52 protein-coding genes (2 of these 52 running past the window's edge) are annotated in these 57426 nt (G+C 60.2%); 45 read left to right on the top strand and 7 right to left on the bottom strand.

The genetic code is table 11. The annotated features are described in order from the left end of the window. A protein-coding gene (gene narX, locus ACP3TA_RS20350) for a nitrate/nitrite two-component system sensor histidine kinase NarX (RefSeq protein ID WP_426784412.1) crosses the window boundary here: on the bottom strand, positions 1–627 show its 5' portion. It extends 1158 nt beyond the left edge of the window; the window shows 627 of its 1785 coding nt (coding positions 1–627); the start codon lies at positions 625–627; its stop codon lies off the left edge, out of view. A gap of 351 nt (positions 628–978) precedes the next feature. On the opposite strand from narX, the gene ACP3TA_RS20345 reads away from it, so the two are divergent. The 28 genes from ACP3TA_RS20345 to ACP3TA_RS20210 all read left to right on the top strand — a co-directional run bounded on the left by ACP3TA_RS20345 (position 979) and on the right by ACP3TA_RS20210 (position 34448). Continuing rightward, on the top strand, positions 979–2373 hold the full coding sequence (locus tag ACP3TA_RS20345; RefSeq protein ID WP_033650893.1) for a NarK family nitrate/nitrite MFS transporter: 1395 nt from the start codon (positions 979–981) through the stop codon (positions 2371–2373). A 771-nt stretch (positions 2374–3144) separates the two neighbouring features. Continuing rightward, a complete protein-coding gene (locus tag ACP3TA_RS20340) occupies positions 3145–4044 on the top strand; it encodes a transcriptional regulator (RefSeq protein ID WP_069100010.1) in 900 nt (299 codons plus the stop codon). Positions 4045–4222: 178 nt separating this feature from the next. Further along, complete coding sequence (locus ACP3TA_RS20335; RefSeq protein ID WP_033643442.1) at positions 4223–5185, top strand: NAD-dependent epimerase/dehydratase family protein; 963 nt, start codon at positions 4223–4225, stop codon at positions 5183–5185. Positions 5186–5358: 173 nt separating this feature from the next. Continuing rightward, on the top strand, positions 5359–6408 hold the full coding sequence (wecA, locus tag ACP3TA_RS20330) for a UDP-N-acetylglucosamine--undecaprenyl-phosphate N-acetylglucosaminephosphotransferase (RefSeq protein WP_426784411.1): 1050 nt from the start codon (positions 5359–5361) through the stop codon (positions 6406–6408). Between the two features lie 45 nt (positions 6409–6453). Further along, a complete protein-coding gene (locus tag ACP3TA_RS20325) occupies positions 6454–7587 on the top strand; it encodes a polysaccharide export protein (protein WP_033650895.1) in 1134 nt (377 codons plus the stop codon). A gap of 27 nt (positions 7588–7614) precedes the next feature. After that, positions 7615–9786, top strand: coding sequence for a polysaccharide biosynthesis tyrosine autokinase (locus tag ACP3TA_RS20320; RefSeq protein ID WP_033650896.1), 2172 nt, complete (start codon positions 7615–7617; stop codon positions 9784–9786). 4 nt (positions 9787–9790) lie between these two features. Beyond that, positions 9791–11080: a flippase gene (locus tag ACP3TA_RS20315; RefSeq protein ID WP_033643437.1), complete on the top strand. Its 1290-nt coding sequence runs from the start codon at positions 9791–9793 to the stop codon at positions 11078–11080. Beyond that, positions 11070–11918 carry an ATP-grasp fold amidoligase family protein gene (locus ACP3TA_RS20310; RefSeq protein ID WP_033643436.1) on the top strand — a complete coding sequence of 283 codons (849 nt, stop codon included), beginning with the start codon at positions 11070–11072 and terminating at the stop codon, positions 11916–11918. Before ACP3TA_RS20315 ends, ACP3TA_RS20310 begins: the two co-directional genes overlap by 11 nt. 134 nt (positions 11919–12052) lie before the next feature. Further along, positions 12053–12958 carry a glycosyltransferase family 2 protein gene (locus ACP3TA_RS20305; RefSeq protein ID WP_033643435.1) on the top strand — a complete coding sequence of 302 codons (906 nt, stop codon included), beginning with the start codon at positions 12053–12055 and terminating at the stop codon, positions 12956–12958. A gap of 1 nt (position 12959) precedes the next feature. Then, a complete protein-coding gene (locus ACP3TA_RS20300; protein WP_047574805.1) occupies positions 12960–14015 on the top strand; it encodes a glycosyltransferase family 4 protein in 1056 nt (351 codons plus the stop codon). Positions 14016–14025: 10 nt separating this feature from the next. Continuing rightward, the gene (locus ACP3TA_RS20295; RefSeq protein WP_033643433.1) at positions 14026–14769 is read left to right on the top strand and encodes a glycosyltransferase family 2 protein; all 744 of its coding nucleotides are present in this window, start codon (positions 14026–14028) and stop codon (positions 14767–14769) included. Next, complete coding sequence (locus tag ACP3TA_RS20290) at positions 14766–16649, top strand: carbohydrate-binding protein CenC (RefSeq protein ID WP_060660600.1); 1884 nt, start codon at positions 14766–14768, stop codon at positions 16647–16649. Before ACP3TA_RS20295 ends, ACP3TA_RS20290 begins: the two co-directional genes overlap by 4 nt. 12 nt (positions 16650–16661) lie before the next feature. Further along, positions 16662–17648, top strand: coding sequence for a glycosyltransferase family 2 protein (locus ACP3TA_RS20285; RefSeq protein ID WP_033643431.1), 987 nt, complete (start codon positions 16662–16664; stop codon positions 17646–17648). 45 nt (positions 17649–17693) lie between these two features. Further along, entirely contained in the window at positions 17694–18596 is a 903-nt protein-coding gene (locus ACP3TA_RS20280; RefSeq protein ID WP_046687282.1) for a glycosyltransferase family 2 protein, read from the top strand. A 279-nt stretch (positions 18597–18875) separates the two neighbouring features. Further along, positions 18876–22637, top strand: coding sequence for a nitrate reductase subunit alpha (locus ACP3TA_RS20275; RefSeq protein WP_206196362.1), 3762 nt, complete (start codon positions 18876–18878; stop codon positions 22635–22637). Beyond that, positions 22634–24178 (top strand): nitrate reductase subunit beta, encoded by a 1545-nt coding sequence (narH, locus tag ACP3TA_RS20270; protein WP_197665485.1) that lies wholly within the window; start codon positions 22634–22636, stop codon positions 24176–24178. Before ACP3TA_RS20275 ends, narH begins: the two co-directional genes overlap by 4 nt. Beyond that, positions 24175–24897 (top strand): nitrate reductase molybdenum cofactor assembly chaperone, encoded by a 723-nt coding sequence (narJ, locus tag ACP3TA_RS20265; protein WP_033650904.1) that lies wholly within the window; start codon positions 24175–24177, stop codon positions 24895–24897. The genes narH and narJ overlap by 4 nt, the downstream gene beginning before the upstream one ends. A gap of 2 nt (positions 24898–24899) precedes the next feature. Continuing rightward, entirely contained in the window at positions 24900–25577 is a 678-nt protein-coding gene (gene narI / locus ACP3TA_RS20260) for a respiratory nitrate reductase subunit gamma (protein ID WP_033643426.1), read from the top strand. A 273-nt stretch (positions 25578–25850) separates the two neighbouring features. Next, positions 25851–26858: a 3-oxoacyl-[acyl-carrier-protein] synthase III C-terminal domain-containing protein gene (locus ACP3TA_RS20255; protein ID WP_206196361.1), complete on the top strand. Its 1008-nt coding sequence runs from the start codon at positions 25851–25853 to the stop codon at positions 26856–26858. Next, positions 26855–27871: an NAD-dependent epimerase/dehydratase family protein gene (locus ACP3TA_RS20250; RefSeq protein ID WP_089194872.1), complete on the top strand. Its 1017-nt coding sequence runs from the start codon at positions 26855–26857 to the stop codon at positions 27869–27871. Before ACP3TA_RS20255 ends, ACP3TA_RS20250 begins: the two co-directional genes overlap by 4 nt. Then, a complete protein-coding gene (locus ACP3TA_RS20245; protein WP_142002585.1) occupies positions 27864–28670 on the top strand; it encodes an MBL fold metallo-hydrolase in 807 nt (268 codons plus the stop codon). The genes ACP3TA_RS20250 and ACP3TA_RS20245 overlap by 8 nt, the downstream gene beginning before the upstream one ends. Next, positions 28667–29953, top strand: a complete 1287-nt coding sequence (locus ACP3TA_RS20240; RefSeq protein WP_108680945.1) for a F390 synthetase-related protein — start codon at positions 28667–28669, stop codon at positions 29951–29953. Before ACP3TA_RS20245 ends, ACP3TA_RS20240 begins: the two co-directional genes overlap by 4 nt. Beyond that, a complete protein-coding gene (locus tag ACP3TA_RS20235) occupies positions 29950–30567 on the top strand; it encodes a phosphatase PAP2 family protein (protein WP_426784410.1) in 618 nt (205 codons plus the stop codon). Before ACP3TA_RS20240 ends, ACP3TA_RS20235 begins: the two co-directional genes overlap by 4 nt. After that, the gene (locus tag ACP3TA_RS20230) at positions 30564–31697 is read left to right on the top strand and encodes a sterol desaturase family protein (RefSeq protein WP_197816354.1); all 1134 of its coding nucleotides are present in this window, start codon (positions 30564–30566) and stop codon (positions 31695–31697) included. Before ACP3TA_RS20235 ends, ACP3TA_RS20230 begins: the two co-directional genes overlap by 4 nt. Next, entirely contained in the window at positions 31690–32772 is a 1083-nt protein-coding gene (locus tag ACP3TA_RS20225; RefSeq protein WP_206196360.1) for a fatty acid desaturase family protein, read from the top strand. Before ACP3TA_RS20230 ends, ACP3TA_RS20225 begins: the two co-directional genes overlap by 8 nt. Then, positions 32769–33854 (top strand): acyl-CoA desaturase, encoded by a 1086-nt coding sequence (locus tag ACP3TA_RS20220; protein WP_206196359.1) that lies wholly within the window; start codon positions 32769–32771, stop codon positions 33852–33854. Before ACP3TA_RS20225 ends, ACP3TA_RS20220 begins: the two co-directional genes overlap by 4 nt. Positions 33855–33960: 106 nt before the next feature. Further along, complete coding sequence (locus ACP3TA_RS20215; protein ID WP_025303190.1) at positions 33961–34185, top strand: hypothetical protein; 225 nt, start codon at positions 33961–33963, stop codon at positions 34183–34185. Then, positions 34182–34448 carry a hypothetical protein gene (locus tag ACP3TA_RS20210; RefSeq protein WP_033643416.1) on the top strand — a complete coding sequence of 89 codons (267 nt, stop codon included), beginning with the start codon at positions 34182–34184 and terminating at the stop codon, positions 34446–34448. Before ACP3TA_RS20215 ends, ACP3TA_RS20210 begins: the two co-directional genes overlap by 4 nt. A gap of 9 nt (positions 34449–34457) precedes the next feature. Here ACP3TA_RS20210 and ACP3TA_RS20205 read toward each other — a convergent pair whose 3' ends face one another. The 3 genes from ACP3TA_RS20205 to ACP3TA_RS20195 are packed head-to-tail and all read right to left on the bottom strand — an operon-like array spanning position 34458 to position 37035. Next, positions 34458–34610 (bottom strand): DUF2474 domain-containing protein, encoded by a 153-nt coding sequence (locus ACP3TA_RS20205; RefSeq protein WP_004934619.1) that lies wholly within the window; start codon positions 34608–34610, stop codon positions 34458–34460. A gap of 14 nt (positions 34611–34624) precedes the next feature. Continuing rightward, positions 34625–35632, bottom strand: a complete 1008-nt coding sequence (gene cydB / locus ACP3TA_RS20200) for a cytochrome d ubiquinol oxidase subunit II (protein WP_033643414.1) — start codon at positions 35630–35632, stop codon at positions 34625–34627. A gap of 2 nt (positions 35633–35634) precedes the next feature. Further along, a complete protein-coding gene (locus ACP3TA_RS20195; protein ID WP_004934615.1) occupies positions 35635–37035 on the bottom strand; it encodes a cytochrome ubiquinol oxidase subunit I in 1401 nt (466 codons plus the stop codon). Between the two features lie 144 nt (positions 37036–37179). Here ACP3TA_RS20195 and ACP3TA_RS20190 point away from each other — a divergent pair, with 144 nt between their 5' ends. The 6 genes from ACP3TA_RS20190 to ACP3TA_RS20165 all read left to right on the top strand — a co-directional run bounded on the left by ACP3TA_RS20190 (position 37180) and on the right by ACP3TA_RS20165 (position 44342). Further along, positions 37180–38598 carry a PLP-dependent aminotransferase family protein gene (locus ACP3TA_RS20190; protein WP_060660608.1) on the top strand — a complete coding sequence of 473 codons (1419 nt, stop codon included), beginning with the start codon at positions 37180–37182 and terminating at the stop codon, positions 38596–38598. 154 nt (positions 38599–38752) lie between these two features. Beyond that, a complete protein-coding gene (locus ACP3TA_RS20185; RefSeq protein ID WP_033643412.1) occupies positions 38753–40441 on the top strand; it encodes an ABC transporter substrate-binding protein in 1689 nt (562 codons plus the stop codon). 48 nt (positions 40442–40489) lie between these two features. After that, positions 40490–41446: an ABC transporter permease gene (locus ACP3TA_RS20180; RefSeq protein WP_206196358.1), complete on the top strand. Its 957-nt coding sequence runs from the start codon at positions 40490–40492 to the stop codon at positions 41444–41446. Between the two features lie 4 nt (positions 41447–41450). Next, positions 41451–42401, top strand: a complete 951-nt coding sequence (gene opp4C, locus ACP3TA_RS20175) for an oligopeptide ABC transporter permease (protein ID WP_046687269.1) — start codon at positions 41451–41453, stop codon at positions 42399–42401. Continuing rightward, complete coding sequence (locus tag ACP3TA_RS20170) at positions 42398–43384, top strand: ABC transporter ATP-binding protein (RefSeq protein WP_206196357.1); 987 nt, start codon at positions 42398–42400, stop codon at positions 43382–43384. Before opp4C ends, ACP3TA_RS20170 begins: the two co-directional genes overlap by 4 nt. Beyond that, positions 43374–44342: an ABC transporter ATP-binding protein gene (locus ACP3TA_RS20165; protein WP_123061757.1), complete on the top strand. Its 969-nt coding sequence runs from the start codon at positions 43374–43376 to the stop codon at positions 44340–44342. The genes ACP3TA_RS20170 and ACP3TA_RS20165 overlap by 11 nt, the downstream gene beginning before the upstream one ends. Before the next feature lie 2 nt (positions 44343–44344). Here ACP3TA_RS20165 and ACP3TA_RS20160 read toward each other — a convergent pair whose 3' ends face one another. Continuing rightward, positions 44345–45319, bottom strand: a complete 975-nt coding sequence (locus ACP3TA_RS20160) for an alpha/beta hydrolase (protein WP_033643407.1) — start codon at positions 45317–45319, stop codon at positions 44345–44347. A 674-nt stretch (positions 45320–45993) separates the two neighbouring features. On the opposite strand from ACP3TA_RS20160, the gene ACP3TA_RS20155 reads away from it, so the two are divergent. The 6 genes from ACP3TA_RS20155 to ompC all read left to right on the top strand — a co-directional run bounded on the left by ACP3TA_RS20155 (position 45994) and on the right by ompC (position 53805). Then, a complete protein-coding gene (locus tag ACP3TA_RS20155) occupies positions 45994–47208 on the top strand; it encodes an aspartate aminotransferase family protein (RefSeq protein WP_015378175.1) in 1215 nt (404 codons plus the stop codon). Positions 47209–47260: 52 nt separating this feature from the next. After that, positions 47261–48295 carry an arginine N-succinyltransferase gene (gene astA / locus ACP3TA_RS20150; RefSeq protein ID WP_004934585.1) on the top strand — a complete coding sequence of 345 codons (1035 nt, stop codon included), beginning with the start codon at positions 47261–47263 and terminating at the stop codon, positions 48293–48295. Continuing rightward, positions 48295–49767, top strand: coding sequence for a succinylglutamate-semialdehyde dehydrogenase (astD, locus tag ACP3TA_RS20145; protein ID WP_033644293.1), 1473 nt, complete (start codon positions 48295–48297; stop codon positions 49765–49767). Before astA ends, astD begins: the two co-directional genes overlap by 1 nt. Positions 49768–49819: 52 nt before the next feature. Next, positions 49820–51160 (top strand): N-succinylarginine dihydrolase, encoded by a 1341-nt coding sequence (gene astB, locus ACP3TA_RS20140; protein ID WP_033643406.1) that lies wholly within the window; start codon positions 49820–49822, stop codon positions 51158–51160. A gap of 10 nt (positions 51161–51170) precedes the next feature. Next, positions 51171–52154 carry a succinylglutamate desuccinylase gene (astE, locus tag ACP3TA_RS20135; protein ID WP_069100979.1) on the top strand — a complete coding sequence of 328 codons (984 nt, stop codon included), beginning with the start codon at positions 51171–51173 and terminating at the stop codon, positions 52152–52154. A gap of 568 nt (positions 52155–52722) precedes the next feature. Continuing rightward, on the top strand, positions 52723–53805 hold the full coding sequence (gene ompC, locus ACP3TA_RS20130; protein ID WP_069100978.1) for a porin OmpC: 1083 nt from the start codon (positions 52723–52725) through the stop codon (positions 53803–53805). Positions 53806–53887: 82 nt separating this feature from the next. Here the strand turns inward: ompC and ACP3TA_RS20125 are convergent, their stop codons facing one another. Both ACP3TA_RS20125 and ACP3TA_RS20120 read right to left on the bottom strand, forming a co-directional pair. Continuing rightward, a complete protein-coding gene (locus ACP3TA_RS20125; RefSeq protein WP_033643403.1) occupies positions 53888–54112 on the bottom strand; it encodes a biofilm development regulator YmgB/AriR family protein in 225 nt (74 codons plus the stop codon). Positions 54113–54233: 121 nt separating this feature from the next. Then, complete coding sequence (locus tag ACP3TA_RS20120; protein ID WP_004934567.1) at positions 54234–54425, bottom strand: YebW family protein; 192 nt, start codon at positions 54423–54425, stop codon at positions 54234–54236. Between the two features lie 226 nt (positions 54426–54651). Between ACP3TA_RS20120 and lysM the strand changes: the two genes are divergently transcribed. The 5 genes from lysM to ACP3TA_RS20095 all read left to right on the top strand — a co-directional run. After that, positions 54652–55098: a peptidoglycan-binding protein LysM gene (lysM, locus tag ACP3TA_RS20115; RefSeq protein ID WP_033643402.1), complete on the top strand. Its 447-nt coding sequence runs from the start codon at positions 54652–54654 to the stop codon at positions 55096–55098. Positions 55099–55361: 263 nt separating this feature from the next. Then, positions 55362–55517: a hypothetical protein gene (locus ACP3TA_RS20110; protein WP_162882310.1), complete on the top strand. Its 156-nt coding sequence runs from the start codon at positions 55362–55364 to the stop codon at positions 55515–55517. 23 nt (positions 55518–55540) lie between these two features. Next, positions 55541–55705, top strand: a complete 165-nt coding sequence (locus ACP3TA_RS20105) for a hypothetical protein (RefSeq protein ID WP_162837199.1) — start codon at positions 55541–55543, stop codon at positions 55703–55705. 106 nt (positions 55706–55811) lie between these two features. Then, complete coding sequence (locus ACP3TA_RS20100) at positions 55812–56753, top strand: pirin family protein (RefSeq protein WP_206196356.1); 942 nt, start codon at positions 55812–55814, stop codon at positions 56751–56753. 427 nt (positions 56754–57180) lie between these two features. Then, positions 57181–57426 carry the 5' portion of a DUF1304 domain-containing protein gene (locus tag ACP3TA_RS20095; protein WP_047574842.1) on the top strand. 108 nt of this gene lie beyond the right edge of the window, so the window shows 246 of its 354 coding nt (coding positions 1–246); the start codon lies at positions 57181–57183; the stop codon falls past the right edge of the window.

The raw sequence follows: 57426 nt of genomic DNA, 5'->3' as shown, positions 1-57426 counted from the left end.
CATTTCATCCTGATGGCCGCGCTGCGCAAAGCGGCGGCTAAAATCACCGCGGCCTACCGCCAGGGCCATCTCCACCAGTTGCCGCCAGGGATGCAGCAACCGGCGCCGCAGGTAGCAGGTGGTGCCGATCAACAGCAGCAGCGTCAGCGCAATAAAGCCGGCCTGCACCAGCGTCACCATCAGCAGGCGGCGTTCGGTTTGCCTGTCGATATCCGACACCAGCTTATCCAACAACTGCACGAAGTGCGCGACCTGGGGCGCGGCGTCGGCCGGCTGCTGCGCGCTGCGCAGGCGAGGTTGCAGCGTCTGTTGCCAATAGTCGCGCAGGGCGTTGAAAGGCTGCGTCAACCCTTCCTGCTCCACCGAACGCTGCAGGTCGGGGCTGTTTTCGTCGCGCTCCAGTTCCCGGATCAGCGCTTCGTGCCGTTCATCCAGCGGCACCTGCGCCAGCAGCCGGTAGCTTTGCATGCGCAGCGAGCCGGCCTTGTTGATGGCGTGCGCGTTGCCCTGAATGCTTTGCGACATCCAGGCGGAAATCCCCATGCCGGCCACGCCCAGCATGCCCGACAGCAACATCAGCAGGGCGACCTGATTCACGATCGAAAGCGGGGCCAACAGGCGTTTCATAAGTGCGGATTCCTGGCGTTTGGCGCCGCTGAAGCTCAGGGGCGAAGGCGGCGATGGGGCTAAACAAGTCACGATTCAGCCGTATTTTTGATTATCCCTGCGCATAACCCCATACCTCGAATGAAGTACCCATTAGTTTCCAGGGGCGCGTCGAGACGGCAAGAAAACGAAAGTGATAGTGATTAGTTTATTGATTTAAATGAATTTAATTTTTGGTTAGGGCGTACCCCTAAGGGGATGAAGGCGCCATTTCCGCCGCCAACTACTTGCATGCGGGTTGATATACATCAACTTTGCCGCCGGGGCCGCCCCCTAGGGTGTGCGGAATGATCCCCCGTGTCTGAGGTTTTTATGTCGCAACTTGCAACGCCTTCATCAAAGAAAACCGGTGCGCTGATTCAGGACTGGCGCCCTGAAGACAGCGCTTTTTGGCAGCAGCGTGGCCAGCGCATCGCCACCCGCAACCTGTGGATTTCCATTCCCTGTCTGCTGCTGGCCTTCTGCGTCTGGATGCTGTTCAGCGCCGTCGCGGTCAACCTGAACAAGGTCGGCTTCAATTTTACCACCGACCAGCTGTTTCTCCTGACGGCGCTGCCGTCGGTCTCGGGCGCCATTTTGCGCGTACCGTATTCCTTCGTGATCCCGCTGTTTGGCGGCCGTCGCTGGACCGCCATCAGCACCTGTTTCCTGCTGGTGCCCTGCCTGTGGCTCGGGTTTGCGGTGCAGGACAGCAGTACGCCGTACAGCGTGTTCGTCATTATTTCCCTGCTGTGCGGTTTCGCCGGCGCCAACTTTGCCTCCAGCATGGCCAACATCAGCTTCTTCTTCCCGAAAGCGCGTCAGGGCGGGGCGTTGGGGCTCAACGGCGGGTTGGGCAATCTGGGCGTCAGCGTCATGCAGCTGGTCGCGCCGCTGGCGATTTCCTTCAGCCTGTTCGGCCTGTTTGGCGGCACGGCGCAAAACCAGGTGGAGGGGGGCCAGCTGTGGCTGGAAAACGCCGCCTGGATCTGGGTGCCGTTCCTGCTGGTCGGCACGTTGGCGGCCTGGTTCGGCATGAACGATCTGGCGGCGGCCAAGGCATCGCTGCGTCAGCAACTGCCGGTGCTCAAGCGCGGGCATCTGTGGATGCTGAGCCTGCTGTATCTCGCGACCTTTGGCTCTTTCATCGGTTTCTCCGCCGGCTTCGCCATGCTGTCGAAGACGCAGTTCCCCGACGTAGTGATCTTGCATTACGCGTTTTTCGGGCCGTTCCTGGGGGCGCTGGCGCGGCCGGTCGGCGGCGCGTTGTCTGACCGTTTCGGCGGTGTGCGGGTGACGTTGATCAACTTTGTGGTCATGGCCGTTTTTGCCGCGCTGTTGTTCCTGACCTTGCCGAGTGCGGGCGAGGGCGGGTCGTTCATCGCCTTCTACGGCATCTTTATGGTGCTGTTCCTCACTGCGGGGCTGGGCAGCGGATCGACTTTCCAAATGATCGCCGTTATTTTCCGCAAAATCACCGTCGATCGCGTTAAAGCGGCCGGCGGCAGCGATGAAAGCGCGCAGCGTGAGGCGGTAACCGATTCCGCCGCCGCATTGGGCTTTATCTCGGCGATTGGCGCCGCCGGCGGCTTCTTCATTCCGCAGGCCTTTGGCACCTCACTGGCGCTGACCGGTTCACCTGCGGGCGCGATGAAAGTGTTCCTGGTGTTTTACATTTTGTGCGTCGTGATCACCTGGGCGGTGTATGGCCGCAAGAAAAAAGCCTGAGTGTCAAACGACTTTCTCTATCCCTCCCGACAGGGGAGGGATATTTCGTTCATACCGAAACTTCTCTCTTCTCCTCCTCAGTGAAATTTTCTGCCTTTAGGTAAAATTCTCACCCCCGCTTGCCGTTTTTTTCTTTTTTTATAGTTATATCTCTCAATGTATGAATCCTTTCTCACAAAAGGTTTATATTATTCACGCGGTTTTTTCGTTTTGTTGAGCGTGTTCTTACTATTAAACAATTAATGCTTTTTCCTGCGTTTAAATGAAATTGCTTAGGAGAATACCTAATTGATGTGCGTATTATAAAATCAGCAATAGGGTTTTGTCTTAGATGCTGCGCCCGTTGGATGGAATGAACGCCGGAGTTAAATCAGATAACTCTCATTCTGTTTTTTCCGTCTTTTTGTAGTCTATCTGACGTTCAGATTAGGTGGAAAAACAGAATGAATTCAGGGCGAAGAATGAAATTTCACAATTTCATTCGATTAACAATCAAGCAACGCCGTTAGTTTTTTCTTTCTAAATCAAAGAGGTGCCAGTTTGAATTTTACGGTAGCCAGGAAAGAAATCCATGTTGCCAACAGGGAAATAGAGTCGTTTGGATAAACGGAACATCCTGAATCAGGCTTAATGTAAAAAATGAAATCAGAAAATTTTTATAAAAGCCAATATCCGATGAATGCAACCTGTTGAGTTTACATTTAATTTCTTGAACATTTTTTGATATTTCTATACAAAGTGTGCAGGACAGGCACGCTAAGGAAATTAAAAGTGAATCTTGATAAAAGAATAAAGATTAGGAATCTCGATGTTCTGACTCCTGCCGGGGAGAAATTCCGTCTGCGTTGGAAGGAGTATCAAATTCTTTCGCTGCTTGTCGCCAGATCCCCCGAGCTGGTTACCCGAACGGAAATTATAGAAAATATCTGGAAAGGAACCTATTGTTCAGATTCAACGATAAATCAAACAATTAAATCCATCCGTCAGAAAATTAGCGATTCGGAACACACGCTTATCAGAACCATTCCACGCTTGGGTTACAAGGTGGAAAATCAAGCGGCTTTTCACTTTATATCTGAAGATGAAGACTACGCCGATGATGATATATTAAACGGTAACGATGATATTGACGTTGATATTCAAGCGGAACTTTCTGAAAGTGAAAATGAATCGCCTGTAGCCAACGACGAGAAAATAGTTAAGCCGCGTAAATCGACCCTCGTTTCTGCGCCTGTTGCGGCGATGGATTCCTCTCAAGATCCGGCGCATGAAAAGAAGCCGCTATCCGTGCGCCGTTTTTTCAGCGTGCCTGCCAGTCGCGTGGTGAAATACCTGACGGTGTTCGCCTCGTTACTGGTTATTTCACATTTTTCATATGTCCTGGGCAACCAAACCCGTCCGCCGGTGATCAATGATATTCAGAACAACACGCGCGTGGTGTTGACGCTGACGCTGAATAATCCCCATACCAACAGCCCGCAAACGCTGTTCTGTCTGTACCAGGGAGAGAACATGGATCAGGCCACCATCGAATGTGTCGATCCTAAACAAGGCCAGCTGAAATTGCCGGTAAAATATGAGACCTCTTCCTCCACCGGTAAAGGTCGGATTAATCTCATATTGCCGAATAAAACCTTGCAATATCAAGTTGCTTACGATGTTAAAAATTAGCGCTGAATGAGGTTTTATCTATAGCGATAATTTTACATTTGATGAAATCTTTTATTTCATTATTTGTTATTTGAAAGCCAGGTTCGATTTGTCCAGTCTGGAACTCATTACCTAACGCGTATTAGCGCCTGTCCCAATCGGGTGACGGGAATAATGAGAACCTGCTGAGTGACAAATTATGGATAAGCGTAAAGTAGCTATTATCGGGGGTTCCGGTTTTATCGGAACACGCCTGGCGAAACGTCTCAGTAAGCGCGATGATCTGACATTGGTCATCGTCGATAAGCAACCCAGTGCACATTTTCCATCCCTTTATCAGTATGGCGATGTGACTCAACCTCAGACTTTGCAAGAACCGCTGGCGGGCTGTGACGCCATCATTAATCTGGCGGCGGAGCATCAGGACAATGTCGATCCCATTTCGCTCTATTATCAGGTCAATGTCGAAGGCGCACGTCATGTCTGCATGACCGCCTCTGCATTGAATATCCGCCAAATCATTTTCACCTCCTCGGTCGCCGTTTACGGGTTCGTCAAGCAGGAAACCGGCGAAGAAGGGCGTTTCGAACCTTTCAACCATTACGGCAAGTCCAAGCTCGAGGCGGAATATGTTTATGAGGCCTGGCGCAAGGCAGACGCCGCAAATAAATTGACCATCATCCGTCCGACGGTGGTGTTCGGCGAAGGCAACCGCGGCAACGTGTATAACCTGTTCCGCCAGATCGCCAGCGGCCGTTTCGTGATGATTGGCAGCGGCAATAATATGAAGTCGATGGCTTACGTCGAGAATATTGCTGCACGGCTGGAGCATGCGTTGGATCAGCAGTCCAGTTATCAGGTCAGCAACTATGTCGATAAACCGGACTTTACGATGAATCAGCTGGTCGACGTTATTTCCTCTTCATTGGGCAGGGAAAATAAGACGATTCGCATTCCTTACGCCTTGGGAATATGCGGCGCAACCGCATTGGATGTCGTGAGTAAAATAAGTCGAAAGAAATTTCCAATCAGTCGCGTCAGAGTGCAGAAATTCTGCGCCAGAACGCAATTTAAAAGCAATGTGCAGAATAATTTCGTGGCGCCGGTCGAACTTGATTCGGCAATCGAAAGAACCATTAAACATGAGTTTTCTGATAGATAACTTAATCGCACGCTGACGTTATTTCGATATTTTCGCTGACAAGCGGATAAATCTGCATTTTCAGGATTAGCGCATGCTGACTTATATCCTGGCCGGATCAATTTTGTTTTTGTTAATAGCGCATTGGGAGCTGTAACTCAAGGGCGGTAGCGTGCTTATTCGCTGGAGGAACGATGTTATATCAACTGAGCGTGATATTTGTGCTGGCGGTGGCGTGGGTGCTTATTGCCCGCCGCGCCGCCTTGGTGGTGGGGTTAGTGGATAAGCCCAATGCGCGCAAGCAACATCTGGGGCACATTCCGCTGGTCGGCGGCATCGCCGTGTACCTGACGCTGATGCTGATGACGCTGTGGCAACCCGCCTGGCTGCCCGAAAGCACGATCTACCTGCTGTGCATAACGGCGCTGGTGGTGTTGGGCGTGCTGGATGACCGCTTTGATCTGCCCGTGGCGCCGCGCGTCATGGTGCAGGGAGGGATCGCGCTGGCGATGATGCTGGCGGCAGGGATGCAACTCTCCTCGCTGGGTTATGTCTGGGGGCATCAGGAAGTGATGCTCGGCTATGGCGCGTTGCTGCTCACGCCGCTGGCGGTATGGGGAGCGATCAATGCCTACAACATGGTGGATGGCATCGATGGGCAGTTGGGCGCATTGTCCTGCGTCACCTTCGTCGCGCTGGCCATCGTGTTCGGGCTGGGCGGCCGGGAAGACCTGGCGCTGTGGTGTCTGGGCCTGATCGCCGCTCTGGCGGCTTATCTGCTGTTCAACCTGAGTCTGTTCGGTGCGCGCAGCAAGATCTTTATGGGGGACGCCGGCAGCATGGTGGTCGGCTTCAGCGTGCTGTGGCTGGTGTTGCTGGCGACCCAGGGACCGCAGGCGGTGATGCGCCCGGTGACCGCGCTGTGGCTGATCGCCATTCCTCTGATGGACATGGTGACGGTGATGGTGCGCCGCCTGCTGCGCCGCCAAAGCCCATTCAAAGCGGGGCGCGATCATTTGCACCATATTCTGATGCGTCGCGGACTGAATGCGCGCCAGGCGCTGGCGATGAGCACCATGCTGGCGGTGACGCTGGCCTGCATCGGCATCTGCAGCGAAGTGCTGAAACTGCAAGAGAGTTTGATGCTGGTGGCGTTTCTGCTCTGTTTTTGCGGCTATTTCGCCCTGTTGCGCGAGCCGCGTCAGGCGACGGTGTTCAGCGATAATCCGACCGTCGGCCGTTAATCCCCTCTCGGGCTGCGGCGGCAGCCCGTTTATCACGGTACTTCCATGAATTTTCATTTGCCTCTTTTGATGCCGTTGGCCTTTACCTCCGCGCTGTTGAGCGGGTGTACGGTGATTCCCGGCTCACATTTACCTACCAGCGGAAAAGCCGTCGTCGTGCAGCAAGACGACGGTTTTGATTTGAATAACCAGGTGCAGGTCTACCGCATGTCGCCGATGTTGCTGCAGAAAATGCGGCGCGTAGAACCGGTCGCCCGGCCGAACCCGGCGCTGGATCAGCGGCTGCAGAACTATCAATACCGTATCGGCGTCGGCGACGTGTTGAACGTCACCGTCTGGGATCACCCTGAGCTGACTACGCCGGCCGGGCAGTACCGCAGCGCCAGCGACACCGGTAACTGGGTCCATGCCGATGGCACGATTTTTTATCCCTATATCGGGCGAGTGGCGGTGGTGGGCAAAACCGTCACCGAAGTGCGCAGCCTGATCGCCGGCCGTCTGGCGCAGTATGTGGAAAGCCCGCAGGTGGATGTCAGCATCGCCGCTTTCCGTTCGCAGAAGGCTTATGTGACCGGTGAGGTGAAAACCTCCGGCCAGCAGGCGATCACCAACGTGCCGCTGACCATCCTGGATGCGATCAACGCCGCCGGCGGCCTGACGGAGAACGCCGACTGGCGCAACGTGGTGCTGACCCATCAGGGCAAGGATCGGGCCATCTCGCTGCAGGCGCTGATGCAGCGCGGCGACATCAGTCAGAACGCGTTGCTGCAGCCGGGTGACATCCTTTACGTCCCGCGCAATGACGAACTGAAAGTGTTCGTGATGGGCGAAGTGGGCAAGCAAGCGACGCTGAAGATGGATCGCAGCGGCATGACGTTGACCGAGGCCCTCGGCTCTTCCGAAGGGATCAGCCAGACGGTCGCGGATGCGACCGGGGTATTTGTGATCCGGCCGAGCGGCGGCAAAACGCCGCAGCGGCTGGCGACGCTGTATCAGTTCGATCTTTCCGACGCCAGCGCGCTGGCGATGGGCGCTGAATTTCAGCTGCAACCTTACGACGTCGTGTACGTCACTGCGGCGCCGGTCGCGCGCTGGAACCGTTTGATCAGCCAGCTGGTGCCGACCATCAGCAGCTTTAACGATCTCAGCGAGGCTACCTTGCGCGTGCGCAACTGGTAAATCCGCAGGATGAATAAGGAACAGAAGATGAAGAACAATGCGCTGTCCGTGATGGTGGCCGAACAAGATGAAAAGCTGGAGTGGGAGCGTCTGGTAGGGCCGCTTTGGGATAACCGCTGGCGGATCGCCGTCGTAACCGGCGTGGCCGGCGCGCTGGGCGTCGCCTATGCCCTGTTGGCGACCCCGGTGTATCAGGCCACGGCGGTGGTGCAGGTGGAGAAACAGCTGTCCGGCGACTCGCTGCTGCGCGAAACGCTGGACAGCTCGATGGGGCAGAATTCGGCGACGCAGGATGAAGTGACGCTGGCCAAGTCGCGCTACGTGCTCGGCAAAACGGTGGATGCCCTTGGCCTGACGGTGCGCGTCGAGCCGGACTATTTTCCGGTATTCGGTAAAGGTTTTGCCCGACTGAGCGGCGAAAAGGCGCCGGTGCTGGATATCGCCACGTTAACGACGCCGCCGGAAATGGAGGGCGAAGCGCTGACGCTGACGGTGCGCGATGGGCGGCATTACGAGCTGAGCCATGACGGCGCCAAACTGTTCAGCGGCGCGGTCGGGCAGCCGGTGGCGCAGGGCGGATGGAACATGGCCGTCTCGGCACTGGACGCGGCGCCGGGCGCCAGCTTCACGGTGGTCAAAGTCGCGCGCCAGAAAGCGGTGGACGATCTGCGCAAAAATCTTGACGTAGTGCCGGGCGGTAAAGACAGCGGCATCATGACCTTTACGCTGCCGAGCGAAGATCCGCAGCGCGCCGAGGCGGTGCTGAAGAACATCACCGACAACTACCTGCAGCAGAACGTGGATCGCAAAACGGAAGAGGCGCAGCGAATGCTGGCGTTCCTGCAAGAGCAACTGCCGCAAACGCAAACCTCGCTCAACAACGCCGAAACCCAGCTCAATCAGTTCCGTCAGCAAAACGACTCGGTGGATCTGTCGCTGGAAGCCAAATCGGTGTTGGACACGCAGGTGCAGCTCGAAGCGCAGCTCAATGAACTGACCTTCAAGGAAGCGGAGATCTCCAAGCTCTATACCCGCGCGCACCCGGCTTACCGGGCGCTGCTGGAAAAGCGCGCCACGCTGGAAGCGGAAAAGGCGCGGCTGGGCAAACAGGTGCAGACGCTGCCGAAAATGCAGCAGGAGATCCTGCGTCTCACCCGAGACGTGCAGGTGGATCAGCAGGTTTACATGCAGCTGATGAACAAGCAGCAGGAGCTGAGCATCAGCAAGGCCGGCACGGTAGGCAACGTGCGCATCATCGATGAAGCGGAAACCGCCATTCGGCCGATCCAGCCGCAAAAGATGCTGATCGTGCTGTTGGCGCTGCTGCTGGGCGCCGGGGGCGCCGCCGCGGTGGTGCTGTTGCGCGCGGCCTTCCACCGCGGCATCAATGATATCGATACGCTGGAGAAGCGGGGCATCAACGTCTACGCCACCGTGCCGCTGTCGCCGTGGCAGGTGAAGCGCAACCGCGAGCAGCGTCATCTGTTGCCCAAATCCGGCGGCCGGCGCCTGCCGATCCTGGCGGTGGCCGAGCCGACGGATCTGTCGGTGGAGGCAATCCGCAGCCTGCGTACCAGCCTGCATTTCGCCATGCTGGAAGCCAAAAACAATATTCTGATGGTCTCCGGCGCCAGCCCGGAAAGCGGCAAGAGCTTCACCAGCACCAACCTGGCGGTGGTAGTGGCGCAGGCCGGGCAGCGGGTGTTGCTGATCGACGCGGATATGCGCAAAGGCTTTCTGCATCGCTGGCTGGCCGAGGATGGACATCGCGGTTTGTCCGACATGCTGGTGGGCGACGTGATGGCGGAACAGGCGGTGCGAAAAACCGCCATCGCCAACCTGGACTTCGTGCCGCGCGGCCAGGTGCCGCCGAATCCGTCCGAACTGCTGATGCATCGCCGCTTCGCCGACTTCCTGCGCTGGGCCGGGCAAAACTACGATCTGGTGCTGATCGATACGCCGCCGATTCTGGCGGTGACGGATGCGGCGATCGTCGGTCATCACGCCGGCACCTCGCTGCTGGTGGTGCGTTTTGAAGTGAACACCGTCAAGCAGATCGAAACCAGCATGCGCCGTTTCGAACAGAATGGGGTGGCGATCAAAGGCGTGATCCTCAACGGCATGGTGAAAAAATCCGCCGCCGATGCGGGTTACTACGCCTTTGCCTATCCGAGCCATCAGGAAGAAAAGGTGCCGTAAGCGCATGAAAGCGATGCTGATGAACTCTTTGTGGCTAATGCTGGAGCGGGTATCGCTGAGTCTGTCGGGGATTTTCGTTTCGGTGTACGTCGCGCGCTATCTCGGGCCGGCGCAATACGGTTTGATTAACTACTTGCTGTCGGTGATCGCCATCGCCGTGCCGCTGGTGCAGCTGGGGGCGGACGCGGTGCTGTTCAACCGCGTCGCCAAACGGCGCCGGAGCGGCATGCGGCTGATGCTGGCTTCGATGCGCATCCGCCGCCAGCTGTTTGCGCTGATCGCGCTGCCGCTGATGGCCTGGACGCTGTTGACGCAGGATCGCACCAACCAAATCATGATGCTGCTGATGTTGATCAGCGCGTATTTCTCCGTGCAGGACGTCTACAAAATCTATTACGACGCGCTGCTGAAGTCGAAGTTGAACACGTTGATCAACAACGTTGCGCTGTTGCTGTCGATCGTGATGCGGCTCGGCCTGGTGTACGCGCAATTGCCGCTGGTGTGGTTTGCGCTGCCCTATGTGCTGAGCAGCCTGCTGCCTTATGCGGTGCGCTGGGTGCTGTTCCGTCGCGAGCAGGCGCAGATGCCGGCGATCAGCGGCAGACACAAACGGCGCTACGGCCGCTACCTGTTCAGCGTCGGCTTGCCGCTGGCGATCTCCAGCCTGTCGATCGTCATTTATACGCGCATCGATCAGATCATGCTGGGCAACTATTTGGGAGAACACAGCGTCGGGCTTTACAGCGCCGCCATCACGCTGAGCCAGGGGTGGGTATTCGTGCCCATCGCGCTGATCATGTCGATGATGCCAGGCGTGGCGAACGCCGGTTCGGAGCAGGAACAAGAGGCGCGCATTCGCCAGCTGTATCTGATGGTGCTGGTGCTTTCGATGCCGGTGATAGCGGTGCTGTCGCTGTTTCCGCAGCAGATAGTCGCGCTGATGTTCGGCGAAAGTTACCGGCAAACGGCGACCATTTTGGCGCTGTGCTCGGTGACGTCGCTGTTCTCGGTGATGGGAACGGTGTCTTACCGCGCCATCGTGCTGTTCAGCGGCTATCGATTCATCGCCATCAAAATGCCGCTGGCGGCGTTGGCCAACGTGGTGATGAATTTCATCCTGATCCCGCGCTACGGGATCATGGGCGCGGCGATATCGACGTTGATCACGGAGTTTATTTCATTCTTTGTGCTCAACAGCTTTTTCAGAGGAGGAAAAATTACGCGTTTGCAGGTGACTTGCTATCGGTGTTTTCCGCAATTAATAGGGAAGGTACGAGAAATATATGTTAAATAATCTGGTGAAAGGGTTATACCGACGTATGCCCGATGCAATATATCATCAGTTAAAATACGCAATGTTTTTCCGCAAGGTGCCGCATCTGGCCCATCCGGTGGGGTACAGCGAAAAACTGATGCGTAGGAAAGTTTATCCACTGGCGATATATACGCAGCTATCTGATAAATATCGGGTGAGAGAGTATATCGAACAGCTATGGGGTAAAGAGTATTTGATCGATCTTTACGCGCACGGCAACGAATTTACGGAAGAGATGTATCAGCAGCTGCCCGAGTCGTTTGTGATTAAAGCCAACCATGGCAGCGGATATAACAAGCTGGTATTTGATAAAAGCCAAACCGGTTATAACGAACTGCGGGTGTTGACCAACAGTTGGCTGCGGCAAAGTTTTTATCAGGTTTATCGCGAGCGGCATTATAAAGATATTCCACCTTGCATCATGGTGGAAAGAATGCTGATCGACGAAGGGCAAATACCGAACGACATCAAGATCCACTGTTTTAATCTTGACGGTGAGGTGCGCTTCTTTATTCAGATCGATTATCAGCGCTTTATCGATCATCGCCGCGATTTCTTTGATGCGGACTGGAACCGCACCGAGATCCGCATGGGCGTGCCGAACAGCGACGTGCCGATGTCGCGCCCCAGCGGGCTAAAGGAGATGCTGCGGCTGGCGCGCCAGGTGGCGGAACAATTCTCGTACGTACGCGTCGATTTTTATCAGGTGCAGGATCGCATTTATTTTGGCGAGCTGACTTTCACCCCGGGGGCCGGATTACAACGGCTGATGCCAGAAACGATTGAACAAGAATGGGGAGGGTATTTTCATACGTAGCTGAAACAGGCCGTTGGCTGCGCGTACTCGACCCGAGGCGGGGGGATAACCGGGCAGGGATATGCTGCGATAACAAACTTTTTCTCTGGCATCAGGCTGCACTCGCCAGTTGATAATAGCTTTTGAGGTATTAAATGGACTTATCAATTGTTATTCCCGCTTTTAATAATTCAAACCATCTCGCCGCCACGCTGGCGCGCATGACCCATTACTGCGCCGGTTTTGATTATGAAATTATCGTGGTCGATTATTCATCGGAAGCCGGTGAGTCGGAAAAGATACACGGACTGTTGGCGGCGAATCATCGCGCCAGACTGCATGAAAGCCGGGTGCGCGGCAATATCGCCGTCGCCTGCAATATCGGTTTTCGCCTGGCGCGTTCTGAGGTGGTTTTTTTTCTGGAACCGGAAGATATGTTTGGCACCAATTATATCATCCGGCGCTTGAGACGGCATGAGGACACACGGATCGATATCGTGTTCGGCAATTACACCACGGTCAACGACAAGAATGTGCGCAGCTACGTGTTTAATTATCAAGAGGGCGTGGCCGGGGAAGATTTCTTATTTATCGAGATGGGGGATATTCGCACCTCGACCATCAGCGTGCGTAAGAAACAAGACCGGCGGTTTTTATTTCCGGAGTTTTTGGCCCGTTACCAGGACTGGGGATTTTTGGTCAACGCCACCAACCTGGGCGCCCGGGTGGTTCACGATCAGGGCGGTGGGGTGTTCATCCGCTGCGGCGACGAGGATCTGAACCGCTGCCGATTGAACATCGACGCCAGCGAACGCTTTATCGATACCTATCTGCAGGCCAGCGGCCGTTATATCAGCGGCTTTGCCTGTAAACACCTGCTGGCTTCGCTGTACAGCGAAGATCTGCAGGCTTTCAACTACTACTCATCGCGCATGGAGCGCCACACCCTGAGCGGCAAATTCAAGGCGATCAAGCTGTATGGCGACTGTCTGGCCAGGCTGGGACTGTTTCCATTGGGGGGGAGGCTGCTGCGCACGGCCCGCGAGGGATTACGGAGGTGACATGCAACCGCGGAAAATCGCAATTGTAATCGAAGACATCGGCGGCAAAGGCGGCACCGAACGGGTGGCCAGCAGCCTGGCCAATGCGCTGACCACCCGCTTCGGCCACCAGGTCGAACTGATATCCATCTGCGGGGATCGGGCGTTCTATCCGCTGGAGCCGGCGGTGACGCTGCGCTTCATGCGCGGCAAGACGCTGCTCTGGCCGTGGCGCCTGGCGCTGTTCTTACGCCGCGGCCGCTATGACGCCATCATCACCGTCTCGATGGGGAAACTCTCGGTGATCATGGTGCCTTACCTGCGGCTGTTGTGTCCCGGCAGCCGCTTGGTGCTGAGTGAACATGTCAGTTTCCACCAGTATCCGTGGCCGATGAAGTGGCTGAAGGTGCTGATCTACCGGCTGGGCGATCGCACCGTGCTGCTGACGCAAAAAGATCTGGCGAATATCGGCCGCTGGGTGCCCGCCCGCAAATGTCGGGTGATTGAGAACGTGTCGCCGTTTCCGCTGCGGGCGCCGCATCCGGAACAGCAACAGCCGGTGGCGCTGGCGGTCGGCCGACTGTGCCACCAGAAAGGCTTCGACCGGCTGATCGCCGCCTGGCGGCAGGTGGCGCAGCAGGCGCCGGAGTGGCGGCTGCACATCGTCGGCGATGGCCCGGATCGGGCGGCGTTGCAACGGCAGATCGCCGATTACGGGCTCGACGACCGGGTGCAGCTGCTGCCGGCCACCGCCGATATCGCCGGGCATTACCGGCAGGCGAGCCTGTTGCTGATGACCTCTCGCTACGAAGGTCTGCCGATGGTGCTGATCGAAGCCATGAGCTTCGGCCTGCCGCTGGTGGCTTTTGACTGTCTGACCGGCCCGGCGGAGCTGATCGACGATCGCGAAAACGGTTATCTGGTGACGGACGGCGACGTCGACACCTTCAGTCAGCGCGTCCTGGCGCTGATCGGCGACGGCGAACTGCGTCGCCGCTTCTCCCACCGTGCGTTGGAAAAGGCGCAGCGGTTTGTGCCTGAACGTATTTACCCCCAGTGGCAAGAGCTTATCGTCTGAGGTAATTATCATGGAAAAAGTGTCCGTCATTATGCCGGCTTATAACGCCGCCGGTTTTATCCGCGAGTCGATCCTTGGCGTATTGAATCAAACTTATCAGGACTATCACCTGTATGTGATTGACGACGCCTCCACCGACAACACCGCTGAGGTGGTCAAGCCGTTCATTCACGATCGGCTGACCTACATCCGCAACAACGCCAATCAGGGGGTGGCCGAAACGCGCAATATCGCCATCGAGGCGGCGCGCGGCGACTACATCGCGTTTTGCGACAGCGACGATGTTTGGCACCCGAATAAGCTGGCCCGCCAGGTCGGCATCCTTAAAACCCAGCGTTACGACGTGGTCTGCTCGCACTATTACACCTTCGAGAATGACCTGGCGCAGGTGAAAAATTACCGCGGCGCCGGGGAGATCATCGCCTACCGCGACATGTTGAAAAGCAACTGGATCGGCAACCTGACCGGCATGTACAACCAGCGCCGGGTCGGCAAGGTCTACCAGCGCAAGGTCGGGCACGAAGACTACGTGATGTGGCTGTCTATTCTGGAGCGCGCGCGCAATCGCCTGGCGTACTGCATTCCGGAGCCGCTGGCGTTTTACCGGCTGTCCGCCAATTCGCTGTCCGGCAACAAGATCCGCGCGGCGGACTGGCAGTGGCAGATCTACCGTCGTCATCTGGGGCTCTCTTATCAAAAATCTTGCTACCTGTTCTTCTCCTACCTGTACAGCGCGGTGATGAAAAGACAATGACCAGCAAAATCTTGAACGCAGCCTGCGTGCTGATCGGATGCGGGCTGGCGGCTCAGGCCGGGGCGGCGGGCTGCGAGACCAATCTGCTGACCAACCCCGGCTTTGAGCAGGGACAGACGGGCTGGTCGCTGCCGCCGGCCAAGGTGATCTCCGGCGGCCGCAGCGGCCGCGCCAGCCTGTACTACAGCAATCCTGACCCGGCGGAGTATCACCAGATGCTGCAAACGCTGCAGGTGAAAGCAGGGCAGACGATCGCGTTCGGCGTGTGGGTGCGCGGCGATAACCTGCGCGGCAAAGGCGATCAGCCGGGCGCCGGAGTGTACGTCGAAAGCTATGACGCCAAGGGGCGCCACCTGGCCGGCAGCTACCCGCAAGGCCTGCTGGGCAGCAGCGGTTGGCAGCCGGTGGAGGGCAGCTTCACCGTACCGGCAGAGGCCACTACCACCGTACTGGGGCTGTATATGCGCAAGGGCACGACCGGCAACGCCTGGTTCGACGATGCCTACGTTTGCAGCCAGCCGACGGCGCCGGCGTTGTATCAGATGCGCGCCGGTGGGCAATCGGCCTCCAGCCTGATTGAAGTGCAGCAGCCTCAGGAAGTGCAGGTGGAAAGTACGCTGCTCGATAGCCAACGCACCGCCGTGCGGCAGGAGAGCCGCCGCTACCATGTCGCCGAGCGTCAGCGCGTAGAGTTCTCGTTGCCGGCCAACCTGGCCGCCGGCGAGTACCGCCTGCAGCAGCAGGTGACGGACGTGGCGTCGAAGCACAGCCGGAGCAGCGAAATGCCGGTCAGCATCGGCGAGGCGCCGCCGAAAGTGGCGTTGGACGAGCAGGGCTATACGCTGCGGCAGGGCAAGCGCTTCTTTCCGCTGGGCATCTACATGTACGGCAACATGGCGACCGATGAGCATCTGGCGCGCATCCGCGACGCCGGTTTCAACACCGTGCTGAATTACAACTACGGCGCAGGGCGCGACCCGTACGCCTATTTCCGCAAAACGCAGCAGTACGGGCTGCAGGTGATTTTCTCGCTGAAGGATTTCTACCCCGGCCTCGACTCTGCGCCGAAAACGCGCCTGAGCTACCCGCAGTTGACGGCGTCTTATGTGGAGAAGTTTAAAACTCAGCCGAACCTGCTCGCCTGGTACATCAACGATGAGCTGGCGCCGAAGTACGCGCCGCAGATAGAGCAGATGCATCTGCAGGTGAAGCAACAAGACCCTGACCATCTGACCTTTCAGGCGCTGAACCAGACCGGCGCGCTCAACGCCTATTTCAACAGTTCCGACGTGTTGGCCAGCGATCCTTATCCGGTCGGACGCGATGCCGACATGACGCGCACGCTGGAATACTCGCGCCTGACGGTGCAGGTGGCGCGCCAGGCGAAGGGCGCCTGGCTGGTGATGCAGATCATGGATCACGCCGCCTATGAGCCGCACCGCAAGCCGCGCCAGCCGAGCGAAGCGGAGATCCGCAACCAGGCCTGGCTGGGGCTGATCGGCGGCGTCAAAGGGCTGCTGTTCTACTCCTATACCGACCTGTTCTACAAGCGCCGCAGCGGCGATTTCAACCAACAGGAATTCGACGGTATCTGGCAAGGGGTTGCCCGCGTGGCGCAACAGATCGACAGCTTCACGCCGTACCTGCTCTCGGGCGAAAGTGCGACGCTGTCCGGCAACAACACCGCCGTACCGGCGCGGCTGTTTATCGACGGCGAGCGCGGCCTGGTGCTGATCGCCAACCCGTACTATCGGCCGATGGCCGCCCGTTTTGACCTGCCGCCCGGCTGGCGCTGGCAGGGGCAGCCGCAGATCGACGCCAAATTGCCCGCGGTGGGCAGCAGCGCGCTGTGGGTGCAACGAGACACTAGCAATCAATAAGGATACCCGTTCATGACTATCACGCTAAGCCTGATCGTCCCGGTGTATAAGGTGGAAGCCTACATCGAAGCGTGCCTGGACTCGGTGCTGAGTCAATTGCCCGACTGGGCGGAAGTGATCCTCGTCGATGACGGCAGCCCGGACGGCTCCATCGCCGTCGCGCAAGAGGTGCTGTGCCGTTATCCGGCATTGAAAACGCAGGTCAGCATCCTGCGCCAGGATAACCAGGGGTTGAGCGCCGCGCGCAACGCCGGGATCGCCCATGCCGAAGGCGAATATCTCGGTTTTCTGGACTCCGACGACGTGCTGCTGCCGGGCTATTTCAGCATTTTGGGGCGCCTGCTGGCGGATAACCCGCAGGTGGAGATCGTGGCGTTCAACGCCCAGCGTTTCTCGCGGCTGAAAAACGGCAAGATAGAACCGGATGGCCTGATGGCGATCGTGCCCGGCAACGCCGCGCCACAGGAGCGCGAGCCGCATATGGCGCTGCTGGCGGACAGTTTTAACCGCAGCCTGTGGTACGCCTGGGCGCGGATTTATCACCGTTCGCTGTTCAACGACGCCGCGTTTCCGGCGGGGCGCAACTTCGAGGATATCCAGCTGATCCCGCAGCTGTATCTGAAAGCGAACCGCATCGTGGTGTGCGACACGCCGTTGGTAGGATATCGCGCTAACCCCAACGGCATCACGCGCGCGCCGAAGCGGCGGGATTTGGACGATCTCGATTACGCCATCGAGCGCGCTGACAGCGGGCGTCGCCGCGAGGGGGGGAAGGGATTCCACTCGGTGCTGTTCGTCACCACGCTGAAGGCGCGCCTGCTGGTCGGGCTGGACTTCTTCGGCCTGCGTGACGCGCTGCGGGAAACCGCCGAGCTGAAACGGCGCTATGCCCGGCTGCGGGCGGAGGAGCGGCAAATGCTGAGCCGCAAGAACCGCCTGTTCTACCGCAGTCCGCTGGTCTACTACCTGATGGCCAGTCTCTACAACCGTTTCGGGTGAATCTGACCGTGCCCGAACGACGATAAACCCGTGTGGAAGCCCATTATGAGTATCAAAGTCAGCGTCATTATTCCGACCTATGGCCGCAGCGAACTGCTGGCGCGCGCCATCGACAGCGTCCTGGCGCAAACCCATCAGCCGGTGGAGATCGTGGTGGTGGACGATAATCCGCCGGACCATCCGCAGCGCCAGGCCACCCGCGAACGGCTGGCCGGCTATATTGCCGCCGGGCAGATCGTCTATTGCCCGCGCGCGCGCAACGGCGGCGGGGCGCGGGCGCGCAACAGCGGCATCCTGCGCGCCACCGGGGAATACCTCACTTTTCTGGACGACGACGATTACTACCACCCGGAGAAGATCGCCCGTCAGCTGGCCTTTATGCAGCGCGGCGATTACCCCGTCAGCCTGTGCGATATGGATATTCTGCAGGATGGCCAAATCAGCGCCGAGCGCTATTACCGCGCCCGCTGCGACGGGCTGGAGGACTTCATGCTGGCCGGCGTCGCTTACACGCCGATGATCATGCTGCGCCGGGAGGCGGCGATCGCGGTGCGCGGGTTCTTCAATACCCCGCGTTATCAGGATCATATCTTCATTTATCGCCTGCTGGCGGCGGGCATGCGCATCGGCACGTTGCACGAGCGCCTGGCGGTGCATAACGATCACGACGGTGAGCGTATTACCTCCAGCCCGAAAGGCATCATCGGCTATCACAACAAAATGCAGTTCGAGCGCCGGTTGATGCCGCAGATTTCGCCGCGGGCGCGCAAGGTGATGCGGCTGCGCCACACCTGTATCACGTCGCGCATCATCACCGACAGCCGAAGCCGTCTCGGCGGCGTGCTGCACGGCATGAAGGGCATCATCTACGTCAACAGCGGAGTTATGGCCGGCGTTTACATGAAGAACATTCTGCGCAACGTCTTCTTCCGCGGCGTCCCTTTCTGAAACCCGACGCGGGGTTTTCCCCCGCGTCCTACCCCCAAATACCCCGTCTTGCCTCCCGCCCGTTCGCCTTCATCTTGATATTCTGATTTATTCATTTTAATTCAAACAATTAATCCTATTTCTCACCCCTATACTTTGGTGGTATTTCCCGCCCGGCGCACGCGTCGCCCGCCGCTTTCTCTTGATCGCAATCAATTTGCCGCCGGTTGGCCGTCAGTAGGCTGGCGGCAGATTGAGCATGTCTTCTTATAACGACAAGAGCCTTCAGGAGCATTCCGGATGAGCAAATTTTTAGACCGTTTCCGCTATTTCAAGCAGTTGGCGGAGCCTTTTTCTGGCGATCACGGCCAGACCTTGAACACCAACCGCGACTGGGAAGACGGCTACCGCAGCCGTTGGCAGCATGACAAAGTGGTGCGTTCCACCCATGGCGTGAACTGCACCGGTTCCTGCAGTTGGAAGATCTACGTGAAGAATGGTCTGGTGACCTGGGAAACCCAGCAAACCGACTATCCGCGCACCCGCCCCGATCTGCCCAACCATGAACCGCGCGGCTGCCCGCGCGGCGCCAGCTACTCCTGGTACCTGTACAGCGCCAACCGGCTGAAATACCCGCTGATGCGCAAGCGGCTGCTCAAACTGTGGCGCGAGGCGAAAGCGCAGCACAGCGATCCGGTCGAGGCCTGGGGATCGATCGTCGGCGATGCGGAAAAAGCCAAAAGCTACAAGGTGGCGCGCGGCCGCGGCGGTTTCGTCCGCTCCAGCTGGCAAGAGGTCAATGAACTGATCGCCGCCGCCAACGTCTATACCGCCAAAACCTTCGGCCCTGACCGCATTATCGGCTTCTCGCCGATCCCGGCGATGTCGATGGTGTCCTACGCCGCCGGCGCTCGGTACCTGTCGCTGATCGGCGGCGCCTGCCTGAGCTTCTACGACTGGTATTGCGATTTGCCGCCGGCTTCGCCGATGACCTGGGGCGAGCAGACCGACGTGCCGGAGTCCGCCGACTGGTACAACTCCTCCTACATCATCGCCTGGGGCTCCAACGTGCCGCAGACGCGCACCCCGGACGCCCACTTCTTTACCGAAGTGCGCTACAAGGGCACCAAAACCGTGGCGGTGACGCCGGACTACGCCGAAGTCGCCAAGCTGTGCGACCACTGGCTGAATCCGAAGCAGGGCACCGACAGCGCGATGGCGCTGGCGATGGGCCATGTGATGCTGAAAGAGTTCCATCTCGATCGCGAAGTCGGCTACTTCCGCGACTACGTGCGCCGCTATACCGACATGCCGATGCTGGTGCTGCTGGAGCCGCGTGAAGGCGGCCACTACGCCGCCGGCCGTCTGCTGCGCGCCGCCGATCTGGTGGACGGACTGGGCCAGGAAAACAATCCCGAGTGGAAAACCGTCGCTATCGACAGCCGCAGCGGCGAGCTGGTGGCGCCGCAGGGCTCCATCGGTTTCCGCTGGGGCGAGAAGGGCAAGTGGAACCTGGAGCAGCGCGAAGGCAAGTCGCAACAGGAAGTCGAGCTGCAGCTCAGTCTGCTGGGCATGCATGACGACGTTGCCGAGGTGGGCTTCCCGTACTTCGGCGGCGCCGACAGCGAGCATTTCAACAGCGTGGCGCTGGACGAAATCCTGCTGCACAAGCTGCCGGTGAAACGACTGCGGCTGGCGGACGGCAGCGAAGCGCTGGTGACCAGCGTGTATGACCTGCTGCTTGCCAACTACGGCCTGGAGCGCGGGCTGGACGACGCCAACTGTGCCGCCGACTATGACGAGGTCAAGGCTTACAGCCCAGCCTGGGCCGAGCAGATCACCGGCGTGTCGCGCCACAACATCATCCGCATTGCCCGCGAGTTCGCGGAAAACGCCGAGAAGACCCACGGCCGTTCGATGATCATCGTCGGCGCCGGCGTCAACCACTGGTATCACATGGACATGACCTACCGCGGCCTGATCAATATGTTGATCTTCTGCGGTTGCGTCGGCCAGAGCGGCGGCGGCTGGGCGCACTACGTCGGCCAGGAAAAACTGCGGCCGCAAACCGGCTGGCTGCCGCTGGCGTTCGGCCTTGACTGGCAACGCCCGCCGCGCCATATGAACAGCACCTCGTTCTTCTACAACCATTCCAGCCAATGGCGCTATGAAACCGTCAGCACCGATGAGCTGCTGTCGCCGCTGGCGGACAAATCGCGCTTCGGCGGCAGCCTGATCGACTTCAACGTGCGCGCGGAGCGCATGGGCTGGCTGCCGTCGGCGCCGCAACTGGGCGCTAACCCGCTGCGCCTGGCGGAGCAGGCCCGCGCCGCCGGCCAATCGCCGGTCGAGTTCACCGTCGACAGCCTGAAGAGCGGCGCGCTGGGCTTTGCCGCCGAGCAGCCGGACAATCCGCAGAATTTCCCGCGCAACCTGTTCGTCTGGCGCTCCAACCTGCTGGGTTCTTCCGGCAAGGGCCATGAATACATGCTCAAATACCTGTTGGGCACCGAGAATGGTATCCAGGGGAAAGATCTCGGCCAGCAGGGCGGCGTGAAGCCGCAGGAAGTGGAATGGCGCGAGCAGGGCGGCGAAGGCAAACTGGATCTGGTGGTGACGCTCGATTTCCGCATGTCGAGCACCTGCCTGTATTCCGACGTGGTGCTGCCGACCGCCACCTGGTACGAAAAAGACGACATGAACACCTCCGACATGCATCCGTTCATTCATCCGCTGTCGGCGGCGGTCGATCCGGCCTGGGATTCGAAGAGCGACTGGGAAATCTACAAGGGCATCGCCAAAGCCTTCTCCGAGGTGTGCGTCGGCCATCTGGGCCAGGAAACCGACGTGGTGACCTTGCCTATTCAGCACGACTCCGCCGCCGAGCTGGCGCAGCCTTACGGCGTGCAGGATTGGAAGAAAGGCGAGTGCGAACTGATCCCCGGCAAAACCGCGCCGCACATCATCGCGGTGGAGCGCGATTATCCGGCCACCTACGAGCGTTTTACCTCCTTGGGGCCGTTGATGGACAAACTGGGCAACGGCGGCAAGGGCATCAGCTGGAACACCCAGACCGAGGTCGATTTCCTCAAGCAGCTTAACTACGTCAAGGCCGACGGCCCGGCGGCGGGGCGGCCGAAGATCGAGAGCGCGATAGACGCGGCGGAAGTGATCCTGTCGCTGGCGCCGGAAACCAACGGCCAGGTGGCGGTGAAAGCCTGGGAAGCGCTGAGCAACGTCACCGGCCGCGATCACCGGCATCTGGCGCTGAACAAGGAAGACGAGAAAATTCGCTTCCGCGACATTCAGGCGCAGCCGCGCAAAATCATCTCCAGCCCAACCTGGTCCGGCCTGGAAGACGAGCACGTCTCCTATAACGCCTGCTACACCAACGTGCACGAGCTGATCCCGTGGCGCACCCTCAGCGGCCGTCAGCAGCTGTATCAGGATCACGAGTGGATGCGCGCCTTCGGCGAAAGCCTGCTGGCGTATAGGCCGCCGATCGACACCCGCGCCGCGCAGCCGCTGCTCAACAGCAAACCGAACGGCAACAAGGAGAAGGCGCTGAACTTCCTGACGCCGCACCAGAAGTGGGGCATTCACTCCACCTACAGCGACAACCTGCTGATGCTGACGCTGTCGCGCGGCGGCCCGATCGTTTGGCTGAGCGAAGACGATGCCAAAGATCTGGGCATCGCGGACAACGACTGGATCGAGGCCTTCAACGCCAACGGCGCGCTGACGGCGCGCGCGGTGGTCAGCCAGCGTATCCCGGCCGGCATGACCATGATGTACCACGCGCAGGAGCGCATCGTGAACCTGCCGGGCTCGGAGATCACCCGCCAACGCGGCGGCATCCACAACTCGGTGACCCGCGCCTGTCCGAAGCCGACCCACATGATCGGCGGCTATGCGCAGCTGGCCTACGGCTTCAACTACTACGGCACCGTCGGCTCCAACCGCGACGAATTCGTGGTGGTGCGCAAGATGAACCGCATTGATTGGTTGGACGACGAAGGCAACGACTACGCGCAGGGCAGTCAGCAGGAGAACAGCAAATGAAAATTCGTTCGCAAGTCGGCATGGTGCTGAATCTGGACAAGTGCATCGGTTGCCACACCTGTTCGGTCACCTGCAAAAACGTCTGGACCAGCCGTGAAGGTATGGAATACGCATGGTTCAATAACGTGGAAAGCAAGCCCGGCGTCGGGTATCCGCACGCCTGGGAAGATCAGGAAAAATGGAAGGGCGGCTGGATACGTAAAATCAACGGCAAGCTGGAACCGCGCATGGGCAACCGCGTCGGCGTGCTGGCGAAAATCTTCGCCAACCCGGACGTGCCGGCGCTGGACGACTACTACGAGCCGTTCGATTACGACTACCAGCACCTGCATACCGCCAAACAGGGCAAGCACCAGCCGGTGGCTCGCCCGCGCTCGCTGATCACCGGCCAGCGCATGAACAAGATCGAAAACGGCCCGAACTGGGAGGAGATCCTCGGCGGGGAGTTCGAAAAACGTTCGCAGGACAAGAACTTCGACAACCTGCAGAAGGCGATGTACGGCCAGTTCGAAAACACCTTCATGATGTATTTGCCGCGCCTGTGCGAGCACTGCCTCAACCCGGCCTGCGTCGCCACCTGCCCGAGCGGGGCGATCTACAAGCGCGGCGAAGACGGCATCGTGCTGATCGATCAGGACAAGTGTCGCGGTTGGCGCATGTGTCTGACCGGCTGCCCGTACAAGAAAATCTACTTCAACTGGAAGAGCGGCAAGTCCGAGAAGTGCATCTTCTGCTACCCGCGCATCGAAGCCGGGCAGCCGACGGTCTGTTCGGAAACCTGCGTCGGCCGCATCCGCTACCTCGGCGTGCTGCTGTACGACGCCGATCGCATCGAGCAGGCGGCGGCGGTGGAAAACGACAAGGATCTGTACCAGAGCCAGCTCGATATCTTCCTCGATCCGCATGACCCGAAGGTGATTGCTCAGGCGCTGGCGGACGGCGTGCCGCAGGGCGTCATTGAAGCCGCTCAGCAGTCGCCGGTGTACAAAATGGCGATGGACTGGAAGCTGGCGCTGCCGCTGCATCCGGAATACCGCACGCTGCCGATGGTGTGGTACGTGCCGCCGTTGTCGCCGATTCAGTCGGCCGCCGACGCCGGCGAGCTGGCGCACAGTGGCGTATTGCCGGACGTCGAGAGCCTGCGCATTCCGGTGCAGTATCTGGCGAACCTGCTGACCGCCGGCGATACCGAGCCGGTGCTGCTGGCGCTGAAACGCATGCTGGCGATGCGCCACTACAAACGGGCGGAAACCGTCGACGGCGTGGTGGACATCAGCGCGCTGGAGCAGGTCGGTCTGAGCGAAGCGCAGGCGCAGGAGATGTATCGCTACCTGGCGATCGCCAACTATGAAGATCGCTTCGTGGTGCCGTCGAGCCACCGCGAGCTGGCGCGCGAAGCCTTCCCCGAAAGCAAAGGCTGCGGTTTCAGCTTCGGCGACGGCTGCCACGGCAGCGACGGCAAGTTCAATCTGTTCAACAGCCGTCGTATCGACGCCATCGACGTGACCGCGAAAACCGCGCGGCCGGAGGATGCCTCATGATCAGCCTGAAAGTGATCGCCCGCCTGCTGGATTACCCGGAGCAGGCGCTGTTTGACCATCAGCAGGCGCTGATTGAAGCGCTGGAACCGGCCAGCGAGCTGGATCTGCACCACAGCGCGCTGCTGATTCTGTTTATCCGCCGCCTGTGCGCGCGCCCGTTGCTGGACGCGCAGGCCGACTATTGCGAGCTGTTCGATCGCGGCCGCGCCACCTCGCTGCTGCTGTTTGAGCACGTGCACGGTGAGTCGCGCGATCGCGGCCAGGCGATGGTTGACCTGATGGCGCAGTACCGCGCCGCCGGGCTGGAGATCGACAGCCGCGAGCTGCCTGATTTCCTGCCGCTGTACCTGGAGTATTTGGCCAGCCGCAGCGCGGCACAGGCGCGGGAAGGGCTGCAGGACATTGCGCCGATCCTGGCGCTGCTGGGCGCGCGCTTGCAGCAGCGCGAAAGCCCGTACGCGGTGCTGTTCGATCTGCTGTTGGCGCTGTCCGGCAGCGATGCGCAGGCGCAGGCGCTGAAGACGCAGGTGGCGCAAGAGGCGCGCGACGATACGCCGCAGGCGCTGGATGCGGTATGGGAAGAGGAGCAGGTCAAATTTCTCGGCGAGCAGGGCTGCGCCTCCGCCCAGCAGACGGCGCACCAGCGGCGATTCGCCGGCGCGGTGGCGCCACAGTATCTGGACCTGACGGATGCGTTAACCGGAACCAAAGGACGCTAATTATGCAATTTTTGAATCAGTTCTTCTTCGACATCTACCCTTATCTGGCCGGCGCGGTGTTCCTGATCGGCAGCTGGCTGCGCTACGACTACGGGCAGTACAGCTGGCGTGCCGGCTCCAGCCAGATGCTGGATAAAAAGGGCATGCGGCTGGCGTCCAACCTGTTCCACATCGGCATTATCGGCATCTTCGCGGGCCACTTCCTCGGCATGCTGACGCCGCACTGGATGTATGAGGCCTTCCTGCCGATCGACGTGAAGCAGAAGCTGGCGATGATCGCCGGCGGCGCCTGCGGCCTGATGACGCTGATCGGCGGCGCGCTGCTGCTGAAGCGCCGGTTGACCAACCCGCGGGTGCGCGCCACCAGCAGCGTCGCCGACATCCTGATCCTGACATTGCTGGTGGTGCAGGTGTGCCTGGGGTTGCTGACCATTCCGTTCTCCGCCCAGCATATGGACGGCAGTGAAATGATGAAGCTGGTGGCCTGGGCGCAGGCGGTCGTAACCTTCCACGCCGGCGCTTCTGCGCACCTGGAAGGCGTGGCGCTGATCTTCAAGCTGCATATGGTGCTGGGCATGACGCTGTTCGTGCTGTTCCCGTTCTGCCGCCTGGTGCATATCTGGAGTGCGCCGGTAGAGTACCTGACCCGCCGTTACCAGCTGGTGCGCAACCGCCGCTGAGCCTGACCCCGCCGCCGCCGATCGCCAGCGGCGGCGCTATTCCGATAATTCTCCCGCCGTCTGCCCATTCTCGTCGCCTTGTCGTAAACTCACTATCTCAGTTATGTTACGTTTATGCTTCCGCCGACGGACGTCGGCCTGTGGTAGCCGATAACAAGAGATACCGCCTTGATGAAAGGCATTTTGGGACATAAAAACCGGGGATGATCCGTGTGGCTTTCGCGCCGTACGGGAGAATCGCTTTATGGATAGTCAGGTTAATCAATAACAATAATGACCACACAATTACGCTCACCCGAGCTGCTGCCTCTGAAAATCATCGCCACCGGGGCCGCGTTGCCGCCTAACCGCGTGGCGTCCTCTGCGCTCGACGCTCGGCTGGGGAAACCGGCCGGCTACGTTGAAAAACGCTCGGGCATCGTTTACCGCTATCACGCCGCCGACGATGCCAGCCAGGCCGAACTCGCCGCTGCCGCGCTGCAAGATGCGCTGGCTCGCCGCGCCATTTCGGCGGACTCGATCGATCTGCTGATCTCTGCCTCGGCGATTTCGGTGCAGGCGCTGCCGTGCACCGCCGCGCACATTCTCAAGGTGGCGGGGCTGGCGCCGGGCACGCCGGGCTTCGACATCAACAGCAGCTGCGTCAGCTTTATCTCTGCGCTGCAGGTGGCGGCAGGGCTGCTGAACGCCGGGACGTATCGACGCATCGCCATCATCTCGGCGGATCTCGCTTCACGCGGCATCGACTGGCAGCACGAAGAGTCGTCGCTGATCTTCGGCGACGGCGCGGCCTGCGCCATTGTGGAGCGCGGCGACGGCGCCAGCGGCATCCTCGCCAGCCTGGTGGAAACCTACCCCACCGGCAGCGAACTGTGCGAGATCCGGGCCGGCGGCACGCGTCGCAACCCGCGCGCCGGCATGTGTGAGCAAGACTTCCTGTTTCATATGCAGGGCAAGCCGCTGTTCCGCCAGGCGTCGGCGCTGATTGAGGGTTACCTCGATCGGCTGTTGAGCGCCAGCGGCCTGACCCTGGCGCAGATCGCCACCGTGGTGCCGCATCAGGCCAGCCATCTGTCGCTCGAACATATGCGCAAACGGCTGCACGTCTCCAGCGAGGCGCTGGTCGATATCTACCGCCATCATGGCAATCAGGTGGCGGCGTCTATCCCGACGGCGCTGCATGCCGCCGTGACCACCGGGCGCTTCAATCCCGGTCAGCCGGTGATGCTGATCGGCACCGCCGCCGGGCTGGCGCTGGCCGGCATGGTGTTGCTGCCATGAGGGTGCTGGTCACCGGGGCGACCAGCGGGCTGGGACGCAACGCGGCGCAGTGGTTGCTGGAGGCCGGACATCAGGTGCGCGCTACCGGCCGCGATGAACGGGCCGGCGCAACGCTGCGTCAGCTGGGCGCCGAGTTTTGCGCGCTCGATCTGGCGCAGGCCACGCCGCAGCAGTGTCGGGAGCTGGTGACCGACTGCGAGTGGGTCTGGCACTGCGCGGCCAAGTCTTCGCCCTGGGGCGGCAAAGCGGAGTTTCACCGCATCAACGCCGCGGCGACGGATAAGCTGGCGGAGGCGGCCGGGCGCTGCGGCGTGCGGCGCTTCGTGCATATCTCCACGCCGGCAATCTACTTCGATTTTCAGCCGCATTACGATCTTGACGAGGGTTACCGCGCCCGGCGCTTCGCCAATCACTATGCCGCCAGCAAGTATGCGGCCGAGCAGCGCCTGTTGGCGCAGGCGAAGATCTATCCGCAAACCACCTATATTATGCTGCGGCCGCGCGGCCTGTTTGGCCCGCACGATCGGGTGATCGTGCCGCGGCTGTTGCAGCAGCTCGAACGCGACCGCGGGGTATTGCGATTGCCCGGCGGCGGACAAGCGCTGCTGGATCTGACCTTCGCCCCCAACGTGGTGCACGCGATGGATCTGGCCAGCCGGCAGCGCGGATTGCCGTCCGGCGCCGTGTACAACATCACCAACCACCAACCGCAGCGGCTGGCGGAGATGCTGGATGCGTTGCTGCGTCAGGAACTGGGGCTGAGTTACCGGCTGCAGGCCGTGTCCTATCCGCTGCTGCATACGCTGGCCGGCGGCATGGAGCTGTGGGCGACGCTGAGCGGCAAGGAACCGCTGTTGACGCGCTACAGCGTGGCGGCGGTGCATTTTGACATGACGCTGAGCCAGACCCGTGCGATCGAAGAGCTGGGTTACCGGCCGCGTTATTCGATGGAAGAGGGCATTCGTCTGACCGGCGAGTGGCTGCGGCGGCAAGGAGGCGGACAGCATGGCTAAGGTCACCGTGTTTGAAGTGGGCTATTGCACGCATATCGGCTGCATGGCGCTGCGCGGCGCCGGATTCCGGGTGTGCAAATTCCCGGCGCGCGCCTATTTGCTGGAGGTGGGGGAGCGCCGCTGGCTGTGGGATACCGGCTACGCGCGTTATTTTCAGCAGCACACGCAGTCGGGGCTGTTCAGCCTTTACCGCCGCATGACGCCGGTCTATTTCGATCCGGCCGAGTCGTTGGCGCATCAGCTGCGCGAAGCCGGTTATGCCGAGGGGGATATTCAGGCGCTGATCGTCTCGCATTTTCACGCCGATCACATCGCCGGGCTGCAGGATTTCAGCCAACTCGACTTTATTTGCTCCGGCGAGGGCTGGCAGCAAACCCGTGGGCTGCGCGGTTTCGCGGCGCTGAAGCGCGCCTTTATTCCCGGCCTGATCCCGGCGGATTTCGAGAGCCGTCTGCAGTTTATGGAGTCTTTTCCCTCGGTGGCGTTGCCCGCGCTGTTGGCGCCGTTCGATCGCGGTTACGCGCTGCCGGGCAGTGAAGGGCAGATCGTGCTGGTGCCGTTGCCGGGGCATGCGGCCGGCCATATCGGCGCCTTTATTCTCACCGACGCCGGCTGGACACTGCTGGCCAGCGACGCCGCCTGGTCGCCGCAGAGTTACCAGACGCTGCGCGGGCCTTCGCGCCTGGCCAATCTGGTGATGGACGACGCGGCGGCTTACACCCGCACCCTGGAGCGGCTCAACCAGCTGTGGGCGGGCGGCCAGGTCAACATTTTGCTGTGCCACGAGGGGGACCTGTGATCCCCTTCATGACCCTTTGGCACTATTTCCGCGCCCGGCGCCTGCGCTTTGGCGATCGTGCGGCGCTGGAGGCGCATCAGGCCCGACAGCTTGAGGGGTTTGCCCGCCGGGTGCTGAGCAAGAGTCCCTATTTTCAAGGCTTCAGCCGCCGGCCGTTCGCCGAATGGCCGCCGATGGACAAGGCGCTGATGATGGCGCAGTTCGACCGCATGAACACCGCCGGGCTGCGGCGCGATGCGGTGCTGGCCTGCGCGCAGCGCAGCGAGGCGGATCGCGATTTCACGCCGAAGATCGGGCGCTACAGCGTCGGATTGTCGTCCGGCACTTCCGGGCAGCGCGGCGTGTTTGTCGTCAGCCCGCGGGAACAGCAGGTGTGGGCCGGCGGCATGTTGGCGAAAATGCTGCCGGACGGGCTGTCGGCGGGCGAGCGCGTCGCGCTGTTTCTGCGCGCGGACAATAATCTCTATCACAGCGTGAACAACCGCTGGCTGAGCCTGGCGTTTTACGATTTGCTCGCGCCGTTCAGCGGCCACTTGCCGGCATTGGAACGGCAGGCGCCCAGCATCATCGTGGCCCCGGCGCAGGTGCTGCGCGCATTGGCGTTGGCGGTGCTGGCCGGGCAGGTGACGCTGTCGGTCAAAAAAGTGATCTCGGTCGCCGAGGTGCTTGAAGAACAGGATCGCCGCCTGCTGCAGCAGGTGTTTCCGGCGGTCGGCGAAGTGTATCAGGCTACCGAGGGGTTCCTCGCCGCCACCTGCGCGCACGGCACCTTGCACCTGAACGAGGAGTTTTTGCATATCGAGCCGCAGTGGATCGACGAACTGCGCTTCACGCCGCTGATCACCGACTTTACCCGCAGTACGCAGCCCATCGTGCGTTATCGGCTGGACGATGTATTGGTGCTGCGCAAGGAACCCTGCCCATGCGGGCAACCGACGCGGGCGATCGCCCGTATCGAGGGGCGGCGCGACGATCAGCTGATGCTGCCCGATGCGCAGCGGCAACCGCAGGCGGTGTTCGCCGATGCCTGCAGCCGAACGATCGCCAATGCGTTACCGCTGACCAGCGATTACCGCCTGATCCAGCATGGCGAACGGCGGTTGGAGCTGATTGCCGATTGCAGCCCGGCGGCGTTGGCGCACTGTCAGGCGCAGCTGATGGCGCTGTTCGCTCGTCAGGGCATCGCCACCGATCGCCTCGAATGGCGGTTGACGGCGCAAGCGGTGCTGCCGCAGTTCGATCGCAAGCGGCGGCGCATCGTGCGCCGGGCGGAGGAGGCATGAAAAGCGCACTGTTCAGGCTATGGCACATGCTGCTGGGATGGGGCACGGTCGGCGTGGTGTATAGCCTGACAGATCGCCTGCAGGGTGCGGGAACCCTGTTGCCGCCGTCGGCGCTTGATCGGGCGATCCCGTTCAGCCCCACGGCCATCTGGCTCTATCTGTCGTTCTTCCTCATCGTCCCGGCGGGCTATCTGCTGGCGCCGCTGCCGCGGATCAAATGGCTGACGCTGGCGATGCAGCTGACCGCGCTGGGCGCCGGGGCGGTTTATCTGCTGTGGCCGACCACCATGGCCTATCCGCAGAACGATGGCGTCGGGATCAGCGTGCAACTGCTGGCGGCGTTAACCCGGGTGGACTCGCCGCAAAACTGCCTGCCTTCGTTGCATATGGCGCTGACGGTGCTGGCGGTGTGGGCGCTGAGCGACGGCGAGCGCAAAGTGCGCACGGCGCTGTGGATGCTGTGGGGCGTGGCGATCGCGTTCTCGATTCTGCAACTGCGTCGGCATTTGTTTGTCGATTTGGCCGGCGGCGCGCTGCTGGCGCTGTTCGCCGGCTGGTTGGCCCTGCGCATGAAAACCCTGCGCAGGCGCGTCGTTAAAGGAGAAATAGGATGAGCGATCTGGCATTGCCGATAGTGTTCATGCTGTTCATCGTGGTGGCCGAGGCGGTGGCGCTGCAGTGGGGGCGTCGCGAGCCGGTCAACTGGCACGATCTGGTGTTCAACCTGAATTCCGGCCATATCATGCTGTGGCTGTTCCGCGGGTTGGAGATCACCTGCTACGGCTACGTGGCCGCGCATTTCAGCCTGGGGCTGCTGGATGCCTGGCCGCCGCTGCTGATGTGGCTGTTCGCCCTGCTGGCGTGGGACTTCGGTTTCTACTGGCTGCACCGTCTGCACCATCGTTTCCGCCTGCTGTGGGCGGTGCACGTGGTGCACCATCAGGGCGAGCACTTTAATCTGTCGCTGGGGGTGCGCAACTCCTGGTATTCGTCGCTGACGTCGATCCCGTTCTTTTTGCTGCTGGCGCTGGCGGGGGTGCCGCTGTCGGTGTTCGTTGCGGTCTCTATTTTTCATTACAGCATTCAGCTGTTTAACCACAATGCGCTGACGCCGAAGCTCGGCGTGCTGGAAAAAATCCTGGTCACGCCGGCGCATCACCGGGTGCATCACGTCAAGGACATGGCGTATTCCAATAAGAACTTCGGCGGCAGCTTTATCTTCTGGGACAAGCTGTTCGGCACCTTTTGCCCGGCATTGCCGAGCACGCCGTTCAGCTATGGCGTCGGCGGCGACAGGCCGTCCGCCAACCCATTCTGGGCGAGCAATCTGCCGTTCCTGCGCTATTTGCGCCTGGCATGGCGCCCGGCGCCGTGCCGGCCACGCGACCGCCGTTCGGCGTTCAGCGTTTTCAGCGGCGCCATGCTGTTGTTCTCGCTGGTGGTCGGTTACGTCTACCAATACGGTTACGGCTATAGCGACATCAGCTGGCCGCAAATGGCGCTGTTGGCGCTGCTGGCGTTGGGATCGGTGGCGCTGGGCGGCATGACGGAAGGGCGGCGGTGGGCGAGCGCCGTCTGGCTGCTGATCGCGCTAGGCATGCCGCTGCTGTTTATCGGCTATCTCGGTTGGCCGCAGCGCTATTGGCATATCGCCATGGCCGCCGTGGCGTTGCATGCCCTGTGCGTCGCGTTGGGCTGGGGAAGAGTAGCCGCACCGGCCGCCGTGGAGGAACCGCATGGCTGAATCATTGCCGCCGCTGCGTTTTCCCGCCGATGGCGAACAGGCCTTCCACCGCGATCTTAAGCGCGCGGCCCACGCCTGTCTGGCGGGCGATCATCGCTATGCCGATGCCGCGCGATTGGCCAAGGCCGCGCTGTTGCTGGCGTTGTGCGTCGGGTTTTACGCGCTGAGCCTGCTGCAGCATCAGCCCTGGGCGTTTTTCCTCTGCTATTTCCTGTTCGTGACCATGGGCATGCTGCTCAATGTCAACGTCAACCACGATGCTTCGCATAACGCTTTCCTGCGTGCGCCCTGGGCCAATCGGCTGGTGGGGCGGTTGGTGACGCTGCCGCTGGGCGTCGATCCGGACTACTGGCGCACGCGACATGTGGATTACCACCATGTTTACGCCAACGTCGAACATTACGATCTGGATACCGAAGAGAACGGCTTTTTCCGCCAGACACCGTTCCAGCGCTGGCGGCCCCATATGCGCTATCAGCATCTGTACTGGCCGCTGATCGCCGCGCTCTCGCTGCCCTATATCGCCTGGGTTTTCGATTGGTCCGATCGGCTCGATAAAACGCCGCTGCGGGAAAAACGCGTGCTGGCGGGGCGCGGCGGTTGGGCGCTGTTCGTGCTGTGCAAGCTCGCGCATCTGGCGCTGGTGCTGGTGGCGCCGCTGGTCGTGGGCCACTTGCACGGCATCGGCTGGGGCTGGGTGTTGCTGGCTTACGCGCTCAGCCAGATGTGCGCCTCGCTGCTGGTGGTGTTCTTGCTGCTGGGCACCCATTGGGCGCAGGCCGAGTTTTACCCGGCGCCGACGGGCGACAGCATGCCGCAAGGCTGGTATCGGCACAATTTCGCCACCGCCTGCGACTGGCAGCCCGAACCGCGCTGGCTGGAGCATCTGACCGGCGGGCTAAACTATCACCTGACCCATCACCTGTTTCCCGGCTGGAATCATCGCCACTATCCGGCCCTGGCTGCCGCGGTGGCGGAGGTCGCGCAGCGGCACGGCATGGCGTACCGCTGCATTGGCTATCGTGAACTGCTGGCGCAACAACAGCGCTTCTTACGCCGGATGGGACAGCCATGAAACCGCTGCGTCCGTTAGCCTATCGGCGCGACGACAATGGGTTGCACCGCGCGCTGATGCAGGCTGCACAGCATTATCTGGCGGCCCACGGCGATCACCGTTTCGCCGACGGCGGCATGCTGGCGAAGGTCGCGCTGCTGCTGGCGCTGTGCGGCCTGTGTTACGGGCTGAGCCTGCAGCAGCATAACGGCTGGGCGTTTTTCGCCTGCTACTTCGGTTTTATCTTTATCGGCATGTTCCTGACGGTGAACGTGGTGCACGACGCCTCGCACAACGCGTTTTTCCGCCGCCCCTGGGCCAACCGCTGGCTGAACGCACTGGTGAGCGTGCCGCTGGGGCTGGATCCCGACTGTTGGCGCGTGCGGCATGTGTTGTTCCACCATGCCCATAACAACATCGAACATTACGATCCCGATATCGACGCCAACGGCGTGCTGCGGCAAACGCCGTTCCAGCGCTGGCGGCCCTTTATGCGCGCGCAGCGTTACTATTGGCCGTTGGTGGCGGCGCTGACTTTTCCGTACTACATCTGGCTGTTCGATTGGTTGGACAGGGCGGGCCGCACCCGCGTGGCAGCGCGCATGGCGCAGCAGGGCGTACGCGGCTGGAGCGGGTTTCTGGCGGGGAAGGCGGCGCACCTGCTGCTGGCGCTGGCGATCCCATGTTGGCTGTTGCCGCCGGCTATCGGCATCGGGCAAATTCTGCTGGTCTATTTGCTGAGCCAGATGCTTTCTTCATTGCTGTTCGTGATGTTGATCATCGGCACCCACTGGGCCAAGGCCAACTTTTATCAGGCGCCGGCGCAGGGCGCGATGCCGCACGGTTGGTATCACCATGTGTTCGCCACCACGTTCGACTGGCAGACTCGGCCGCGCTGGCTGGGTTATTGGCTGGGCGGGGCGAATCTGCATTTGACGCATCATCTGTTTCCGCACTGGAGCCACCGCCATTACCCGGCGCTCAGCCGCATCATCGGCGAGGTGGCGCCGCGCTTCGACATCGACTACCGCCTGCTGGAGCTGGAGGAGCTGTTGCGTCTGCAGCAACGCTTCCTCAGCGCGATGGGCCGCAAGCCGCACTAGCGTTGCATGCGAATTGTGCGAGGCGTTACGCAGTTCACTAATTGAACGATATTTGCCCTTCCAGTAGACTTTCCCTCTGTGAATCAACGGCCACAGGAGGTGGACTATGCGCAGCTTGCCGATTCGGTTATCGAACAAAATTGATGATGATCTGAACGATATCGCCCGGCGTCACGGGATGGAAAAAACCGAGGTAATCAAAATGGCGTTTGCACTGATTACCCTTGCCGATAAGTACTGGATGAAACAGGATGGTACTTCTCTTGGCATTGTACGGGAGAAGGGTGAACAGCTTGAAGCGGTGGGGCGGGTCGTGGAGATCTTCCCATGAACATCGAAAGCCGTAATCTGCGCGATGAGGCCAGCCAGGTTTATCTGGAGCAGGTCTTGGTCTTCGACGAAATGGAGCGGCTGCGCCTGGCACGCCAGGTGCTGTGCGGGATATTCGCGGTCAGCGTGGGCGTATTCGCCGCCCACGCGTATTGGGAGAAAAACGAAGCGCTGAATCAGGTGTTTGAGCTGGTGAAGATCGGCGCCTTGCCGCTGGTCACGCTGGTGGTCTCTTTTTACTTTCCCAACAGCGCGTCCAGATAAGGCGCCGCGTCAATGCGACTTCATGCCCGCCGCAGTCATCAGCAGGCGGAACAGCGAGGCAACCACGAACAGCCCCAGCACGCTGGCGCTCCAGATGATCACCAGCCAACCGATGCGTTTCCACCAGGGCGCCGGAGCGGCGGCTGCCGTTTTATCTTGCATAGCGTCCTCCTTCCTCAGTGATAGCCGTGTTCATGGCTGATCTTGCCGCGGAACACGTAGTAGCTCCAGAAGGTGTAGACCAGAATGATTGGGATGATGAACAGCGCGCCCACCAGCATAAAGCCGAGGCTCTGCGGTGGTGCTGCGGCGTCCCATAGGCTGATGGCCGGCGGGATCAGGTGCGGCCAGATGCTGATGCCAAGCCCGCTCAGGCCGAGGAACACCAGCAGCAGCGTCAGCATAAACGGCGAGTAGTGCGCGCCGCGTTTCACTCCGCGTTGAATTCCCCAGGCGCTGAGCAGCACTAGCAGCGGTACCGGCAGCAGCCAGAACAGGTTAGGCAGCGTAAACCAGCGCGCGGCGATTTCGGGATGCGCGATCGGCGTCCAGATGCTGACCGCAGCCAGCACCAGCAGCAGGATCGCCAGCAGCGGCGTCGCCAGGTGATACATGCGCGCCTGCAGGTCACCGGCGGTTTTCATCACCAGCCAGGTACAGCCGAGCAGGGCGTAGGTCACCACCAGCCCCAGCCCGCAGAACAGCGCGAACGGCGTCAGCCAGTCCAGTGCGCCGCCGGCGTAGGTGCGGCCTTCTACCGGGAAGCCGTTGATCACGGCGCCCACCACCACACCCTGGCTGAAGGTGGCGAAGAGAGAGCCCCAGATGAACGCTTTATCCCAGATATGGCGCTTCTCCGGCGTCGCCTTGAAGCGAAACTCGAAGGCCACGCCGCGGAAAATCAGCCCGATCAGCATCAGCGTCAGCGGGATCGCCAGCGCGTCGAGGATCACCGAGTAGGCCAGCGGGAAGGCGCCGAACAGCGCCGCGCCGCCCAGCACCAGCCAGGTCTCATTGCCGTCCCACACCGGGGCGACGGTGTTCATCATCAGATCGCGGTCGCCGCTCGCCTTCACCCACGGAAACAGAATGCCGATGCCCAAATCGAAACCGTCCATCACCACGTACATCATGGTGCTGAACACGATGATGACAAACCAAATCAGCGGAAGATCGATACCCATGTTCAGCTCCTGTCGTCCAGAGTGTCGTTGACCGCGGACAGCGGACGCGCCGGGCGGCCCTCGGTATTGTCTTCTTGGTGTTCATGCGGCTGCGGCCCTTTGCGGATCAGGCGCATCATGTAGGAGTAGCCCACGCCGAACACCGAGCAGTAGACGATGATGAACGCCAGCAAGCTGATGCTCATGTGCAGATCGCCGTGCGCGGACACCGCATCCTTGGTGCGCAGCAGGCCGTACACCACCCACGGCTGGCGGCCTATCTCGGTGGTGAACCAGCCCGCCAGCAGCGCCAGCAGCCCGGAAGGGCCCATCCACAGGATGAAATACAGGAACGGACGCGACTGATACAGCCCGCCGCGCCAGCGCAGCCACAGGCTCCACACCCCGGCCAGGATCATCAGCATGCCCAGCCCGACCATGATGCGGAACGACCAGAACACCACGGTGGAGTTGGGGCGATCTTCCGGCGGGAACGATTTGAGCGCCGGCACCTGCTCGGTCAGGCTGTGCGTCAGGATCAGGCTGCCGAGGTAGGGCACTTCCAGCTTGAAGCGGGTCTCTTCACGCTGCATGTCCGGCCAACCGACCAGGATCAGCGGCGTGGCTTCGCCCGGCGGGTTTTCCCAGTGGCCTTCGATGGCGGCGATCTTCGCCGGCTGATGTTTCAGCGTATTCAGGCCGTGCGCATCGCCGATCAGCGCCTGCACCGGCGCGACGATCAGCGCCATCCACATCGCCATCGACAGCATCTTGCGCATTGCCGGCGTGTCGCGGCCGCGCAGCAGATGCCAGGCGGCGGACGCGCCGACGAAGAACGCCGAGGAGAGGAAGGCGGCGGTGGACATATGCAGCAGGCGGTACGGGAAGGACGGGTTGAAGATGACCTTCAGCCAGTCAACCGGCACCACCTGGCCATTGATGATTTCATGCCCTTGCGGGGTCTGCATCCAGCTGTTGGAGGCCAGGATCCAGAAGGTGGAGATCAGAGTGCCGAGCGCCACCATGCAGGTGGCGAAGAAGTGCAGGCCGGGGCCGACGCGGTTCCAGCCGAACAGCATCACGCCGAGGAAACCGGCTTCGAGGAAGAAGGCGGTCAGCACTTCATAAGTCAGCAGCGGCCCGGTAATGCTGCCGGCGAACTCGGAGAAGAAGCTCCAGTTGGTGCCGAACTGGTAAGCCATCACCAGCCCGGATACCACGCCCATGCCGAAGTTAACGGCGAAAATCTTTGACCAGAAGTGATAAAGCTCACGATAGGCTTCATTGTGCGTTTTCAACCATAATCCTTCCAGCACCGCCAGATAGCTGGCTAAACCGATGGTGATGGCGGGGAAAATGATATGGAAAGACACGGTGAAGGCGAACTGTATTCTGGCAAGTTCCAGTGCATCAAGACCCAGCATGGCGCCTCCTAGGGTTGAACATAAATTAACCTCTTGAGTATAGCTGTCATTTTTATGTGAAATGCTTGGCGTTAAGTTAAGCACGGAGTACAGTGCCTATAATAGTGACAGTTATTTTACTTTTTCATATAACAGTTAATGGTTATGACCCGATACGAGCAGCTTGCGCAGCAGATTAGAGAACAGATCCAGAACCGGGTGTGGCGGGCGGGCGACAAGCTGCCTTCGCTGCGCGAGAGCGGCAAACGCGCCGGATTGAGCCTGATGACGGTGGTGCAGTCTTATCAACTGCTGGAGAGCCAGGGGTGGATCGTCGCCCGGCCGCAGTCGGGCTACTATGTGGCGGCGCGTCCGCAGCCGCTGCCGCAGCCTTCGCGCGGCGAGAAACTGCTGCTGAGCGAGCAGGTGGACATCAACGCCTTTATTTTCGACGTGCTGCAGGCCTGCAAGGATCCGGACATCGTGCCTTTCGGTTCGGCGTTTCCCGACGCCACGCTGTTCGCCCAGCCGAAGCTGGCGCGGGCGCTGAGCAGCGTAGCGCGCAAGTTCACGCCGCACAGTTCGCTGGTCAACCTGCCGCCGGGCAACGACGCGCTGCGGCGGCACATTGCCCAACGCTATGCGCTGAGCGGCATGCAGGTCGCGCCGGACGAGATCGTCATCACCGCCGGGGCGATGGAGTCGCTCAGCCTCAGCCTGCAGGCGGTGACCCAACCGGGCGACTATGTGGCGATCGAGTCGCCGGCGTTTTACGGCGCGCTGCAGGCGCTGGAACGGCTGCGGCTGAAGGCGGTGGCGATCGCCACGCATCCGCAGGACGGTATCGATCTGGACGCGTTGCAGCAGGCGGTGGAGCAGTATCCGATCAAAGCCTGCTGGCTGATGACCCACTTCCAGAACCCGCAGGGCGCCACCCTGCCGGAGGCCAACAAGCAGCGTCTGGTGGTGCTGCTGCGCGAACGGCAGATCTCGCTGATCGAAGACGATGTCTACGGCGAGCTGTACTTCAGCGCCGAACGGCCGTTGCCGGCGAAGGCGCTCGACAGCGGCGGCCAGATCCTGCACTGCTCGTCATTTTCCAAATGTCTGGCGCCGGGCTTTCGCGTCGGCTGGGTGGCGGCGGGGCGTTATGCGCAACAGATCCAGCGTTTGCAGCTGATGAGCACCGTTTCCACCAGCGTGCCGACCCAGATGGCGCTGGCGGATTATCTGCTGCACGGCGGCTACGACACCCATCTGCGGCGGCTGCGACGCCTGCTGGCCCAGCGCCAAAGCGCAATGCGTCAGGCGATCGCCCACCATTTTCCGCCGACGGTGAAAGTCAGTCAGCCCGACGGCGGGTATTTCCTGTGGCTGGAACTCGACCCGGCGCTGTCGTCGATGGAGCTGTACCGGCGCGCACTCGCACGGGGCATCAGCATCGCGCCGGGGCGCATGTTCACCACCGGCGACCATTTCAACCACTGCTTCCGTCTCAACGCCTCATTTGAATGGAATGACCGCTTTGAAGAGGCGATAAAAACCTTAGCTAAACTTATCCGGGGGCTGGCGGCGGCCGGCTGAATCGCGTTTTTCCCGCCGCTTCGCCCCAGAAAAATTCATAATGCTTTTTTCGGCAATGGAATGCCGGTTTCGTTGTTAGACAGCCCTCCAGCCGCCCATTACTCTGCGATAAATTTTGTCACATTTTTATCAACGGGTAGACGAGGGGCAGTGGGTGAGTGGAATAAAAAATAAGCTAAACAAACTGTTGCGCTATCGGCTGACGCCGCTGGCGTTGGTCTGCGCGCTGGGATTGAGCACCGCCGCGCAGGCGGAAACGCTGGCCGAAGGCATTACGCCGGCCAGCGACGCCGCTCGGGTGCCGGCCGCCGCCAAACTGCGCAAAGATACCGTCGTGGCGGGCATCTCGGAGCCGCAGGGGATTTTCAACCCGTATCTGTTCACCAACGGCTGGGACGAGAACGTGACCGACGTAATCTTCAGCCGGCTGATCGGCCTGGACAGCCAGGGCAAACCGGAAGGGCGCCTGGCGGAGTCCTGGCAGGTCAGCCCCGATAATCTGACCTACACCATCAAGCTGCGGCCGAATCTGGTCTACAGCGACGGCTCGCCGCTGAAGGCCGACGATATCGCCTTTACCCTGACGCTGCTGCATGACCCCGCCTATGACGGCGATACCGATATCACGCCAGCGCACATTCAGGGCGGCGCCGAGTATAAAAACGGCACCGCGGCCGGCATCAGCGGGCTGAAGGTGATCGACGATCGCACCATTCAGATCGTCACCACCCAACCGGGCGCGACCACGTTGCAACTGATTGGCGGGCCGGTATTGTCGCGGGCTTACTACGGCAAAGACTATCAGCGCGGCAAGCTCGACGGCGTGCGCGCCTTGAACGGCAAGCCGCTCGGCAACGGCCCCTACATTTACGACAAGTACGTGCCGGGGCAGGAAATCCGCTTCCACGCCAACCCGAACTTCTACCTCGGCCCGCCGCCGATGGCGCGCTTTATCTATCGCGTCACCAACCCGGCCACCAACTTCCAGCTGTTCCAGACCGGTGAGACCGACTACGACGCCTTTACCGCCAAGCCGGACGATATCGAACAGCTCAAGCTGCTCGGTTTCGCCAATATCAACCTTTACAGCTCGAGCGATTACAGCCGGGTTGATTTCAACCTCAGACGCCCGGCGCTGCAGGACAAGCGGGTGCGTCAGGCGCTGATCTACGGCCTCGATCGGCAAAAACTGATCGCCGTGGTGTACCAAGGGTACGGCAAGGTCGCCAACCAGCCGATTTCGCCGATCTCCTGGGCTTACGACGCCAACGGCATCAATCCTTACGCTTACGATCTCGATAAGGCCAAAAAGCTGTTGGACGAGGCAGGCTGGCAGGTGGGCGCTGACGGCATCCGGCAGAAAGACGGTAAAAAGCTGGAGCTGACGCTACTGGTGACCAAAAAGCTGATCAACGACGCGCTGGTGCCGATCGCCAAGGATAACTACCGCCGGCTCGGCGTGGTGCTGAAACCGCAGGTATTGGATTTCAACGCGCTGCTGGCGCAGCGCAAGGCGGGCAATTACGACCTGGCGTCTCTCAGCACCAGCACGCTGAACGATCCGCACGACGGCGTACGCGACTTCATCAGCCGCGAGAGCGAGACCGGCTACCACAACCCGCAGGTGGACGCGCTGATCGCCAAAGCCAATGCCACGCTGGATATCGCGCAGCGTAAGCCGCTGTACCATCAGCTGTATCAGGTGCTGGCGGACGATCCGCCGGTGATCCTGCTCGGCAACCGCGAAATCTTGAGCGCCAGCAGCGCGCGCGTCACCGGCTTTAAACCGGATATCTACAACGGACTGGTCGGCAGCCTGCCGAACGTCAAACCGGCGCCGTAACGCCCCGATGCCGCCGCGCCATTCCGGGCGGCGGCGATGGAATTCGCGATGAGAAATTTTATCCTGCGCCGTTTGTTGCAGACTATCCCGATGCTGTTGCTGGCTTCATTGCTGATTTTTTGCATCTTCGCCCTGGCGCCCGGCGACTTTATCGACGGCAATATCAACCTGACCGCGCAACGCGCCGCCGAGCTGCGGACGCTGTATGGGTTGGATCAGCCCTTGTTCAGCCGTTACCTGCATTGGCTTGGCCGGCTGTTGCAGGGCGATCTCGGCTTCTCGCTGCAGTATCAGATCCCGGTCAGCACGCTGCTGAACCAATACATCTGGAACTCGTTCCTGCTGGCGGCGGTGGCGATGGTGCTGTATTGGGGCATCGCGCTGGCGGTGGGAGTGATCTCGGCGATGAAACCCTATTCGCTGTTCGATCATCTGATCACCGTGGCGGTGTTCGCCGCCATGTCGTTTCCGACGTTTTTCCTTTGCCTGTTGCTGATCAAATGGTTCGCCGTCGATCTGCACTGGTTGCCGGCGGGCGGCATGTTGCGCACCGGCAGCGAAGCGAGCGGGCTGGCCTGGGCGCTGGAGGTGGCGGCGCACCTGCTGTTGCCGGTGCTGGCGCTGGTGATGCTGCAGGCCGGCAGCCTGACGCGCTATTTTCGCGCCAGCATGCTGGAGGTGATCCGCATGGACTATATCCGCACCGCGCGCGCCAAAGGGCTCAGGGAGAAAACGGTGATCCTCAAACACGCGCTGCGCAATGCGCTGTTGCCGATCATCACCCTGCTGGGGTTCGAGCTGCCGGGATTGTTCTCCGGCGCGCTGATCACCGAAAAAATCTTCAACTGGCCGGGCGCCGGGCATATCCATATCGATTCGCTGGCGGCGCGCGATTATCCGGTATTGATGGGGTTCACGCTGTTTCTGGCGGCGTTGACCATTCTCGGCAATCTGCTGGCGGACATTCTGTACGCCTACGCCGATCCACACATTCGCTTGAGGTAACACGATGTGGGTAACGCTGTTTTTCGGGCGCCGTCGCCGCTGGCGCCAGGCGCAGTTGCCGGCGCTGGCGCAGCTGTCTCCGCCGCCCGCCGCGCAGGCATGGCGCCGTCTGCGTCGCCACCGACCGGCGATGATCTCGCTGGCGCTGCTGGTGCTGTTGGCGCTGCTGTGCCTGATTGGGCCGTCGCTGTCGCCGTGGCCTGACGACGCCGGCGATGTGCTGAACATCAATCAGGCGCCGAGCGGCGCGCATTGGTTGGGCACCGACTTTCTCGGCCGCGATATTTGCACCCGGCTGCTGCTGGCGGGGCGAATATCGCTGACCATCGGCCTGGTGTCGATGCTGCTGTCGGTGACGCTGGGTTATGTGCTGGGGGCGTTCGCCGGTTATCTGGGGGGCGTGGCGGATCGGTTGATCATGCGCTTCGCCGATCTGTTGATGACCATTCCCGGCCTGCCGCTGCTGATCATCATGGGGGCGATGCTGACCGAACTCGACGTGTCGCCGGACTACCGTATCTACATGGTGATGATCATGCTGAGCCTGCTGGGCTGGCCGTCGCTGGCGCGGCTGGTGCGCGGCCAGATCCTGTCGCTGCGCGAGCGGGATTTCATGTTGGCCACCGAAGTGCTGGGGCTCTCCACTCGGCGGCGCCTCTTCGGCCATCTGTTGCCCAATACCGTGCCGATTTTGGTGGTGGTCGCCACCATGGCGGTGGCCAATGCCATCCTCAGCGAGTCGGCGTTGAGCTACCTTGGGCTGGGCGTGGTGCCGCCGACGCCGTCGTGGGGCAACATGATGGACGCCGCCAATAGCCTGATCGACTTTCAGCGCCGCCCCTGGCTGTGGATGCCGCCGGGGCTGGCGATCTTCGTCACCGTGGTGGCGATCAATATCTTGGGCGACGGCCTGCGGGACGCGCTCGATCCGAAAATGAGCGGGGTAAAACGATGAGTCAACCGCTGGTGGCGTTCGACCGGCTGTCGGTGTCGTTTCATGGCGAGCAGGGGCCGGTGCGGGCGGTGCAACAGGTCAGCCTTGAACTGCAGGCCGGGCAAACGCTGGGGATCGTCGGCGAATCGGGCTGCGGCAAAAGCGTGACCGCCATGGCGCTGATGGGGCTGTTGCCGCAGCCGCTGGCGCAGATAGACGGCGGTGAGATTCGCTTTGAAGGGCAAAACCTGCTGTCGCTGCGGGCATCCAAGATGGCGGATCTGCGCGGCAACCGGCTGGCGATGATCTTTCAAGAGCCGATGAGCGCGCTGAATCCGGTGTTGACCCTTGGCGAACAGCTGGTGGAGCCGCTGATTCGCCACCTGACCCTGTCGCCGAAAGCGGCCTGGCGCCAGGCGATTCAACTCTTGACGGAAGTGGGGTTGGCGCGCGCGGAGGCGCTGATGCGCTGCTATCCGCATCAGCTTTCCGGCGGCATGCTGCAGCGCGTGATGATCGCCATGGCGATCGGGTGCTGGCCGGCGCTGCTGATCGCCGACGAACCGACCACGGCGCTCGACGTTACGGTGCAGGCGCAGATCCTGGCGTTGCTGCGCGAGCAGAGCCGGCGACACAACATGGCGATGATCTTGATCACCCACGATCTCGGGGTGATCGCCCAGATGGCCGATCGGCTGGCGGTGATGTACGCCGGGCGCGTCGTCGAGCAGGGAACGACCCGGGAAGTGCTGGACGAGCCGCGACATCCCTATACGCAGGGGCTGATCGCTTCGCGGCCGGTGCCGGGGCAGCGGCGACGCCGCTTGTACTCCATTCCCGGTCAGGTGCCGGATCTGGCGCGGCTGCCGGAGCATTGCGCTTTCGCCGAGCGCTGCGCGCAGGCCTCCGCTCGCTGCCGCGACGGCATTCCGCCGCTGTACGGCTCCCGTCAGCGTCAGTCCGCCTGTTTTCTCAATGCCGGAGGGCATCCGTATGTCGACTGAACCTTTGGTGGAGGTAAAGGGGTTAAAGAAATATTTTCCGCTGCGCGACGGGCTGTTCGGGCGCACCACCGGCCAACTGAAGGCGGTGGATGATGTCAGCTTCAGCATCCGCAAGGGGCGCGTTTTCGGGCTGGTGGGCGAGTCCGGCAGCGGCAAAACCACCGTTGGCCGCACGCTGCTCGGCCTGCACGACAAAACCGCCGGTGAGGTGCTGTTCAAAGGGCAGGCGTTGGACGGCCTGAGCAAGGACGCGTTGCGCGCCCTGCGGCCGAAAATGCAGCTGGTGTTTCAGGATCCTTACAGCTCGCTGAATCCGCGTCTGCGCGTGGGCGACGCCATTGGGGAAGCGCTGTTGCAACACGGCCTGGCGAGCAAGGCGGAACTGCGCGAACGGGTGCTCGATACCCTGGCGATCTGCGGGTTGTCCTCACAGCATTACGGGCGGTTTCCGCATGAGTTTTCCGGCGGCCAGCGGCAGCGTATCGGCATTGCGCGCGCGTTGATCCTGCAACCGGAATTTATCGTCGCCGATGAGCCAATATCGGCGCTCGACGTGTCGATTCAGGCGCAGATCATCAATCTGTTTTCCGATTTACAGGAGCGGCAGGGGGTGACGCTGCTGTTTATCTCGCACGATCTCGGCGTGGTGGAGCATCTGTGCCAGGATGTGGCGGTGATGTATCTGGGGCAGATCGTTGAGAGCGCCGATCGCGATTCGCTGTTCCGCCAACCGCTGCATCCCTACACGCAGGCCTTGTTGGCGGCGGTGCCGACGTTGGATGCGCAACGCGCGCCGGCGTGGGTGGCCGGCGGCGAGCCGCCGAACCCCGCCAACCCGCCGCGCGGCTGCCGTTTCCATCCCCGCTGCCCGCTGGCCACGGCGCAGTGCCGCGAACAGGCGCCGCAGCTGCGCAGCGTGGCGCCCGGTCATCAGGTGGCTTGCCACCTGGTCGGTTAGCGTCAGGACAGGTAGTGTTTCAACGCGCGCCCGGCCTGGTGGATCGCCGAATGCACCGCCGGGACGTGGGCGAGCGGGTTCAACAGGCCGTAGTCGTGGATTAGCCCGTTGTAGCGGGTAGAGGTGACCTCGACGCCGGCGGCGTCGAGCAGACGCGCGTAGGCTTCGCCCTCATCGCGCAGCACGTCCAGCTCGGCGGTTTGCACCAGCGCCGGCGGCAAGCCCCGCAGCTGTTCCGGCGTAGCGTTGAGCGGTGAGGCGTAGATGTCTTTGCGCTGCGCCTTATCGGGCGCATAGCTGTCCCAAAACCACTTCATCATATTGCGGGTCAGGAAATGGCCTTCGGCGAACTGATGATAGGAATCGGTATCAAAATGGGCGTGCGTAACGGGCCACAGCAGGATCTGGCAACGCAATGCCGGTAGGCCTTTCTCTTTGGCCATCAGGCTGACCACCGCCGCCATATTGCCGCCGACGCTGTTGCCGACCACCGCCAGCCGTGAACCGTCAACGTTGATTTTTTCGCCATATTCGGCCACCCATTCCGTGGCGGCGTAAGCCAGATTGATCGCCTGCGGATAGTGCGCTTCCGGTGAGCGGGGGTAGTTGACGAACACCGCCGCCGCGCCGGAGCTGTAAACCAGATCGCGCACCAGCCGTTCATGGGTGGGAAAATCGCCCAGCACCCAGCCGCCGCCGTGAAAGAACATGAATACCGGCAATGTCTCCTTGACCCTGGCCGGCCGCACCAGCTGCAGCAGAATATCCTGGCCTTCTACGTGAATGGTTTTCTCGCTGATCTCCACCTCGCGCAGCGGCACGTCTACGCTGCGCTGCGCCGCTTCCAAAACTCTGCGCGCCTCTTTGGGCTTCATTTGTTCCATAGGTTTACCGCCAGCGGCATTCAGCGTCTCGAGAAACGCGCGGATGTCGTGCTGGAGGAGAGGCCGGCTGAGATCGACGGTTCGTTTGGGCATGGTGACTCCTTGTGCGCAGAAGAAAAAGTGCGGTCAGAATCACAGTGTAGTCGTTGGCGCATAAAGCGGGAGCCGCGGCCGGCGGCGATCGGCGCGGTTCGTTTTCCGGGGCGCTGCCGATGGAATAGGCGCTTCGTCGCCGCATTGCCCGATCCTGGCGCAGCGCTGCACCGGGTTGGGGCAAAAAGTGTGATGGCGAGCAAATCGGATGAAATTATTTTTGCGAGCGCGATCAGAAATCCTGAAGTTTTTCGCAATTGAATAGGATTTCGCGAGCAATGATGATTTTAGGCCTTATTTTTTAAATTATGCATTGCAAATGCATATAAAATGAATAAATATGCATTATAAGCCGTTGTTTTAACGTAAAAAATAGCAAAATCCGGCAAAAATCCCGTTTTGGCACGATAGCTGCTCTACACTCTTTATCAAACGACATGTATTTTAACTGCTCGTTAACATTTACTCCCCGCTCAGGGACCGGATAAGCGCCATAAATAGTGAAAAACCGATTTTATGTAACAGATTTGTTTCTAATCAGCGGTGAGAGACAGCATTTTCTCCGCCGGGAAAGTCGGTTTTGAACAGCGGTTTTTTTGCATTGTGGCGGCCTAGCCGGGCTTGCGCGGTCCTTACAGTCAAAATTCAGCCTTTGCTGAGATTATGAGGTCACTATGGAACAGCCAATCGCAGTTACCCGCCAGTCTTTTGATGACTGGATGGTCCCGGTTTATGCCCCTGCCGATTTTATTCTGGTGCGGGGTGAAGGATCGCAGGTGTGGGATCAACAGGGTAAGTCTTACATCGATTTCGCCGGCGGCATCGCGGTTAACGCGTTGGGCCATGCGCACCCGGCGGTCAAGGCGGCGCTGGTGGAGCAGGCGGGCAAACTGTGGCATCTGGGCAATGGCTATACCAACGAACCGGTGCTGCGCCTGGCCAAGAAACTGATCGATGCCACGTTCGCCGACAAGGTGTTTTTCTGTAACTCGGGCGCAGAAGCCAACGAAGCGGCGCTGAAACTGGCGCGCAAACATGCGCACGACCAGCACGGCGCCGGTAAAGATCAGATTGTGGCGTTCAACAACGCGTTCCACGGCCGTACGCTGTTTACCGTGTCCGCCGGCGGCCAGCCAAAATATTCGCAGGACTTTGCGCCGCTGCCGGGCGGCATCACCCATACGCCGTATAACGATCTGGCCGCAGCGGCCGAGCTTATCAACGATCGCACCTGCGCGGTGATCGTCGAGCCTATCCAGGGCGAAGGTGGCGTGCTGCCGGCGGAAGCCAGTTTCCTGCAGGGGCTGCGTGAACTGTGCGATCGCCATAACGCGCTGCTGATCTTCGACGAAGTGCAGACCGGCGTCGGCCGCACCGGCCATCTGTATGCCTATATGCAGTACGGCGTGGTGCCGGACGTGCTGACCACCGCGAAAGCGCTGGGCGGCGGCTTCCCGATCGGCGCCATGCTGACCACCGATGCGCTGGCGAAAACGCTGGGCGTCGGCACTCACGGCACCACCTACGGCGGCAACCCGCTGGCGACGGCGGTGGCGGGGGAAGTGTTCTCCATCATCAATACCCCGGAAGTGCTGGAAGGCGTCAAGCAGCGCCACCAGTGGTTCATCGACGGGTTGAACGACATCAACCGTCAGTATCCGATCTTCGCCGAGATTCGCGGCGGCGGTTTGCTGATCGGCTGCCAACTGAAGAAAGACTATGCCGGCAAAGCGAAGCAGATCACCCAACTGGCCAACGAAGAAGGCGTTATCGCGCTGATCGCCGGCCCGGACGTGGTGCGTTTCACGCCGTCGCTGATCATCCCTGAGCAGGATGTGAAAGAGGGGCTGGCGCGATTCGCGCGCGCCGTGGCGCGCATTTGCAGCTAATCAGCGGGCTGCGCCTTTATCGGCGCAGCCTGATTCAGAAGAGGTTCGCATTATGATGATTATTCGCCCTATAGAGCGCCGCGATTTGGCGGATTTGCTGACGCTTGCCGGCAAATCCGGTATCGGTCTCACGTCGCTGCCGCAAAATGAAGATACCCTGTCGGCACGCATTGAGCGGGCGTTAAAAACCTGGCAAGGCGAACTTCCGCAAAGTGACCAGTGTTATTTGTTCGTGTTGGAAGACAGCGAGCGCCGGCAGGCGGTGGGGGTCTGCGCGATCGAAGTGGCCGTCGGCCTGGCGGAACCCTGGTACAGCTTCCGCGTCGGCACGCAGGTGCACGCTTCCAAACAGTTGAACGTCTATAAATCGGTGCCGACGCTGTTCCTCAGCAACGACCATACCGGGCATTCGGAACTGTGCACGCTGTTCCTCGATCCGGACTATCGTCACGGCGAGAACGGCAAGCTGCTGTCGAAGGTGCGTTTCCTGTTTATCGCCGCGTTCCGTGAACGCTTCTCCCGCCGTCTGATCGCCGAGATGCGCGGTTTCTCCGATGAAAACGGCCGTTCGCCGTTCTGGGAGAGCGTCGGCCACCGTTTCTTCTCCATCGAGTTCGCCAAGGCGGACTACCTGAGCGGCACCGGACAAAAAGCGTTTATCGCCGAACTGATGCCGAAACATCCGTTGTATGTCGATTTCCTGGCCGAAGACGCGCAGAAGGTGATCGGTGAAGTGCACCCGCAAACCCTGCCGGCGCGCCGCCTGCTGGAGGCGGAAGGCCTGAGCTATCAGGGCTACGTCGATATCTTCGACGGTGGCCCGACGCTGGAAGCCGAAATCGACCACATCCGTGCGGTGAAGCAGAGCCGCCTGGTCAAAGTGGTGCTGGATGACACGCCGATGCGCGCCGATGCGCCGGTCCATCTGGTCGCCAACGACAACTATCAGAATTACCGCGCACTGTTGGTCAATGCCGATCTGTATGACGACCGCCTGCATATCAACGCCGCCACCGCTGCGGCGCTCGGCGTCGAGCAGGGCAGCCCGGTGCGGGTACTCCCCCTTATTGCACAGGAGAAAGCATGATGTCCCATCCTGCACTGTTGATTAACGGCGTCTGGCGGCAGGGCCGCGGCGCGGAGTTCGGCAAGGCCGATCCGGTCGGCAATCAGCCGCTGTGGCGCGCCAACGCCGCCGACGCCGATGACGTCGCCGCCGCCTGCGAAGCCGCGCGCGCCGCATTTCCCGACTGGGCGCGTACGCCGTTCGAGCAGCGCGAACAGCTGGTGAAACGCTTCGCCGCTTTGCTGGAAGAACATAAACAGTCGCTGGCGGAAACCATCAGCCGCGAGACCGGCAAACCGCGCTGGGAAACCCTGACCGAAATTCAGGCGATGATCGGCAAGGTGGGCATTTCACTGCAGGCCTATCAGGCGCGCACCGGTTTTAGCCAGACGGCGATGGCCGACGGCGCTTCGGTGCTGCGCCATCGCCCGCACGGCGTGCTGGCGGTGTTCGGGCCTTACAACTTCCCCGGCCATCTGCCGAACGGCCATATCGTGCCTGCGCTGCTGGCCGGAAACTGCGTGGTGTTCAAGCCGAGCGAACTGACGCCGCTGACCGCCGAGGAGACCCTGAAGCTGTGGCTGAAGGCCGGTCTGCCGGACGGGGTGATCAATCTGGTGCAGGGCGGCCGGGAAACCGGCGAGGCGCTGGCGGCCAGTGCGAATATCGACGGCCTGTTGTTCACCGGCAGCGCCGGCACCGGTTACCACCTGCATCGCCAATTGGCGGGGCAGCCGGAGAAGATCCTGGCGCTGGAGATGGGCGGCAACAACGCGCTGATCGTCGATGGTTTCGAGGATCGCGACGCGGCGGTCAACCTGGCTATCCAGTCGGCGTTTATCTCCGCCGGCCAACGCTGCACCTGTTCACGCCGCATTTTGGTTAAGCAGGGGGCGGAAGGCGACGCCTTTATCGCGCGTTTGGTTCAGGTGGCGGGCGAGCTGCGCGTCGGCCGTTGGGATGCCGAACCGCAGCCGTTCATGGGCGGCGTAGTGTCGGCGGCCGCAGCGGAAAACATGCTGAAAGCGCAGCAGCGCTTGCTGGCGCTGGGCGGTAAATCGCTGCTGGCCATGCGTCTGCTGGAGCCGGGCAGTTCGCTGCTCAGCCCGGGCATCATCGAGCTGACCGGCGTGGCCGGCGTGCCGGACGAAGAGTACTTCGGGCCGTTGACCACGATCGTGCGTTACCGCGATTTCGACGAGGCCCTGCGGCTCGCCAACCAGACGCGCTACGGCCTGTCGGTGGGATTGGTCTCGCCGCAGCGCGAGCTGTTCGAGAGGCTGCTGCTGGAAGCGCGCGCCGGCATCGTCAACTGGAACAAGCCGTTGACCGGGGCGTCCAGCGCGGCGCCGTTCGGCGGCGTGGGGGCTTCCGGCAACCATCGCCCAAGCGCCTTCTATGCGGCGGACTATTGCGCCTGGCCGATGGCGTCGCTGGAAAGCGAAAGCCTGTCGCTGCCGGCGACGCTCTCGCCGGGCTTGTCGTTCCGTTAATCGTCTGCGGCGGCGTCATGGCGTCGCCGCAGGCCATCCCCAGGGGATAGCCATGTCAGGATATGAAGTCAATTTCGACGGTTTGGTGGGGCCAACGCACCACTATGCCGGGCTGTCGTTCGGTAACGAGGCCTCTACGCAGCATCAAAACAGCGTATCGAACCCGCAGCTGGCGGCGAAGCAGGGGCTGCTGAAAATGAAGGCGCTGGCCGATCTCGGTTTCCAGCAAGGGGTATTGCCGCCGCAGGAGCGGCCGCATTTGCCGATGCTGCGTCGCCTGGGCTTCAGCGGCAGCGATGAGGCGGTGCTGGCGCAGGCGATGCGTCAATCGCCGCGTTTGCTGTCGGCGCTCAGCTCGGCGTCCTGCATGTGGACCGCCAATGCGGCCACGGTGTCCCCCTCGGCGGACAGCGCAGACGGCAAGGTGCATTTCACCGCCGCCAACCTGAACAATAAATTCCACCGCGCCATTGAAGCGGAAACGACCACCGACGTTTTGCGGGCGATGTTTAACGACGACCGGCATTTCGCCCACCATGAAGCGCTGCCGCAGGTGGCGTTGTTTGGGGACGAAGGGGCGGCCAACCATAACCGGCTGGGCGGCGATTACGCCAGGCGCAGCGTGCAGGTGTTCGTTTACGGTCGCCAGGAGTTTGGCGGTGAAACGGCGCCGGCGCGTTATCCCGCGCGCCAGACGCGCGAAGCCGGTGAGGCGATCGCTCGCCTGCACCAATTGGACGAGCAGCATACGGTCTTCGTACAGCAAAATCCGGCGGTGATCGACCAGGGCGTGTTCCATAACGACGTGATTGCGGTCAGCAACCAGAACGTGCTGTTCCACCACCAGCAGGCGTTTTACCGTCAGCAACAGGCGCTGGATGAAGTGCGCCGCAAGATGGCGACGCTGGACAGCGAGCTGGTGGCGATCGAAGTGCCGACGGAGCGCGTCTCGGTGGCGGACGCGGTGGCGACTTATCTGTTCAACAGCCAAATTCTCACCAAGCCGAACGGCAAGATGATGATCGTGGTGCCGGAAGAGTCGCGCCAGCATGCCGGCGTGTGGCGTTATCTGAACGAGATGGTCGGCAGCGGCGGCCCGATCGATGAAATCCGCGTGTTCGATCTGCGCGAAAGCATGCGCAACGGCGGCGGCCCGGCCTGCCTGAGGCTGCGGGTGGCACTCAACGATCAAGAGCTGCGGGCGGTGAATCCGCGCGTCATGATGAACGATCGGCTGTTCGCGACGTTGAACGAGTGGGTGGATCGTCATTACCGCGATCGCCTGACGCAGGATGACCTGGCCGATCCGCTGCTGCTGCGCGAAGGGCGCGAGGCGTTGGATTCGCTGACGTCGATCCTCGGTCTCGGGTCCATCTATCCGTTCCAACGTTAAGGGAGGCTGCATGATCGATCTACTGCCCCTGACGCTGGAGGGGAAAGAACCCGCCGAATGGCAGGGCGAAACGCCGCAGCTGCGCTGGCGTTGGCTGGGGGAAGGGGTGTTGGAGCTCACGCCGCGGCAGCGTTATCGCCAGGCGTTGGTGGTGTCGGCGGGCGTACACGGCAACGAAACCGCGCCGATTGAACTGCTCAATCAGTTAATCGGCGATCTGTTGAGCGGCCGCTTGCCGCTGGCGGTGCGGCTGTTGGTGGTGCTGGGCAACCCGGCGGCGATGCGGGCGGGCAAGCGCTATCTGCACAGCGACATGAACCGCATGTTCGGCGGCCGCTACCGCAACTTCGCCGCCAGCGGGGAAACCGCGCGCGCCCAGCAGTTGGAGCGCACGCTCGCCGCCTTTTTTGATGGCGAACAGGCGGCGCGTTTCCATTACGATCTGCACACCGCCATTCGCGAGTCGCATTTGCCGCGCTTTGGCATTTTGCCCTTCCAGAAGCGCCCGTACAGCGAACCGATGCTAAAGCTGCTGGATGCCGCCGATCTGGATGCGCTGGTGGTACACAGCGCGCCGGGCGGGACTTTCAGCCACTATTCCAGCGAGCATCTCAATGCGGCGAGCTGTACGCTCGAGCTGGGCAAGGCGCGGCCGTTCGGCAGCAACGATCTGCAACAGTTCGCCGCCATCGATCGCGCTCTGCGGGCGGCGGTCAGCGAGGGGCCGTTGCCGGAGCGCGTGGGCGAGGCGATCCGGGTATTCCGTGTGATGCACTCGTTGATCAAACACAGCGAGGATTTCAAGCTGCATCTGGATGATGACACCGCTAACTTCACCGAGTTGAAACCGGGGATGTTGCTGTGCGAGCAGCCGCAGGAGGAGTATCGCGTTGGCCAAGAGGGCGCGTGGATACTGTTTCCTAACCCCACTGTGGCGCTGGGCCTGCGCGCCGGCATGCTGTTGAGCGAAGTTTCCCGTTCTACGTTGTATTGATTTATCCACGGCGGCGCCGTCAGCGCGCTGCCGTTTATTCCTTTCATTATTTTAATCTGCTATTTCCCGCTATTTAAATGGCCATAAATCGAATTTTATTCGTCCTATAGGGATTTCTTTACGTGAATGAATAAAGGCCGTATTCAGCCGTTATCGGAAAGCCTTAATTGCCTGGTGACTTTGTTAAGATAAAAATGTGAAATAAGTAACGTTTTTAATAACCATGCTAATCTTGTTGTTACTTTTGAATCGCGCAGAAAGCACGCAAAACGAAACCAAAATGCACTAAATTGGTGCGTTGCACCGTTTTGGTTATAAGTTATGTGATAAAAATTTCTTATATTCAATGGGTTATGCATTCTCTTTTTTGAAATATATGGTTACAAATAAACATGCTTTCTCCTCGTTGTTTCATGAACTTTTTGATTTTAAGTTTTGATTCATGATGCTAATGTCACATCACCCCAGCATTAGGGGAGCTCATAAAATACCAAAAGATAAAATCACAGCCCAAATTATAAATTGGGCGTGACGGGCAGGGTTCTAATTATAATATCTAGGAAAATAAATGATGAAACGCAGTGTATTAGCCTTAGCTGTCGCCCTCGGGGCGGTCACCTCCTTCGCCAACGCGGCTGAAATCTACAATAAAGATGGCAATAAACTCGACCTGTACGGCCGCGTTTCGGCCAAACACGTTTTCAGTAAAGATAAAAGTGAAGACGGAGATAAAACGTACGTTCGTCTGGGCTTTAAAGGCGAAACCCAGATCAACGATCAGTTGACCGGTTACGGCCAGTGGGAATACAACGTTCAGGCCAACCACGATGAAGCACAAGGCACCACCGGCACCAAAACCCGTCTGGGCTTCGCCGGCCTGAAGTTCGCCAACTATGGCTCGTTCGACTACGGCCGTAACTACGGCGTGGTGTACGACGCCGAAGCTTATACCGACATGCTGCCGGAATTCGGCGGCGACTCCTACAGCTACACCGACAACTACATGACCGCGCGCTCCAACGGCCTGGCGACCTACCGCAACCGTGACTTCTTCGGTTTGGTGGAAGGCCTGAACCTGGCGTTGCAGTACCAGGGTAAAAACGACGGTGACGGCCGCAGCGTGACCAAGCAAAACGGCGACGGTTACGGCATGTCTCTGGACTATCAGGACATCGGCGGCACCGGCATCGGCGTCGCGGCGGCGTTCTCTGATTCCAACCGTACTAGCGACCAGAAAGCGCTGAAGTATGGTAAAGGGGATAAGGCCACCGCCTGGACCACCGCAATCAAATATGACGCCAACCAGGTCTATCTGGCGGCCATGTATGCCGATACCCGCAACATGACGCCGATCAGCGGCAATGGCGTCTCCGGCTTCGCCAACAAAACGCAAAACTTCGAAGTGGTGGCCCAGTACCAGTTCGAAAACGGTCTGCGTCCGTCTCTGGCCTACGTGCAGTCGAAAGGCAAGGATATTGAAGGGATTGGCGATGTCGATCTGGTGAAATACGTGGAAGTGGGCGCGACTTACTACTTCAACAAAAACATGTACACCTACGTCGACTACAAGATCAACCAGTTGAACGACGACAACAAACTGAAGCTGAGCACTGACGACATCGTTGCCGTCAACCTGACCTACCGCTTCTAAGCTGCAATTCCATTACCCTCATCCTGTGTCGGGATCGGTAATCAGGCAGGGCGCAAGCCCTGCCTTCGTTTGTATCGCGCGCTCAGCCTTTTGGCGCCAACCCCACCAACTCGATGGCCGAACGCAGCGCGGCAAACCGCTGCTGATCCTGCTCTCGCTCTATCTCTGTCACCAGCTGCGAAAGAATATTGCCGCCGGATACCTTTTTATGGTTTTTGATTAACTGCAACACTGCGTCGCCTAACGCCAGGCTGACGTTGCGCAGCAGAATTTCATATTGCTCGTTGGAATGAGCCGATGCTGACATGACCTTTCTCTGTCTTTCTTCTTCGGGAGCCGCAATTTAGCAAAACAGCGGCCTTATGCCTCGGAGGAAGATGCAGTTTCCGATGAAATCAGAAATTCCTCAGCATCAGGCGGGGAGGGGATCAAAAATCCGAGTATTCGCTGGCCGGCAACCAGAAGCCGTCAATAAATTCTTCCATGGGATAACAGCCGGCGTGACGCAGGTTCTGTTCCTTCATTGCCACCAGGCATTGCGGTTCGTCGCGCAATATGTCCACCACCATTTCACTGCAGCCGCCATCCAGATAACAGACAAACATCACCAATGCGTACATCTTGCAGCCTCCTTCGTCGAGCCGCCTTGTCTGCAACAGTGTAGGTAAAAAAGCGCGATTTTTCAGCATCATTGCGCGATAAAACGCCAATGAGGCGCCGCAGACGGCACTTTCGGAATTCTCTAGCCGTTTCTGGGGGCGAGAGCGGATGGCAGATCCTTTTGACGATGCTAAGCTTAACAAGCCTTACATCAACGCATTAGTGCAACCATCAAAAGGAGTGAATATGGGCTTGTTTAACTTTGTCAAAGAAGCGGGCGAAAAACTGTGGGACACAGTCACCGGCAATGCCTCCGCCGAAGATCAAAGCGCCAAACTCAAGGAGCATCTCGATAAGAGCGGCCTGCCGGGCACCGACAAAGTCGATGTGCAGGTGGTCGATGGGAAAGCGGTGGTGACCGGCGATGCCGTCAGCCAGGAGCTGAAAGAGAAGATTCTGGTGGCTATCGGCAACGTAGCGGGCATCAGCGGTGTGGAAGACAAGGTGGCGGTAGCGCAATCCGACGCCGAGAGCCGCTTCTATACCGTGAAGAAGGGCGATACGCTGAGCGCAATCTCCAAAGAGATGTACGGTAACGCCAATCTCTACAACAAAATTTTCGAAGCCAACAAGCCGATGCTGTCGAGCCCGGACAAGATCTATACGGGACAGGTGCTGCGTATCCCGCAATAACGCCTCTGTCTCCCCTGGCCCGGCGATGTGCCGGGCTTTTTTTTGCCTCCGCTATAAGCATCTCTTATTTCCCTTCCCTCTAAATAAAAGTTACACATACCGTGTGCCTGCGCTCGCCGGCCCGCGGCGGCGGTGTTGACCCTGGGGGGGAAAGTTGGTAGCGTCATGGCCCGGTTGCGGACTGAGCAGCCGAAGGGGGATTTCGCTCCCCCATTCTGAGGGGGTGTCTTGCCCCATCAAACAGCAATGCAGCAGTTGAACGAGTGAAAGCCGATTTAGTGAAACAGCAGCGTAACGCCTTGACGGATAAAAACTACAGAGAAACCTTGGGTGATGCGCAATTTGCGATCGTCGTTTTGGCGATTGCGTCCTGCTCACTGATCATTTTTACGTTGGCGGTCACGCTGTGGCTGACCTGACGTCATTAACTAGGGGAGAGAAAATGGAGCCCAATCTCCACGATGAAACCAAACTGTTGGCGATTATCGGCCTGTTGGTTTCTGTACTGCTGGTCGTGTCGATTCTCTTCGGAGTGACTTATTTCTCCGATCTCAGGCATGCCCACGACGATATCGATATTAAAAGCTGCTACATCAAAACACCTTAATCCGCGTGAGCGCGGCTGAGCGTCGTCGCTCTCCAGGGGGCGTTGTCCTGCGCTAAGCTGGGGCGATTATCCTTGGCGAATCGGCGCCATTCAGGAGGTCTTTGCGATGAGTCAGTCCCGTCCTGCGCGTTTTTCACCCTCACGCGAGTGCCCTGTCGTTGACGGCGCGCGCCAGATCCAGCGCATTGCCGTGCGCAATGCCGAAGTGGGCGGCATTCCTATCAACCGCGCGTTGCCAACCCGGGAGCGGCGCACCGTCGGCGCCTGGTGTTTTCTCGATCACGCCGGCCCGACGGTATTCAACGGCACCGCGCCCGGCATGGACGTAGGGCCGCATCCGCACACCGGTCTGCAAACCTTTACCTGGATGATCGAGGGTGAGGTGCTGCACCGCGATAGCCTCGGCAGCGAACAGTTGATCCGTCCGGGGCAGGTCAATCTGATGACCGCAGGGCACGGCATCGCGCATACGGAACAGTCGGTGGGCGAGGACCGACGACTGCACGCCGCACAATTGTGGATTGCGTTGCCGGCTGAATATGCCGACATGACGCCGCGATTCGATCATTATCCCGATTTGCCGCAGTGGCGTAATAACGGCGTGAATCACCGTTTGCTGGTCGGGGAATTTGGCGCTTATCGTTCACCGGTGTTTACTCTTTCGCCATTAATCGCCATTGATATGGAATGGCAAGAGGCGGCGACGGCGCAATTGCCGCTGCGCGATGATTATGAAATCGGCTTTTTGCCCCTAATTGGTGCATTTGAACTTAATGGTGAAACATTTTCACCTGACGCATTCGCCTATTTAGGCATGGGTAATAACTCTATTGAGTTAAATGCAGAGAAGGGCAGCCGGGGATTATTAATCGGTGGAGCGCCGTTAAATGAAGAGATCCTTATCTGGTGGAACTTCGTTGGCCATACCAAAGCGGAAATTATTCAGGCTCAGCGCGATTGGGAGCAGGAAACGGATCGTTTTCCGGCGGTCAGCGGTTATTCCGGTGAGCGCATGGTCGCGCCACGCCTGCCGTGGAGCGAAGTTTGATAGCGTTAGGATATAATCGCCGAGATTATTCGACTTATTTCGCTCTAATAACGCGCAATAAATGTGATCGCGGCTCCAGCTTCACGACAATATAAAGTTTCTCAACGAAATAGTGATCTGACGCATATAATGATAAACGGAAGAAGATTAGGATAATCCTCAGGAAGTCAGGTTGTCTCCCGTTAGTCTGATGTCAGTGAGGTCATTATGAGCCAAGTTCTTTATCGTGCAAGACTGTCCCATGTCGTGGTTGCCACGGCGCTGTTTTGGGTCTCTGTCGCGGCATTGTTGGTTGCCGTATTACACTAACCTCAAAAAATGACTCCTGCATAAACCCGCTTCGGCGGGTTTTTTTATCTTGGATGGTGAGCGATATTCACCCATCACTTATACTTGACGGCATCCCCATTTCGCTATTTGGATAATCATGAAGCTCATTGCCGACATTGTTCTGCTGCTTATCGCGGCGCTCCACCTTTATATCCTGGTATTGGAAATGTTCCTGTGGCGCGCGCCGATCGGCAGGCGAGCATTCGGGACGACGGCGGAGTTCGCCGCGGCCACGCGGGTCTTGGCCGCCAACCAGGGGCTGTACAACGGTTTTCTGGCGCTGGGCCTGGTATGGGGCTATTGGCGTGAAGATGTGGCGCTGCAGCTGTTCTTTCTCGGCTGC

The sequence above is a fragment of the Serratia sp. 2C06 genome (assembly GCF_050037615.1).
Classification (GTDB): Bacteria; Pseudomonadota; Gammaproteobacteria; order Enterobacterales; family Enterobacteriaceae; genus Serratia; species Serratia ureilytica.
This window is presented reverse-complemented; position numbering and strand designations above follow the sequence as displayed.

Excerpts from the sequence above, each read along its gene's own strand:
- ACP3TA_RS20255 (WP_206196361.1), top strand. The coding sequence starts at position 25,851 with ATGACCACACAATTACGCTCACCCGAGCTGCTGCCTCTGAAAATCATC.
- ACP3TA_RS20225 (WP_206196360.1), top strand. The coding sequence starts at position 31,690 with ATGGCTGAATCATTGCCGCCGCTGCGTTTTCCCGCCGATGGCGAACAG.
- wecA (WP_426784411.1), top strand. The coding sequence starts at position 5,359 with ATGTTATATCAACTGAGCGTGATATTTGTGCTGGCGGTGGCGTGGGTG.
- ACP3TA_RS20210 (WP_033643416.1), top strand. The coding sequence starts at position 34,182 with ATGAACATCGAAAGCCGTAATCTGCGCGATGAGGCCAGCCAGGTTTAT.
- ACP3TA_RS20280 (WP_046687282.1), top strand. The coding sequence starts at position 17,694 with ATGAGTATCAAAGTCAGCGTCATTATTCCGACCTATGGCCGCAGCGAA.
- ACP3TA_RS20125 (WP_033643403.1), bottom strand. The coding sequence starts at position 54,112 with ATGTCAGCATCGGCTCATTCCAACGAGCAATATGAAATTCTGCTGCGC.
- ACP3TA_RS20325 (WP_033650895.1), top strand. The coding sequence starts at position 6,454 with ATGAATTTTCATTTGCCTCTTTTGATGCCGTTGGCCTTTACCTCCGCG.
- ACP3TA_RS20345 (WP_033650893.1), top strand. The coding sequence starts at position 979 with ATGTCGCAACTTGCAACGCCTTCATCAAAGAAAACCGGTGCGCTGATT.
- ACP3TA_RS20155 (WP_015378175.1), top strand. The coding sequence starts at position 45,994 with ATGGAACAGCCAATCGCAGTTACCCGCCAGTCTTTTGATGACTGGATG.
- ompC (WP_069100978.1), top strand. The coding sequence starts at position 52,723 with ATGATGAAACGCAGTGTATTAGCCTTAGCTGTCGCCCTCGGGGCGGTC.
- ACP3TA_RS20250 (WP_089194872.1), top strand. The coding sequence starts at position 26,855 with ATGAGGGTGCTGGTCACCGGGGCGACCAGCGGGCTGGGACGCAACGCG.
- astA (WP_004934585.1), top strand. The coding sequence starts at position 47,261 with ATGATGATTATTCGCCCTATAGAGCGCCGCGATTTGGCGGATTTGCTG.
- ACP3TA_RS20205 (WP_004934619.1), bottom strand. The coding sequence starts at position 34,610 with ATGCAAGATAAAACGGCAGCCGCCGCTCCGGCGCCCTGGTGGAAACGC.
- ACP3TA_RS20275 (WP_206196362.1), top strand. The coding sequence starts at position 18,876 with ATGAGCAAATTTTTAGACCGTTTCCGCTATTTCAAGCAGTTGGCGGAG.
- ACP3TA_RS20295 (WP_033643433.1), top strand. The coding sequence starts at position 14,026 with ATGGAAAAAGTGTCCGTCATTATGCCGGCTTATAACGCCGCCGGTTTT.
- astD (WP_033644293.1), top strand. The coding sequence starts at position 48,295 with ATGTCCCATCCTGCACTGTTGATTAACGGCGTCTGGCGGCAGGGCCGC.
- ACP3TA_RS20305 (WP_033643435.1), top strand. The coding sequence starts at position 12,053 with ATGGACTTATCAATTGTTATTCCCGCTTTTAATAATTCAAACCATCTC.
- ACP3TA_RS20220 (WP_206196359.1), top strand. The coding sequence starts at position 32,769 with ATGAAACCGCTGCGTCCGTTAGCCTATCGGCGCGACGACAATGGGTTG.
- ACP3TA_RS20120 (WP_004934567.1), bottom strand. The coding sequence starts at position 54,425 with ATGTACGCATTGGTGATGTTTGTCTGTTATCTGGATGGCGGCTGCAGT.
- ACP3TA_RS20290 (WP_060660600.1), top strand. The coding sequence starts at position 14,766 with ATGACCAGCAAAATCTTGAACGCAGCCTGCGTGCTGATCGGATGCGGG.
- opp4C (WP_046687269.1), top strand. The coding sequence starts at position 41,451 with ATGTGGGTAACGCTGTTTTTCGGGCGCCGTCGCCGCTGGCGCCAGGCG.
- cydB (WP_033643414.1), bottom strand. The coding sequence starts at position 35,632 with ATGGGTATCGATCTTCCGCTGATTTGGTTTGTCATCATCGTGTTCAGC.
- ACP3TA_RS20300 (WP_047574805.1), top strand. The coding sequence starts at position 12,960 with ATGCAACCGCGGAAAATCGCAATTGTAATCGAAGACATCGGCGGCAAA.
- ACP3TA_RS20165 (WP_123061757.1), top strand. The coding sequence starts at position 43,374 with ATGTCGACTGAACCTTTGGTGGAGGTAAAGGGGTTAAAGAAATATTTT.
- ACP3TA_RS20100 (WP_206196356.1), top strand. The coding sequence starts at position 55,812 with ATGAGTCAGTCCCGTCCTGCGCGTTTTTCACCCTCACGCGAGTGCCCT.
- lysM (WP_033643402.1), top strand. The coding sequence starts at position 54,652 with ATGGGCTTGTTTAACTTTGTCAAAGAAGCGGGCGAAAAACTGTGGGAC.
- ACP3TA_RS20315 (WP_033643437.1), top strand. The coding sequence starts at position 9,791 with ATGAAAGCGATGCTGATGAACTCTTTGTGGCTAATGCTGGAGCGGGTA.
- ACP3TA_RS20320 (WP_033650896.1), top strand. The coding sequence starts at position 7,615 with ATGAAGAACAATGCGCTGTCCGTGATGGTGGCCGAACAAGATGAAAAG.
- ACP3TA_RS20195 (WP_004934615.1), bottom strand. The coding sequence starts at position 37,035 with ATGCTGGGTCTTGATGCACTGGAACTTGCCAGAATACAGTTCGCCTTC.
- ACP3TA_RS20245 (WP_142002585.1), top strand. The coding sequence starts at position 27,864 with ATGGCTAAGGTCACCGTGTTTGAAGTGGGCTATTGCACGCATATCGGC.
- ACP3TA_RS20105 (WP_162837199.1), top strand. The coding sequence starts at position 55,541 with ATGGAGCCCAATCTCCACGATGAAACCAAACTGTTGGCGATTATCGGC.
- ACP3TA_RS20180 (WP_206196358.1), top strand. The coding sequence starts at position 40,490 with ATGAGAAATTTTATCCTGCGCCGTTTGTTGCAGACTATCCCGATGCTG.
- narH (WP_197665485.1), top strand. The coding sequence starts at position 22,634 with ATGAAAATTCGTTCGCAAGTCGGCATGGTGCTGAATCTGGACAAGTGC.
- ACP3TA_RS20230 (WP_197816354.1), top strand. The coding sequence starts at position 30,564 with ATGAGCGATCTGGCATTGCCGATAGTGTTCATGCTGTTCATCGTGGTG.
- ACP3TA_RS20310 (WP_033643436.1), top strand. The coding sequence starts at position 11,070 with ATGTTAAATAATCTGGTGAAAGGGTTATACCGACGTATGCCCGATGCA.
- narI (WP_033643426.1), top strand. The coding sequence starts at position 24,900 with ATGCAATTTTTGAATCAGTTCTTCTTCGACATCTACCCTTATCTGGCC.
- ACP3TA_RS20335 (WP_033643442.1), top strand. The coding sequence starts at position 4,223 with ATGGATAAGCGTAAAGTAGCTATTATCGGGGGTTCCGGTTTTATCGGA.
- ACP3TA_RS20190 (WP_060660608.1), top strand. The coding sequence starts at position 37,180 with ATGACCCGATACGAGCAGCTTGCGCAGCAGATTAGAGAACAGATCCAG.
- astE (WP_069100979.1), top strand. The coding sequence starts at position 51,171 with ATGATCGATCTACTGCCCCTGACGCTGGAGGGGAAAGAACCCGCCGAA.
- ACP3TA_RS20285 (WP_033643431.1), top strand. The coding sequence starts at position 16,662 with ATGACTATCACGCTAAGCCTGATCGTCCCGGTGTATAAGGTGGAAGCC.
- ACP3TA_RS20215 (WP_025303190.1), top strand. The coding sequence starts at position 33,961 with ATGCGCAGCTTGCCGATTCGGTTATCGAACAAAATTGATGATGATCTG.
- ACP3TA_RS20170 (WP_206196357.1), top strand. The coding sequence starts at position 42,398 with ATGAGTCAACCGCTGGTGGCGTTCGACCGGCTGTCGGTGTCGTTTCAT.
- narJ (WP_033650904.1), top strand. The coding sequence starts at position 24,175 with ATGATCAGCCTGAAAGTGATCGCCCGCCTGCTGGATTACCCGGAGCAG.
- astB (WP_033643406.1), top strand. The coding sequence starts at position 49,820 with ATGTCAGGATATGAAGTCAATTTCGACGGTTTGGTGGGGCCAACGCAC.
- ACP3TA_RS20160 (WP_033643407.1), bottom strand. The coding sequence starts at position 45,319 with ATGCCCAAACGAACCGTCGATCTCAGCCGGCCTCTCCTCCAGCACGAC.
- ACP3TA_RS20235 (WP_426784410.1), top strand. The coding sequence starts at position 29,950 with ATGAAAAGCGCACTGTTCAGGCTATGGCACATGCTGCTGGGATGGGGC.